We start from the raw sequence: 57,671 nt of genomic DNA, 5'->3' as shown, positions 1-57,671 counted from the left end.
AAAATGCAAACTGATAAAATAAATCGAGTAAAATGTGATTTGATTTATGGCTGTTTTTCTTGGTATAAATGGTACCAATTGTCCAGCCACTCATGGCAAAACACAGGAACATAATCCCGGTTTTATAATTAGGGTCGAGCAAGTCACTAATGCCCTCTCTAAAGATAAAAACTACCCCCAGAAATGCAATAATCACTCCTAAAAAGCCTTTCCAGCTCGGTTTTTGCAAACCAACAGCCACACAGGCCAAAAATACGACCAGGGGATTCAGGGAGTTCAATAAAGAAGTTAAGCCACTGGGAATGGTCTCTTCTGCCACGGTAACCATGCCATTGGCCATCACCACCATCAAAGTGGACAACATGATCTGACGTCTCAGATAGGGCCAGCCCAGCCAGGCCAGTTCTTTTCGATAAATCAGAATCGTCATCAGAATCAAAGAAGCGATGGTTTGTCGCATCGCTGCCACAAACCAGGCTGGTATCGTTTCTACCGCCACGCGAATACTGAGATAGGTAGTCCCCCACACAATGGCGACTACCAATAAAGCTCCAATAAGCTTTAAATCAGTTTTTTGGGTCATATCAATTTAGCCGCCAATAGAATCGCTTCCATTTCCTGCTGTAACTTTAAAGCTTCTTCTCTTGCACGCTCTGCAAAATCCTCTCCTTTACTTGCATAAATGATGCCTCTGGCAGAGTTGACCAGCAAACCACATTCTTTATTTAAGCCATACTGACATACATCCGCCAAACTTCCACCTTGTGCACCAACACCTGGAACCAGTAAAAAGTTATCCGGAGCCAGTCTTCTGATGTTTTCAAATTCAGCACCTCTGGTTGCACCAACTACGTACATCATTTGCTCGCTATCTGCCCATTGAGAAGAAATACGTATCACTTCTTCATATAATTTTCCCTCCGGAGTCTGGTGTAATTGAAAATCACTATGACCAGCATTGGAAGTCAGTGCCAACAAAATCACCCATTTATCTTTGTAATTTAAGAATGGACTCACCGAATCCTTACCCATATACGGGGCAACAGTCACCGAGTCGAAACTCATGTCGGACTTAGCCTCATTAAAAAAAGCATCCGCATACATTGCAGAAGTATTGCCAATATCTCCTCTTTTTGCATCTGCAATACTGAAAATATCTTCAGGCATATACTGCCAGGTTTTGATCAATGTTTCCCAACCTTTCAAGCCCATACATTCATAGAAAGCGGTGTTCGGTTTATAGGCGACACACAGATCTTTAGTGGCATCAATAATTTGTTTATTGAATTCTAAAACCGGATTCTCGTATTTTAGAAGGTGAGTAGGGATATTTTCTAATACTGGATCAAGGCCAACACACAAAAAAGATTTTTTGGTCTGGATCTGCTCAAATAGCTGTTTTTTATTCATCTATGCGTAATTTTGTCTGCAAAGATGCCAATTTTCAAAGTGATTTCAGCCGTGTTTTTAAACTTTTCAATGTAATTTTTATAAACATTTGAAAGTTTTTCTTGGAGATTAATTTACAAATACATACAATTGTGGCATAATTCCCTAAAGTTTATCTGACCATTCCAGAAAATCCCATAAAATTTTGTTCCATACCATCTTTTATAAATGCATTTTTTGCTGTGTTCGATTGGATAAACGATATTTTTTAAAATATTCTCTACACCCATATAATGTTTAACAAAACAGAATTAAATGAAAAGCTCACCGCCGAACTGCGGGAGATAGCTAAATCTCAAGGTATCCTAAATGCCGATGAGTTGCGTAAAGCTGAACTGGTAGAAGTCATCTCTCAAATCGCAGAGGAACAACCCGCTGTGGTTGCACCTGCTGAAACTACCGCAGCTGCAAAAACGCCGAAAGTAAAAACTGTAAAAGAAAACCCTGCCGAAAAATCCACCAGAAAAAGGATCAGAATTACGCCTAAAGAGGAGGAAGAAAGCAAGAGCAATAACTTTAACAGGGCTGCTTTATTTGACAAAGAGTCTTCCCAGGCTCCATCAGCAACGCCAGTAGTAGCAGAAGAGAAAAGTACGAATGCTCCGGTTAACGCTTCGGAAGCAGTAGCAGCAACAGAAACTGTTGCAGAACCTAAAACCGAGACCGTTGCCAATCCTCAACAGGAAATCAAAAAACAACGTCCGCCAAGAGAAGAAAACAGGCCACAAAAAACGCCTAACCACAATAACAATCAGAAACAAAGCGAAAACAGTTATTCTAACCTGGATTTCGACAATACCATCACCAACGAAGGTGTATTAGAGATTATGCCTGATGGTTACGGTTTCTTAAGGTCTGCGGATTACAATTACCTATCCTCTCCAGATGATATTTATGTTTCTCAATCTCAAATTAAATTATTTGGTTTGAAAACAGGTGATACCGTTAAAGGAAGTATCCGCCCTCCAAAAGAAGGAGAAAAATATTTCCCATTGGTAAGGGTAGAAACCATCAACGGACGTTTACCAGCTGATGTAAGGGACCGTGTTCCTTTTGACTACCTGACTCCATTATTCCCTACAGAAAGATTAAACCTGTTTACAGAAAGTAATAACTACTCCACCAGAATCATCGACTTATTTACCCCAATCGGTAAAGGACAACGTGGACTGATCGTGGCACAACCAAAAACCGGTAAAACCAATTTACTGAAAGAAGTTGCAAATGCTATTGCTAAAAATCATCCAGAGGTTTATCTGATCATTTTATTGATCGATGAGCGCCCGGAAGAGGTAACAGATATGGCTAGAAGCGTAAGAGCTGAGGTAATTGCCTCTACTTTTGATGAGCCTGCAGAAAGACATGTTAAAATTGCCAATATCGTTTTAGAAAAAGCAAAACGTCTGGTAGAATGTGGTCATGATGTCGTGATTTTATTAGACTCTATCACCAGATTAGCCAGAGCTTACAATACCACTGCTCCTGCCTCAGGAAAAATCTTATCAGGTGGTGTGGATGCCAATGCATTACACAAACCTAAACGTTTCTTCGGTGCTGCCCGTAACATTGAAAGAGGTGGTTCACTCACCATCCTTGCCACTGCCTTAACTGAAACTGGTTCGAAAATGGACGAAGTGATCTTTGAAGAATTTAAAGGTACTGGTAACATGGAATTACAGTTGGATCGTAAATTATCTAACAAACGTATCTTCCCTGCTATCGACATCACCGCATCAAGTACACGTAGAGATGATTTACTACACGATAGAGACACATTACAACGTGTTTGGATCTTACGTAATCACCTGGCGGATATGAACGCTCAGGAAGCCATGGAGTTTGTACAACAGCAAATCAGAAATACAAAAACCAACGAAGAGTTTTTGATTTCTATGAATAGCTAATTTAGAAATGATCATAAAACAGATACCCAATGCCATTACATCTGCTAACTTGTTTAGTGGATGTATTGGCATTGTTTTCGCATTTAACCAGGATTTAAGAGCCGCTGCACTTTGCATACTCATCTCCTTATTCATCGATTTTTTTGATGGTTTTGCCGCACGCCTCTTAAAAGTGAGCGGGCCTATGGGTAAAGAGCTGGACTCTTTGGCCGATATGGTGAGCTTTGGCGTATTGCCTTCAGTGATCCTGTTCCATATGGCACCAAGATCTTTTTTCGGATATGATGCCTTCCCTATCCTTTCTTACCTGGCATTTTTTATCGCAGTTTTTTCTGCATACCGACTTGCCAAGTTTAATCTGGATACCAGACAAACAGATAAATTTATAGGTGTACCTACTCCGGCCATCTCCGCGGTGATCGCTTCAGTACCCTTTATCTATGAAAGTGATGTGTTTCATTTCGATAATTCAACCACTACTGTATTGCTGTACCTGGCCTTTATTCCACTGGCTTGCTATTTACTGGTGAGTGAAATTACCCTGATTGCACTGAAATTTAAAAGCTTCGGATTCGCTGAAAATACCTTCAGATACATTCTGATCATCGCCTCCGTATTGTTATTACTGATCTTTAAATTCGTGGCGATCCCACTGATTTTAGTATTGTATATCGTTCTATCCATTATTGAGAATAGAACGACAGGAGTTAAAGCCGTTTCTTAAGATCGGCTTTAGCTTCATCCAATTGTTTGTACAAGACTTCTGCAAACTGACAAAGTTCGTCAAATGCCCCTGGCAAACCATCAATATGATTCAATTCACGGGCATTTCTTTCCATCATCTGCATGTGTTCCTTCGCATCTTCACGGCCTACATAAGCAAAAGTAGGTTTAATTTTATGTGCACAGCTTGATGCCCTTGGCCAATCTTCCGCTTTTATCGCCTTCCCCAAATCAGCTACATATGTAGGAGTTTGTGATTTAAAAAGGTCTAACATTTCTATAATAAATTCAGCACTATCCCCAGACATATCCTTTAGATAAGTAAGGTCAAGCGGTTGGTTATTCTTATTTGGATCGATCATTAAACAAATCTAATAAATTAAATTTTTGTTACAGTTAAATTATCCTCTAATATAGCTAATATTTCTGATACACTTTTAGCCAGAACAGGATGAATTAAGTCTCCTGCAATCTCAGCTAAAGGTACCAATACGAATTTTCGATACTGCATCTGAGGATGAGGAACCTGAAGTTCTTCTCCTAAATCCACCACCTCACCGGCATAAAGGATCAGGTCAATATCAATCAGTCGGGCGCCCCACTTTTCTTTCCTTACCCTCCCTAATTCGGCTTCTATAGACAATATGGCCTTTAATACTTCCATAGGACTCAAGCCGGTTTTCAATGCTACAGCCTGATTGATGAAAGCAGGCTGGTCAGTTTTACCCCAGGCAGCGGTCTCATAAAATGAAGATACAGCAAACACCTCACCTACCTGATTTCCAATTTGTAAAACTGCATCTCTCAACAGCTCTTCCCTATCCCCTAAATTACTTCCCAGTAACAAATAAACATTTTTACTATCCAAGTCCATACAAAAGCCTCAGGCATTTTTTCTACCTTTATTTACAAATTAAATATTTAACCAGCAAATGAAAGAATTTTTTAAGTATGTTTTTGCAACTGTTGTAGGAGTTATTATATCAATAGGGGTGTTTTTCATCCTGTTCATCGCTCTTATTGTAGGTATCGTATCTTCTATAGGAGACGATAAAACTGTGGTGGTCGACAATAACTCGGTCCTCTACCTTAACCTGGATCAGGCCATTACTGAACGTACTTATAGCGACCCGCTTTCCGAATTGCCTATCGTAGGTGATGAAGGTAAAAAAAGTATTGGCTTTACAGATGTCATTAAAGCCCTGAAATCTGCCAAATACGATGACAATATCAAATGTGTTTATCTAAGTGTCTCTTCTCCAAATGCAGGCTATGCCAATATGAGAGAAATCAGAGAAGCCCTGATCGATTTCAAAAGCAGCAAAAAGAAAATTATTGCCTATAGTGAAGTCTACACCCAAGGCGCGTATTATCTGGCTTCAGTAGCAGATAAAATATATATCAATCCGGAAGGTGCATTGGAATTTAAAGGACTGAGCTCTCAATCGGCCTTCTTTAAAGGTGCATTAGACAAATTAGGTATTGAAGCACAAATCATTCGTGTAGGAACTTATAAAAGTGCAGTAGAGCCTTTTATTGATACCAAAATGAGCGATAAAAACCGTGAGCAGGTAACGGCTTATGTAAACGGACTATATACCACCTTCCTTAATGACATTTCAAAAAGCAGAAATATCTCTAAAGACAGTCTTTTCCAAATTGCCAATGAGTATAAAATCCAACAACCTAAGGATGCCGAAAAATACAAAATGGTAGATGGATTAAAATATAAAGATGAGATCCTTGATGAATTAAAGTCCATAAGCGGAACTGGTAAAAACAGCACTTTAAATACCATTACGATCAATGACTATGCGAAGAATGTCATTTTTAACAGTAAAGGAAATACCAACAAAACTAAAATTGCTGTCATTTATGCCAATGGTGATATTATGGGTGGAGAAGGTAACAACGACCAGATCGGTTCAGAAAGGATTTCAAGAGCCATCAGAAAAGCCAGACTCGATACCAATATCAAAGCCATTGTATTAAGGGTAAACTCACCAGGTGGTAGTGCCCTTGCTTCAGACGTGATCTGGAGAGAGGTCGTCCTATCTAAAAAAGTAAAACCAGTAATTGCTTCCTTTGGTAACGTAGCCGCATCCGGTGGATATTACATCGCTTGTGCTGCCGACTCCATCATTGTACAACCAAACACCATTACGGGTTCAATCGGGGTATTCGGAATTATTCCTAACTTCCAGAAGCTATTAAACAAAGAACTTGGAATTACTTTTGACGGCGTAAAAACCGGCCAGTATGCCGATATTATGAGTACTGTCCGCCCGATGACTGCCGGAGAAAGACTAATCATTCAGAATGGTGTAAACCATGTATATGATAGCTTCATCACACGCGTGGCCAATGGTCGTAAGAAAAGTAAATCGTATATCGACAGTATTGCTGGTGGACGCGTATGGGTAGGAACTGATGCGGTTAAAATTGGTCTGGCCGACAGAACCGGTAGTTTCGAAGACGCCATTAAAGCTGCTGCAAAAAAAGCCAAAATCAGTGATTATAGAATCGTGGAATACCCGGAAATGATTGACCCAATCAAAGCGTTACTGGAAAACTCTACCGATAAAATAAAAACCTATTATGCCAAACAGGAATTAGGTGCCAATTACCTGATTTATCAGCAGATTAAAACTGCAATTTCAAAATCAGGTATACAAGCCAGAATGCCATTTGAGATTACCGTAAACTAAGTAAAAATACAAGCCGGATCACTGAAAAAATCAGTTCATCCGAAAACTAAAAAGGTCTAAATTTAATTTCTGCAAAGGGATTTGAATTTAGACCTTTTTTTTGCCAGCCCCGCCGGTAGTTCATCTCCAAATCCCCCCCTATTCCTGATCATTTTAAAGCAAGAAAACCGGCTGTTTTCCAGTTTAATCGGAAAAGCGGGGCTTTTTATTTAATTTAGCAATCCCATGGAAAATAAGACCATTGCACGCAATTTGCGACTGCTTTCTCAATTGATGGAGTTACACAATGAGAACCCTTTTAAAATCAAATCAGTAGCGAATGCTGGTTTAAAAGTAGATAAACTTCCTTATGCCATTCAAGGCAAAACCCTGGAAGAGATCGCACAGATTGACGGACTTGGAAAGAGCATTTCTGCGAAAGTCTGGGAACTGCTCGAAACAGGTACGATGGTCGATTTGCAGGATATACTGCAAAAAACACCAGAAGGTATTGTAGAGATGTTGGGCATCAAAGGTATCGGACCAAAAAAAATCCTGGTCATCTGGAAAGACCTTGGCATTGAAAACATCGGGGAACTTTATTATGCCTGTAATGAAAACCGCTTGATCGAAGCCAAAGGCTTCGGATTGAAAACACAGGAAGAGATTAAAAAGATCATTGAGTTCAGGATGGCCGGACTAGGGAAATTCCTGTATGCCCATGCAGAAAGCACCGTAAATAAACTGTATGCAGAGCTAGCCGTTTGGTTAAACCAGATTTCAGGAGATCCGCTACTGGGAATTGCAGGAGCATACAGACGCTGCATGGAGATCATTGAATATGTTCCTTTCCTGATTGGTGCCAGCGTACCAGAAGAAGTTCAGGAGAAAATCAGTTCATTTGAGGGGCTTCCTTTTGAAGCACAGTCAGATGGCACTTACCATGCAACCACAGCTTCGGGATTAAAAATACAATTGCATATCTGTCAGCAGGACAGCTTTTACTTAAACTGGTTTGAACTAACCGGTAATGAACAACATGTCAAAGAAGTACTCGCTTTGGCAGGAAACGGCCCTTTTGAAACAGAAGAAGCCATTTACAAAGCAGCCGGACTTGCTTTCGTAGCCCCCGAAATCAGAGAAGGACTAAATGAAGTCCAGCTGGCAAAGGAGAATAAACTACCGGTACTCATCACTTATGAAGACCTCAAAGGAAGTTTACACAACCACTCTACCTGGAGTGATGGCGTACATACCCTGGAGCAAATGGCTACTTTCTGTAAGGACAACCTGAAAATGGAATACTTCGGAATTTGTGACCACTCGAAATCCGCATTTTATGCCAACGGGCTAAATGAGCAACGCCTATATGCCCAACATCAGGAAATTGATGCCTTAAACGCGAAACTGGCTCCTTTCAAAATTTTCAAAGGAATTGAAAGTGACATTTTAAATGATGGATCATTAGACTATAGTGATGATATTCTAAAGACATTCGACTTTGTGGTGGCCTCTGTGCACAGCAATTTAAGAATGGATGAAGAGAAAGCTACCGCCCGACTAATCAAAGCCATAGAGAACCCTTATACAACGATTTTGGGCCATCCTACCGGCAGATTATTATTGAGCAGAAAAGGATATCCTATTGATTATGCAAAAGTAATTGATGCCTGTGCCGCCAATAAGGTAGTGATCGAGATCAATGCCAACCCATTACGTCTGGATTTAGACTGGCGCTGGCACCGTTATGCATTGGAAAAAGGGGTATTGTTATCCATCAATCCCGATGCACATAGAATGGAAGGATTCTACGATATGCACTATGGTACCTTGATTGGAAGAAAAGGCGGACTCGAAGCAAAACAGTGTTTAAATGCCTTGACGCTTCAAGATATCTCAGAATACTTCCATAATAAAAAATAGTTATCCTTACCTTTGCACCATGATTAGTCAGCTTTGTAATAAAATATTTCAGGACGTGATCAATGATTATCACGTTCACAACAATATAGATCAACCCATAGAAAATCCTTATGCCAGCGGTACACTGGAGCATTTATTATACATGAAATGCTGGATCGATACTGCGCAGTGGCACATGGAAGATGTGATTCGTAATCCGGAAATTGATCCGGTTGTAGCGCTGCAATGGAAACGTCGTATTGATGCTTCCAATCAGGAGCGTACAGATGTAGTAGAATATATCGATAGCTATTTCCTGGAAGAGTATAAGCACATCGTACCATCAGCAAACGCTAAGATCAATTCTGAGAGTCCGGCTTGGGTAATCGACAGGTTATCAATTCTTGCTTTAAAGATTTATCATATGACTGAGGAAACCCTTCGTGAGGACGCTTCTGAAGAACATAAAATGAGTTGTACTACAAAACTTAACATTCTCTTAAACCAAAGAACAGATCTTTCTGGTAGTTTAGATGAATTGATCGCAGATATTGAAAGCGGGGCAAAATACATGAAGGTTTATAAGCAAATGAAAATGTACAATGACCCTAGCATGAACCCTGTACTTTATAACAACAAGTAATTAATGCCAAAAGAAACTACTAACCTATTAGTAATCCGTTTCTCAGCAATGGGGGATGTCGCGATGACTGCCCCCATTCTTAAAGAATTCAAGGCACATTACCCGGAACACCAATTGCTGGTGGTTAGCCGACCTTTTTTCAAACCCTTTTTTAATGAGGTAAAAGACCTCAAGTTCCATGCTTTTGATCCTAAAGGGGCACACAAGGGCTTCTTCGGACTATTAAAACTTTTTCGCGAACTCAGTAAGCAGGACATCACTGCGATTGCAGATTTACACAGCAATCTGAGAAGTAAAATCCTTTGTTTCCTTTTTATGCTAAAAGGAATCAGATCTGTGTCTGTCGACAAAGGCAGAAAAGAAAAATCAGCATTGACACGTAAAACGAATAAAATCCTGGTACCATTGGAATTAACCGTTGCCCGATATGCCAAAGTATTCCAAAAATTAGGTTTCCCTTTTCCGCTTTCCAATACCTTGGATCAACGGAACCCTGCGCCTATTCAGCATGTGTTATTCCCAGAGAAAACACAGAAATGGATTGGAGTAAGCCCATTTGCACAGCATTTACAAAAGGTTTATCCCTTAACTAAAATGGAAAGCGTAGTGCTGGAACTGGCAGCACTTGGACATCATATTTTTATTTTTGGGGGATCTCCGGAAGAAGAGGAAACAGCCAATAACTGGGCCTCAAAACATAAAAACATTACTTCTCTGGTGAGGAAAATCAAACTGGAAGAAGAGTTGGACTTCATCTCCAATCTGGATGTGATGCTCAGTATGGATTCTTCTGGTATGCACCTGGCATCTTTAAAAAATATCCCTGTAGTTTCTGTCTGGGGTGCCACACATCCTTACGCCGGATTCTTAGGCTACGGGCAATCCGAAAATGATGCAGTACAAATCGATTTGTACTGTCGTCCATGCTCTGTTTATGGGAATGTTCCCTGTTACAGAGGTGATTTTGCCTGCATGAACAATTTGACCGAATCAACTGTTATAAATAGTGTTTTAAACAAACTACTTCATGGGCAAGCAACTTCTATTGATACGTCACGGGAAATCTGATTGGGGAAATAGCCATATTTCCGATTTTGATAGGCCATTAAATGCGAGAGGGCTTAGGAATGCGCCGGAAATGGCGACTAGAATTCTAAAAAAAGACCAGGTTCCGCAATTATTAGTGAGTAGCCCAGCTGTTCGTGCCCTCACTACCGCTAGGAACTTTGCCCAGGTATGGAACAAGCCACTGAGTCAGATTCAGGAAGAAACCACTATTTATGAAGCCAATGTACCGGCTCTATTAAAGATAGTCAACCAACTCAACAACAAGCACCATAGTGTGGCCTTGTTTGGTCACAATCCGGGACTTACAGAATTCGCAAATTACCTGAGTAATGCGAACATCTATAATATCCCAACTTGTGGTACAGTGCTTATTGAATTTCCATTTGAAAAATGGGAAGAGATAAGCCACCATACCGGTAATTTATTAGCTTTTGATTATCCTAAAAGCGCTGATGAAGATTAAAAGTGTAAATGCTTCACCGTTAAACCATTATTAATCAACTGTTTTAAGGAATCAATTCCAATTCTCAGGTGTGTATCTACGTAATTACTAGTTACTGAGGTATCACTTTCTGCTGTTTTCACACCTTCAGGAATCATGGGTTGATCTGAAACCAGCAATAATGCACCTGTAGGAATTTTATTCGCAAATCCTGTGGTAAAAATCGTAGCGGTTTCCATATCAACTGCCATCGCACGTAAAGTTTTCAGGTATTTCTTGAACGCTTTATCGTGTTCCCAAACCCTGCGGTTAGTGGTATAGCAAGTTCCCGTCCAATAATCTCTGGAATGATCACGAATAGTAGTAGAGATCGCTTTTTGTAAGGCGAAGGCTGGTAATGCAGGCACTTCGGCAGGCAAATAATCATTTGAGGTTCCTTCTCCTCTGATTGCAGCAATTGGCAGGATCAAATCACCCAATTGGTTTTTCTTTTTCAAACCACCACATTTTCCTAGGAACAACACTGCTTTGGGAGCAATAGCCGTTAATAAATCCATCATTGTGGCCGCCATCGGACTTCCCATTCCAAAGTTGATAATGGTAATTCCATTAGCCGTTACACTTTGCATTGGCTTATCCAGACCTATTATCGGAGCATTGTCGTGCCATTCCGAAAACATCTGCACATATTTACTGAAATTGGTTAGCAGAATATACTGTCCAAAATCCTCTAAGGCCCTACCGGTATATCTTGGAAGCCAGTTTCTAACGATATCTTCTTTAGATTTCAAACCAGATTTTACAGGAGATTCTATTTCTTTCTTCTTCTTTGTTTTCTTTTCCTCTTGTCCGCCTTTGTTTACTTCTAATTCTTCATTCATAAATTCTCCTTTTTCTAGTATAGTTAATAGTATTTTTATTCCTCAAGGAACCTGCCAGGATTTATCTAAGTGATTTAAGGGCCATCAAAGTCCTTATCCTAAAATAACAAGTTAAAAAAAATCCCCGTAAAACGGGGATTAAATTATTTAAGCAGCTTTCAGCTTTTTAAAATCAGCCTTTTCGAATTTCTCCTGCGCGTAGTCGAGCGTAATGCTCAACTCCTTGATACTGGAGTCGGAAGGGATATCAAACATGGCATCCAGCATAATTGCCTCACAGATGGAGCGTAAACCCCTTGCACCTAATTTGTATTCCATTGCTTTATCAACGATGAAATCTAAAACCTCATCATCAAATTTCAATTTCACACCTTCAAATTCAAACAATTTCACGTACTGACGCAACAATGAGTTTTTAGGCTCTGTCAGGATATTACGCAATGCTGCTTTATCCAAAGGATTTAAGTGTGTCAATACCGGTACACGGCCAATCAGCTCAGGAATCAAACCGAAAGATTTTAAATCCTGAGGTGTAATGTATTTATAAAGGTTGTTCAGATCCAATTCTTCATCATCTTTCTTCACTTTATAACCCACCGCCTGTGTACGCAATCTGTTGGCGATTTTACGTTCGATACCATCGAAAGCACCACCACAGATAAACAGAATGTTGTTGGTATTAACAGGAATCATTTTCTGATCAGGGTGTTTACGTCCGCCCTGAGGTGGAACATTCACAATAGTACCCTCTAAGATCTTCAATAAAGCCTGTTGCACGCCTTCTCCCGATACATCTCTGGTGATAGAAGGGTTATCGCTTTTACGCGCAACTTTATCCACCTCATCAATGTAAACGATTCCACGTTCTGCTGAAGCTACATCGTAATCCGCAGCTTGCAATAAACGGGTTAAGATACTTTCCACATCCTCTCCTACGTATCCTGCTTCGGTAAGTACCGTTGCATCACAAATACAAAAAGGAACATGCAAGATCTTCGCAATAGTTTTCGCCAATAAGGTTTTTCCAGTTCCGGTCTCCCCTACCAGCATGATGTTTGATTTCTCAATCTCCACCTCATCTGCCTGATCTACCGATTGGCCCAATCTCTTGTAGTGGTTATACACCGCTACAGAAAGTACTTTCTTGGCATCATCCTGACCAATTACATATTGATCAATATGAGCCTTAATTTCCATTGGTTTCAATAAGGTAATCGAGGTATCCATTGGTTTACCTTTTTTGCTTCCCAGTTCCTGAGCCAGTAACTGATTGGCCTGAGTCACACATTTATCGCAGATGAAGGCATCAAGACCTTCAATAAGCATCAATGTATCCTGCTTGCCTGATCCACAAAAAGAACAACGGGATTCTTTACTTTGTTTAGCCATTTTTTTCTTTGTTATTCGCTCCCAGCACTTCATCAATCATTCCAAAGCCTTTAGCTTCTTCAGCTTTCATCCAGTAATCACGGTCTGAAGCTTTCTCTACCCACTCGTACGATTGTCCGGAATGGTTAGAAATGATATCATATAATTCCTTTTTCAATTTCAACATCTCTCTCAGGTTGATCTCCATATCTGAAGCTACACCTTGAGCACCACCTGATGGCTGGTGGATCATCACACGTGAATGAGGCAATGCCGCACGTTTACCTTTAGCACCTGCTACCAGTAGTACAGCACCCATAGAGGCAGCCATACCCGTACAGATCGTAGCCACATCTGGTGTGATGTATTGCATAGTATCATAGATACCTAATCCTGCATAAACAGAACCACCTGGTGAATTGATATATATCTGAATGTCTCTATTGTTATCGGTCGACTGTAAAAACAGCAGTTGTGCCTGAATAATGTTTGCGTTACCGTCGTAGATGGCATCACCTAAGAAAATGATACGGTCCATCATCAAACGTGAAAACACATCCATTTGTGCCACGTTAAGCTGACGCTCTTCAATAATATAAGGAGTCATACTTTTTGGAGAGTTATTGGTAGCACCAATAAAACGATCCACGTTTAAACCATTAATACGATGGTGTTTAACAGCGTATTTTCTAAATTCGTCTTTGTCTATTTTCATCAGTATGTCTATTTATATATATTTCTACCTTCTAATTTTCACCAAATTAGTGAAACTAAATTGGTGAATTATTGTGGTATTGTAAAATTCTATAATCTCTTTATATAAATAAGGCGGCCTTAATAAAAGCCGCCTTATCCAATATCTATTAAAAGTATCTGGGTTTCCCCTGGATTACTTCATTTCGATAAACTTGTTATAAGCTATTTCTTTGTCTTCAATAGTAGCTACCGATTTGATGTATTCAAAAACTTTAATCGCTTTTACTTCATCAAAAATACGGTTTGCATTGTCTTTCTCTTTCAAGAAAGTTGCAGTGTATTGCGCCAATTGATCTTCAGGCATCGGGCTTGGGCTGTACATTCTGAACTGTGCATCTAAACGTTGTTTAGCAGTCTGGAATACATCCTCATATTTGATTTCGATGCTATTGTCTTTAATTAATTTGTTCTCAATTAAAGTCCATTTTAAGTTTTTAGCGAAATCATCATAACCTTCAGCTAATTCTGCATCAGTTAATTTTTCGTTAGTTGCTTTTAACCACTTACGTAAAAACTCATCTGGCAATTCCATTTTCACGGTTTCAGTCAGCTTGGTATAGATGTCGTTCTGCAATTTGCGATCTGCATCCTGCTTGAACATACCTTCTATTTCTTCTGTGATTTTAGCGGTAAAACCAGCCTCATCAGTTACCACACCTTCACCAAATAATTTATCAAAGAACTCCTGATTTAAATCAGCTTCTTCTAAACGGTTTACATTTTTAACCGTTACCTGGAATTTCGATTTTGCTTCTTTAGCTTCTTCTTCAGGAATGTTTAACAATTTAGCAATAATCACTTCATTGTTGTCAAACGCTTTCTGAACATCCAATTCTACAACATCGTCTTTTTTCAAACCGATTAAGGTTTTCAAAATCTTTTTATCAGCTACCTGATCCAAACGAATAGATCCTGTGCTGGTGATGCCACCTTCAAAAACTGAACCATCAGCAGAAAGTTGTGCTAAATCGGCATAAAGGACGTCATCTTCTGCCGAAACTTCAGGGTTTGTCATTTTGCCATAGCTTCTTCTGATGTTTTTGATACGTGAAGCTAATGTTTCTTCGTCTGCCTTAACGACATACTGAGTAAATTTATCTTTAGCAGTGATTTTTACATCTACAGCTGGTGCCAGACCGATTTCATAGTCGAACTCGAATTCGTCAGTACCATCCCATTTGTATTCTTTAGTATCATCCATTACTGGTAATGGCTGTCCAAGAACTTCTACTTTATTGTCAGCAAGGTGTTTGCTTAAAGTTTCGCTCAATAGGGTATTGATTTCTTCCACTAAAATGTTTCTACCGAACATTTTCTTAATGTGCGCAGCAGGAACCATTCCTTTACGAAAACCAGGAAGGTTTGATTTTTTAGCTTGTTCTTTTATAGATTTATCAACCTTTTCAGTATAATCTTCAGGTGAAATCTTAATTTTCACAACCGCATTTAGGTCGTTAATTTTTTCCTGTGTAATGTTCATCTTTCTGAATCAATAATTATTAATGTCTATATACAAAAAATCCCCCCTGGTGCGGAGGAACTTTTATTGCGGAAGAATTGACTCCAATCCACCGCTCAAATTTCCCTTTCGAGGGCGCAAATATATTCTTTTTTGTTGATTTCAAAGCCTATAATTGAAAATATTACTGATCTGATTGTCTGAATATAAGCAGTTCAAAGCTCAAAAAAAGGGGCTATTAAATGTAAGCTGAACCAATTGGTAATCTGCGATTTTACACTAAAACAAGATACAATTGCGGATGAACAAGGAATGCGAAAGTTGCCAGCCAAACATAAACTGAACTAAAATAAAAAAGGTGATAAGCTTTTCAGTTTATCACCTTTTTTGTGCGGAAGAAGGGACTCGAACCCCCACGCCGTGAAGCGCCAGATCCTAAGTCTGGTGCGGCTACCAATTACGCCACTTCCGCAGTTAGGATTACCCTTTCGGGATTGCAAAGATAGAATAGTTTTTTAAAAACTCATAAAAATTTTAAATAAAAATGAAGAATTTTCAGGCATCAACTGTAAAAAACAACAATAACCACTAAAAATCAATTACTTAAAAAAAATACAGATATCACATCATGGAGGAAGCAAAAGCCCATTAACCCTGAAAATAGGCTGAAGCTTGGATTGGATTTGATACTCAATCGGGTTAAGAGCAGCTTAATTCTAACATTTCTTCTCCCCGAGCCCTTAGTCATTAGGATATGATCTCCTACTGAGGTTATAGTTTTGTGAGTATTACTTGATAGATTATTGGAGGTTGATAGGGCCTAATACAGCTTATAGCCCAATCAGCCTCTTTAATAAACCCATTAGGTGATTGAGTTTTCATTAAAAAAATATAACCTCTTATACTGATCACTATAAAGTTTTTTATTATCTTCATACAGTTCATCTCGAACGATAGTTAACTGAACACTAAACCATTAACGACTCTCATATGGCAATAGCTGTAAACGGCCCACATGGCCACTTCAAAGGAAAAGTAGGCAATCTGGTGTATTATATGCTCAATGGGCAACCAGTAGTCCGCTTAATTGGCCATAAAGGCAAGCCCAGTTTACTTCAACTGGCCAATTACCAAAAAATGTCTGTTACCATGAAATTGCTGAGCAATATGACCGGCTTTATCAAATTGGGATTCGGCTTACAGGCCAAAGGGACAGTGCATAATGCACACAACCTGGCCACCTCTTACCTGAAAAAACACGCTTTAAAGGGTGAATATCCCAATATCAGTGTAGATTATACGAAAGTTAAACTGAGCCAAGGCAGCATGCCTGCAACCCGGGATTTAAAAATCGTTAAAGTAGCAGGCGGATTGGAAATCAGCTGGGATCCGACCCATAGCTATGAATTACAACACAATGATAGTGTGATGGTGATGCTCTGTTTTCCGGAAACCGGAAGAGACCGTGAATACCTGAATATTGCCAGAAGATCGGAAGGAAAGTGTTTTCTCCCATTGTTAGAAGAACAGCTCAGTCAACAGATAGAGCCTTATATAGCTTTCATCTCTGCAGATGGAGAAAGTGTATCTGATAGTGTTTATCTAGGTAATTTAAACGGGGAGGTTAAAACTGAGAAAGAAAAAAGTGACGAAAAAAAATACCAGCAGGTAAAAGAACGTTTTGATCAGGTGGCAACCAGCTATAGGAGTCAGATTAAGGACGAATATGGGATGAAACCACGTACCAAAGCATTTAGAGTGCTGGAAAAAGAATATTTGGCGCTCAAAGAGAAGCTGGAACACCTGCCCGGGAAACCTGGCTAAACAGAATCATCCTGTCAGGGGATCACTATGCGCAAAAAAGGGCAAAAAAAAACAGCTCTTTCGAAGCTGTTTTTTTTACTGTGCGGAAGAAGGGACTCGAACCCCCACGCCGTGAAGCGCCAGATCCTAAGTCTGGTGCGGCTACCAATTACGCCACTTCCGCAGTTAGGATGTTCCCTTTCGGGATTGCAAATATAGATATTGTTTTTATACTTAAAAACTCTTTTTCAATTATTCTAAGACACATTAGCTAACCTATTGATCTTATAGCTTTTAATTTTTAATCTTTTTTTCCGATTCTAAAAAGCATCGTAAAATTCCATACCCAAAGTCCGTTTTTTCATTGAGATTTAGTATAATTCTTTTTGTAACTGAAACAAATATCCAACTGCTTTTACCAACCTGCTCCCATACCAGGAGAACATTTCCCCATCAACCAGCATCACTTTGGCATGAGGCAGGGCCAGACTAATTTCTTTGAGATGTTTTTCTTTAAAGGGATAAGGCTCGGAGGATAAAAAGACGAGATCGGGATTCAAAGAAGCGAGGGTTTCTAAATCCATCTCCGGATAACGACTTTCTTTAACCACATTTCGCAAGCCATTCATTGCCAGCATATGGTCTATAAAGGTGTTTCTTCCGGCAAATAGATATGGCTCCTTCCAGATCAGGTAAGCAACTGATTTATCCAGACCATTTTGTAAGGCCAAAGTTTGTAAATCATTGAAACCTGCAGTAATTAAATGATTCAGGTAGGCAGATTCCGGCTCCCTATCCACCAGTTGCCCAATTTGTGTAATACTGCTCTTTGCCCCTTCCAGATCATGAATATCACTCATCCAAACTGGAAACTCTGTCATCAGTTCTTCGATCTGCTCCCGTTCATTTTCTTCCTTATTGCCAATAATGAGATCCGGTTTCAAACTCCGGATCAATTCCAGGTTCAATTTCTTTGTTCCTCCAATTTTGGTTTTTTCCTTGAATTTGGCTTCCGGATGAATACAGAATTTAGTGATTCCAATCAGCTCTGCATCCAATCCCATCTCAAACAATAGCTCTGTCTGAGATGGAACCAGAGATATGATCCTTTTTGGAGGGAAATTAATGGTTATAATACGATGAATCTGATCTGTAAAACTGCGTTGCATTTTACAAAGATACATGCCATTCTTTAAAATCTATTCGTATTTCAGCGCATCTACGGGATTTGTTTTTGCAGCTTTGAATGCTTGCCAGCTTACCGTAAAAAATGCAACCATTAAAGTTAAAACCGCAGTAATCATAAAAACAGGCCAACTGATCGCAATATGGTAATCAAACTTCGACAACCATTTTTCCATCATCCAATAAGCAATAGGCATGGCGATGATTAAAGCCAGCAATACCATTTTCACAAAGTTCAGGGACAATAACCTCACAATCCCACTTACTGAGGCCCCCAATACTTTACGTACGCCAATTTCTTTTGTGCGTTGCTCTGCGGAAAAAGCCGACAAACCAAATAAACCCAGGCAGGAAATAAATATCGCCAATCCACCGAAAACGTTAGACAATACACCAAGGATCTTTTCATTCTCAAATTTGACCTCAATCAGGCTATCTACAAATTTAATATCTACAGGGAAATCTGGATTTATATCTTTAGTAATCCGGCTAATCAGTGCTAAATTCTCCGCTGTAGGGTTTTCTGCATTCATCCGCATATTAATCACATCGCTGTTCTCCGGATTAAATCCAATTATCATTGGCAAATTTCTTTTGGCTGGATCTCCCCAGGTAACATCCTTAAATACACCTACAATGTGTTTTTCAGTTCCCCATAGTTTAATCCTCTTTCCCAGAGGTTTTTTTAAACCCATGGTTTTCACTGCTGTTTCACTCAACAACATGCCCTGCTGATCAGAAGCTATTCTAGGATCAAAATCCCGCCCTTCTACTAACTTTATTCCATTGGTCCTGATGAAATCATAACTGGTATAAATCTGGTTAAAGGACATTCTTTTACCTTCTTCCATCATCCCTTCCCATTCCATACCAGAGGCATTTGAATTAGGAGTCGAAATACTACCTGAGGACTGACATATACTTGTGATGGCTCCTGAGGCCAGAAGTCGCTCCTTTAACAAATCGAATTTCGGATACAAATTACCTTCATGTGGCATCTCCAGCAAAGCGTTCATTTCATATCCCAAAGGTTTATTTTTAATGTACTGCAGCTGCTGATAAACAATCAGCGTTCCTACAATCAATACAATGGCAAAACTAAACTGCACAATCACTAATACTTGCCTGAAAGACAATGAAAGTAAATTTTTCCCATTTACTGACTTTTTCATGGTCTGAATCGGATTAAAAGAGGAAAGGAAAAATGCAGGGTAGCTTCCGGCCAATAAACCCGTCACTAAAATCAAAGCAATTGCTGCCAGCCAGGCAAAGGGGTTTCCATAGTTCAGGTGCAGCTCAATATTTAGCAAATGGTTGAATTTAGGCAAAGCCAATTCTACCAGAATCACAGCAAGAATTACACTCACAAAACTCAGCAATAAAGATTCTAACAGAAACTGGGCAATTAACGATTGCCTTGATGCTCCAATGGTCTTTTTTATACCTACTTCTTTTGCTCTCTTTTGAGATCTTGCAGTTGCCAGATTCATAAAATTGATACAGGCTATGATTAAAATGCATAAGGCCAGCGCGACAAAGAAACGCAGTTGTTCAATTCTTCCTCCGGAAGGCTGTCCATTCTTAAATTCTCCGTATAAATGACGTTCCAGTAATGGTTGTACAAAAACGCTTGGATCTACATTGTCACTAGGTGAATGTTTAACAATGATATCACTGATTTTTGCATTAAACTGGTCTACATTAACCCCCTGTTTTAAAGTAAGCACAGTATAGAAAGCGAAATTACCCCAATTGGGTTCGCCAGCCCAGCTGTGTAATTTTTCATATAAAGTCCATGAGTTCAGGCAGTCAAACTTATAGGTGGTATTTCCCGGATGGTCTTTGATTACACCCGTTACCTTTACAGCAACCTGGTTTTCATATTTCAATACTTTATTCAGCACATCGCTGGTCCCAAATAGTTTTTTAGCAGCGCTTTCTGTGAGAATGATAGAATTGGGATCAGTAAATGCATGTTCCGGACTACCACTAATAAACTGATAGTCAAATATTTTTAAAATATCTTCGTCTGCATACCGACCTTCAATTTTAAATGAATTTTCTCCATTTGCCACCAGGCGTTCTACCGGCCAGAGGATTCTTGCAATATGTTCAATTTCCGGAATTTCCTGTGTTAAGGTATTCGCAAGCACATTTGGCGCCTGATCTCCAGTAGCTGTCACCTGTTTATTTTGATCAGAGAAATTCACCATCACCTGATAAATGTTATCTTTATTTTTATAGGCGCGATCGTAATTCCATTCGTAAGCGACATACAATAACAACATCAGACAGGCGGCAAGACCAATGGCAAGGCCACTAATGTTAATCAGAGATGCCGTCTTGTTTCTTAGTAAATTCCTTATAGCGATTTTTAAATTCAATTTAAACATATGAAGGGTATTAATTGTGATTGCAGCTAACAGTACAAGCGACAGATCCTGTCCACCATTTCGTTTTTTTTCATTCAGACTGTTTATGGGATACCATCAATAGATAGCTATCTTAAATTAGCCTTAAACACCTTGCTCAATGGCAATATCTTCCTTGATCACACCATCCAGTAAATGAAGAATTCTGCTGCCATATGCTGCGTTTACTTCAGAATGGGTCACCTGAATGATGGTAATCCCCTCTTCTTCATTTAACTTTTTAAATAGTTCCATAATTTGCAAGGCTTGTGCTGACTGCAGGTTTCCGGTTGGTTCATCAGCCAGAATAATTGAGGGTTGTGCCACCAATGCTCTGGCAATTCCCACCAACTGTTGTTGACCTCCGGAAAGTTGATTCGGAAAGAGGTCTTTTTTAGCCACCATATTGAAACGATCCAATACATCCGCCACCCTGCTTTTACGTTCTGCCCCTGCAATTTTCTTATACAATAAAGGGGCTTCAATATTTTCTGCAACAGTCATTTCATCAATCAAATGATAAGCCTGAAATACAAATCCGATATGATGCCTGTAAAGGTCTATTCGTTTACGTTCACTGAGTGCAAGTACATTTTCTCCCATGAATTCATATTCGCCATAGGTGGGCTCTTCCAACATGCCCAGGATATTCAGCAAAGTAGATTTCCCGGCACCTGAAGGTCCCATAATGGAAACAAACTCCCCTGATTTAATTTCGGTACTCACATGACGGAGGATATAACTTTTAACTCCTTTATTGGCGTAATATTTCTCTATATTTTTAAGTGTGATCATGATATTCGGGTTATATTTTATGGTTAGTTAAAATTTGTGTTTTTATTCATATTTAAGCGCATCAATTGGGTTCGTTTTTGCCGCTTTTAAAGAGCGTAAGGTCACCGTAATCAAAGTAATGAGCACAGACAAAACCATCGCCAGTAAAAACGGCCAGACACTCAGACTAGTCCTGTACGCAAAGCCATTCAACCATTTTGAGGTTAGAATGTAAGCCAGTGGCCATGCGATCAAATTAGCAATGAGTACCATATAAAGGAAAGAACGATTCAACATTTTCACCAGCTCCATGGTAGAAGCGCCGAGCACTTTTCTGATGGCTATTTCTCTGGTTTTTTGGGTAGCGATAAAAGAAACCAGTCCAAATAATCCTATAAAGGAAATGAAAATGATAACTCCTGCAAATACTTTAAAAAGCACACCCATTACCTGCTCGGTTCTGTAAAAGCTTTCAATGGTCTGATCCATAAACTCCAGTTCGTAAACATGATCAGGGAAAGTAGCATTCCATAACTGTTCTACCTGACTCATCGTTTTACTAAGCTCTTTTGGATCCAGCTTTATCGCGATAGAATTATACCTATTCCAGCTGCTAAAGATCGCCAATGGAGATATCGCTTCCTTAAGGGAATTGTTATTGAAATCTTTAACCACCCCCACAATAGGCGCTTCAATGCCGGTAACACTCAGGCGTTTTCCGATGGCATCCTGCGGCCGCAGCACATTTAGCTTTTTCAATAAAGTTTCATTGATCACATATTCCTTAACGGTATCACTTTTGGACAATCCCCGTCCGGCCAGAAGGCTCATATTAAAGGTTTTCAGGTAATTTTCATCTGCTGCTTTAATATTCAATTGAAACTGTTCATCTTTTCCGCGATGATCATAAGAAAAGTTCACTTCCAAATTGCTATTCGACAAAGGCGCGCCATTGAAATAAGTGCTCTGCGCAATACCGGGAAACTTCATCAGTCTTTCTCTAAAACCAGCCAGTTTAGTCAGGTTCAGACTGTCGGATGGGACATCAACCACTGCTACCGATTGATGATCAAAACCCAGCGATTTCTCCCTCATAAATTCCATTTGCCGAACAACAACGAGTGTAGCGATAATCAGCACCGCAGTAATGGAAAACTGAACCACTACCAGGGTTTTTCTTAAACCTATACCTCCGGCATTCGCTGCACTGATTTTATTTTTAATCGCCAGCGCCGGACTAAATCCGGAAATTACAAATGCAGGATAAAGTCCAGCCATAAAGCTCACGAATACCACCAATAACAACATGAAGATGAAAATCGCCGGCTCAGCGAAAAGCTGGAAAGACACCTTTTCCCTCATCAGTTGTTCCATTCCTGGAATGGCCAGTTCTGTAATCACACAAGCCAGCAATAAGGCAATAACGGTAATCAGGGTCGTCTCGCTTAAAAACTGCCAGATCAATTGTCCACGTCTACTGCCCATTACTTTACGTACTCCCACTTCTTTTGAACGGCTGATGGCCTGTGCTGTGGCCAGATTGATAAAATTGATACAGGCAGTAATCAATAGAAAAAGACCGATCAATCCTAAACCTGCCAGTTCTTTATAGGATATGGTGCTGTACCTGAAATTCCCGAAGCGTCCATCATGGTGCACCTCCGACAATGGTTGAAAAATATGCTGCTCTTTTCCAGGCCCTTTATCTACATAATATTTGTCAATAAACTTTTTTAATGGCTGATCAAGATCAGCAGTACTTGCCCCCGGTTTTAACAGGACATAACATTCGGATCTGTTGCTGACCTGTCCCCATGCCTTTGAATCTTTTTCAGGAAATGAGGCATAAGAGGCGACCAGATTGAAGGGAAAGTTAGTATTCTGCGGAAAATCTTTATACACAGCAGTGATCTTAAAATCAGTTTTCTGATCAAGATTCACACTTTTACCGATGGCATTCTGCCAGGATCCAAAATATTCAATGGCCGATTTTTCTGATAATGCCATCGTTCCGGGAGCAGATAATGCCTGCTCAGGTTTTCCAGATAGCCATTCTATATGGAAAATTTTGAAGAACTGTGGTTCCACATAAAAAACAGCTTCCTTTCTTTTGACATCCTTATTTTCCGGTCCGCCTTTAACTAAAACTACACCACCACTACTGCGTACGGCCGCGACCTCTTCAAATTGTGAAAAATCAGTTCGCATTGCGGGAGCCAGAGGAATTGGTACACCGCTGGTATAGAAATCGCCATCAGAAAAAGTCCAGGAAGAGACCACACGATAAATACGATCCTTGTTATCATAACTAGTATCAAAGCTCAACTGGAACTTTAAAAACAGAAAGATCAACAGACAACTGGCCAGCCCGACAGACAATCCAATCACATTAATAGCGGTATAACCTTTATACTTCCAAAGATTCCGAATTGCAATTTTAAGGTTCAGTTTAAACATAGCTTGAATATTTATTATTCATATTTTAAAGCATCAACAGGGTTCAGTTTCATCGCATTTCTTGCCTGAAAACTCACGGTTAAAACCGTCAGCAATACACTGAGGAATCCGGCCGCAACAAATGGAAACATAGGCAGTTCAATTCGATAAGCAAAAGTATCCAGCCATCTCTGTGCAGTGATATAGGCAATTGGCCAGCCGATCAGATTCGCCAGGAATACCATTCTAATAAAGAAAGAGTTGAGCAATCTGAGGATATTAAAATCTGTAGCCCCTAATACCTTTCTGATAGAAATTTCTTTTATTCTACTGTTGATGGTAAAGGCAGAAAAGGCAAAAAGACCCATTAAAGCGATGAAAATAGTGAGCATGGCCGCAGCATAAAAAACCGATTGCAACTGTTCCTGTTTATGAAATAAACGACCATATAGTTCGTCCATGAATTCGTATCTAAAATCATCCCCATCCATTTTATTCAGGTTACTCCAGTCTGATTTTAAAGTAGCCAACACACCTGCCATGCGATCAGGGTCAATATTCATCATCAATTTCATTTTACCATTTGCACAGGCACTTTTAACCGCATATACGGTAGGCTCTACTGCAGCTTCAAAGCCCTGCATTTTCGCATCTTTCACCACTCCCACAATATGATAATCCATATCACATCCGCGAATGGTCTTTCCTACCGGGTGTCTGAGGCCATAGGCAGCAGCAGCAGATTCGTTGAGTACAATTCCGTTTTCAGCATCCGCTGGAAAACTTTTGGAGAAGAAACGGCCAGCTTTGAGCTTCATTCCCAGGGTCTCAAAATAATCGAAATCTATATGGACGATGTCCATGCCCAGATTTTCCCCCTCCATTGTATAATCCACCCGGCCCGGACGGGAACCATCCGGAACATCGGATGCCACAGTAAAAGAATTAACTCCCGGAATTTCCAGGATTCTTGATTTCATATTTTCAAAATAACCCCGGTCAAACCAAACCATGTTTTTAATGTAAACCACTTGCCCGGCTTTAAAACCTGTATCTTCTGTCCGCATGTATTTCAGCTGACTACTCACAATCAATAATCCAGCTATGAAAACAATAGCCACAGTAAACTGAGTCACCAATAAAGCGTTCCTCAACCAAAGGGTTTTAAAACTGGTTTGTAAATTTCCTTTTAACACGGATACCGGTTTAAAGCCTGACAAGACTAAGGCCGGGTAAACACCGGAAATTAAAGTAATGATCAGCAAGACCAATGGAAGTTGCCAGATCAATTCATAATTGCCTTTCCACAATGAAAATGACACATTAAAAGAATCATTGAAAAACGGCAGAAAGACCTCTGCAAGTATCACTGCAATTAACAGTGCAACCAGACATTGCATTAAAATCTCTATCAGAAACTGAAAAATCAGACTCCGGCGATAGGCACCCAAAACCTTTTTCACGCCTACTTCTTTTGCTCTCTTATTGGTTTGGGCAATCGTCAGGTTAGTAAAATTAATACAGGCAATAACCATTACCAGAATAGTGAGCACAGACAAAGCCATCACAATTTTATAATTGGTATTATTCCCTGCAATAGGTCGCAAATGCAGATGATCTAAAGGATCTAAAAAGATTTCAGGCGCTGCTTTTTTTAATTCATCATTATCCTTCAGGTTATTGCTGCTCAAACCTTCTTTTTTCAGCTCTTCTCTAAATACTGCATTCACTTTTTGCTGCAAAAGACCGATATCAGTACCTGCTTTAACTTGAACATATGTAAAGTAATTAAAAGCGCTGGGTTCCTGGTTTTTCCCTGCATCTTCTGTAACGATTAAAGCATCGAAAACCAAATTGGAATGTGCTGTATTATGGTTCACAATTCCTGAGATATCGGCATATTGCAAGGCTGTTTTTGGTCCTATAGCTACTTTGACTGGAAATACAGGTGTTTTTTTTGGAAACATAGCCGAGGCAATTTCTTTCGGCATATATAGATTCAAGGCCTCTCCCTGCGGTTTCAGGAGTCCACCTTCGATCTCCATATTGAACATTTTAGCCAGACTGTAATCCACAGTCATTACATCTTTTAGGTACACCCTGGCCTCATTGCTATGAAGGGCAAATTCAAAATCAGTTTTTCTGCTTCTGCCTACACTTTCAATTTCTGGTATTGCGTCTTTCAATGCTTTTGCGAGAGATAAAGAAGTGAAGGTGGTTTTACGATCTTGTAAAACTCTCCCAACCTGATATATCTGTTTATAATTCGGAACATTGTGGTCAAAACTGGTTTCGAAACGCACATAGATCGCCACCAAAATAAAGGCTGCTAAAGCAACGGCTAGTCCGCCAATATTTATAGCTGTATATACCTTATTTCTCCAAAGGTTGCGCAGTGCGATTTTAAGGTTGAGTCTGAACATCGTTTGTAGGTTTAGGTTTATTCGTATTTAAGGGCATCAACAGGGTTTGCTTTTGCCACTTTCATTGACTGTATGCTGACTGTAAATAAGGCAATCAGCAATGACAGGATGATTGCAATCGCAAAAGGGATCAGAGAAATCTCTACGTGGAACTCATATTTGGAAAGCCATTTATTAATCATGATATAAGCCAGCGGAAAAGCGATGAGATTGGCAATAGCCACCAACTTCACAAAATCTTTATTCAGTAAGGTCAGGATATTCAAGCTACTTGCACCTAATACTTTTCGGATACTAATTTCTTTTTTACGTTGTTCAGCCATGTACAAACTCAGTCCTAGTAAGCCCAGGCAAGAAATAAATATGGCAAAGCCTCCAAACCAATTGGCAAGTATGCCCATCAGCTTTTCATTATTGAATTTCGATTCAAAGCGTTCAGACACAAAAGTAACTGCAACCGGATAATCGGGATTAATTTCTTTCAGCATTGCCTGCACTTTTGAGACTGCGGTGCTGAGATTTTGACTCGAATCCAGGCGCATAGCCATCACCCCGTCCGTATCTATTCCTTTCCCTATCACCATCGGCGCAGTACTATGATAAGGGGACTCCATCACAAAATCTTTCATGACACCAATTACGGTAAATTGGTCTTCTCCCCAGGTAATAATTGAGCCTACTGGTTTCTTGAGCCCCATTGTTTTCACTGCAGCTTCATTGATCACCAGACTGGTCGAGTCTACAAAATTGTGGGAGAAATCTCTACCTTCCAGTATGCGTCCTCCAAGGGTCGCTGCAAAATCTTCATAAGCATACCTAAAATTGAACAAGATATTTTCATTCGGATTTTTACCCGACCAGCTTATAGAAGTCGTATTATTTCCACCTAAGGTTAAACTCCGGCTAAAAGTACTCACATGACTTACCAGACCGGTTTTCAACAACCTTTCCCGAAATAATTCTATTTTGGAACGGTCCTTTAGCACACCTTCTATCGGAATTTCTATCAATCCATTTTTATCGTAACCAATTGGTTTATTTTTGATAAAAATCAGTTGCTGGTAAATCACAGCAGTACCTACGATCAAACAGGAGGCAAATACAAATTGAAACACCACCAATACCTTCCTTATCGATAGAGATGTTCCTCCAGCTCTGCTGAAGCCCTTTAACACTTTCACCGGTTCAAAAGATGACAGGTAAAAAGCAGGGTAACTACCCGCAATTAATCCTGTAAAAATGGTCAGACCAAACAATACCAGCCAGAAGTTCCAATCCGTATAATTGATGGTCAGGGTTACATTTAAAAGGTTATTAAAATAAGGAAGACTAAATTCTATAAGTATAAAAGCGACCATCATTCCTAGTAAGGCCAGTAATACCGATTCCAGAATAAACTGGCTAATCAGTGTTTTTCTGGAGGCACCAATTGCCTTTCTCACTCCTACTTCTTTTGCTCTCTTTTCAGACCTTGCAGTAGAAAGATTCATAAAATTGATGCAGGCAATCAGTAAAATACAAAAAGCCAGAATAAAGTAAATTCTAAGCATATCTATCTTACCGCCAACAGATTTACCATTTTCGAACTGATCATATAAATGCCATTTGGCAAAAGGATGAATAATTGCGACATTATCATTGTCTTTCTGATTTCTCCCATAAATGCCATGAATCGCCTTGCTTACCTTATCAAAAGCACTATTGTCTTTTAATTGAACTACGGTTAAACAGAAATTGCTTCCCCATCCGGCATTTTTAGTCCAGGTATTTAATTTCTCATAGAACTCCCAGGACAAAAGGTAATCAAACTGAATACTGCTTGTTTCCGGTACATCTTCAATCACCCCTTCTACTGTCAGGAGATCTTTGCCTGCAAGTTTTACCGTTTTATTTAAAGGCTCTTCGTTTCCGAATAAAATCTTAGCCAGTTTTTCGCTGAGAATGATTCCGTTCGGAGATTTTAAAGCCTGATCTTTATTTCCTTTTATAAATTTATAATCAAAGATTTTCAGAAAAGAAGGATCAGTAAAAATCCCCCTCTTTTTAAAGGATTTATCTTCCTTTGTAATCAGGTATTCAGCAGGATAGGTAGAATGGGAAGCAAAAGCGACACCTGGTATGGTTTCTCTTAGCTCATCTGCCAGGACACCAGGTGTCCAGGCGTAACTTATAATATTATTTGCATTCTTCTGATTACTATATACGACATAGGTACGATCATAACCTGAGCTATGTTTATCGTAACTCCATTCATAGGCTACGTACAATAATAAAAGCATACAGCTAGCCAAACCTATTGCAAGGCCTCCTACATTAATCAGCGTATACCCTTTGTTCTTCCAAAGGTTACGTAAGGCAATTTTTAAATTAAGTCTAAACATTATCTTTTAGGTTGAGGTTTATTCGTATTTAAGTGCGTCAACAGGTTTTGCATTTGCGGTTTTATAAGCTTGAATACTCACGGTCAGAATGGTAACAATTACAGAGATGCACATCGCTGCCAGAAATGGCCAGAGGGTGATCGTACTTCGATAGGCAAAACCTGAGAGCCAGATACTGGCAAGTATATAGGCAATTGGAATGGCAACGGCATTAGCCAAAACCACCAACACTAGAAATGTCTTATTGATCAACTTTAAGATATCTGTCGTTTCTGCACCCAGCACTTTTCTTACCCCAATTTCTTTGCTACGTTCCTGAACGGTAAAGGAAGCAAGTGCCAATAAACCCAACAGAGCAAGAGCAAGCGTCACATAAGTGAATACATTAAAAATCTTATCAAGCCTCACATACTGTACGTACACATTGGCAAAAGTCTGATCCAGCCAGGTATATTGAAATGGAAAAGGTTCCACAGATTGCCAAAGCGCTTTAATTTCGGATATCGTTTGCTGGGTATGCTCGCCATTCAATTTTATAATCACCTGATTCGCAGCATTTGATGTTTTACCTTCTATCCTAAAAGCAATTGGTTCAGCAGCGTGTTCCATCCCCTTTTGAATATGGTCTTTTACTACACCAACAATTAATCTGTCCTCAAACCATTTCTTGCCAATCAGATTTCGAAGACCATACTTTTTAACTGCAGCCTCATTCACGACTAATGATGAACTATCAGTTTTATATTGATTGGAGAAAACCCTTCCAACTACGGGCGGCATCCCCATTACATCGAAATAATCAAAGTCTACCGTAACCACACTCAGATTCACAATAGACTGGCCATTAAAGTCCCTTTCTATCACCTGCATATCTTTTACTCCCGGATAATAATTCACCCTGCTTACCCCCTTAACCCCATCAATTTTTAATAACCGATCTTTTACCTGTTGAAAGTTCGTCCTGGTATCTCCCTTTCTAATTTTAAACACCAGCAAATGGTCATTTTTAAAGCCCAAATCCTGATTTTTTATATAAGTCACCTGTTGTTTAATGACCATCAATGAGATGATAAAAACAATGGCGACTACAAATTGTACAGAAATCAATGCTTTACGCATCCATAAACTACCAGTACCTCTTGAAAAATTACCTTTCAGTACTTTTACAGGCTCATAGCTCGATAAAAAGAAAGCTGCGTACCCTCCAGAAAGAACGATGACCAACACCATCAGCAAACCAATCTGCAAGGTCAACTGACCTGGATTATTGTAAGTAAACAAGGAGATATTGATCTCCATTAAACGGTTCATTAATGGTAAAGACACTTCTGCAAATACTAAGGCTAATAATAAAGCCAACAAACATTGAATTGTCGTTTCCGTTAGAAAGTAGGTAATCAGATTACTTTTTGCTGCACCTAATACCTTTCGGATTCCAGTTTCCTTTGCCCTTTTTACAGACTGAGCGATGGCTAGATTTGTGAAATTAATACAGGCAATAATGAGTAATAAGGAAGCAAATAAAACCAAAATGGTTACCATTGTCGCATTCCCTCTTTTTACCGGATCCTGTAAACTAGTGGCATGGAGATAGACATCTGTTACTGGTAAAGTGATCAACCTGGCCTTTTGCAAGTCGGTATCTTTTTTTACCATCGGTAATTTTTGAAATGCTGCATTTAGTTTTTGACTCAATGTATTCGGATCTGTACCTGGTTTGACTTTCAGATACGCGTAAAAATTACTATTGTTCCAACCGTCACCTTTTGAAGATTTCCTGATAAAACCTTGTTGCTCTATATGCTCCGGTGTGTTTGGCAATTCATAAACACCACTTACCGTATATCTTTTATCGGTATTGATCATTATCGACTGACCCACCGGATTAGCTTTTCCAAAGATCTTCTCACTGATTGGCTGGCTCAACACAATTTGATCATTCGATAAAATTGCTGACTTCGCATCTCCATAAATGAATTTATAAGGAAATAAATTAAACCAATTGCTGTCTACCCCAAGAATGTGGTCAACATACATTTCTTTTGAACCGGAAGTCAATAGTCGTTGATAACTATCCCAAACGTAAAAACGCCCATAGTCCACGATTTCCGGAATAATTTCCTTTAACGCGGGTGCTAATTCGGCTGGACTTGAAGAATATTCATCCTGATCAGCTCCCCATTTAATAGAAAGACGATAAACGTTTTTTGCCTCAGGATTCCAGGTATCATAACTTTTTTCCAGGTTTGCATATAAAAGAATGATGATATAACCAGCAAGTCCGACTGATAATCCAAAAATATTCAATAAAGTATATCCCTTGTTTTTCCAAAGGTTGCGCAAAGCGATTTTTAGGTTGAGTCTAAACATCTGAGGTAGTTGTGTTAAATTAATTCTTCAGTGCGGGCCTTATTTATTTTCTCCGAGATCACATGACCATCTTTTAAATTGATGATGCGATTAGAGAAACTGGCATCATGGGAAGAGTGGGTCACCATGACAATCGTCGTTCCTGTTTCATTCAATTCGCATAGTAATTCCATAACCTCATTACCATGAGAACTATCCAGGTTACCAGTAGGCTCATCGGCAAGTACCAGCTTCGGTTTGGTGACTAAAGCTCGGGCTACTGCCACACGCTGCTGCTGCCCACCGGAAAGTTGCTGAGGAAAGTGTCCGCTCCTGTTTACAATGTTCATCCTTTCAATGATTTCATTCACCAGACGCTTGCGCTCTGCTGCGGCTACTTTATTATAGATCAATGGCAACTCAATATTTTCAAAAACAGTCAGTTCATCAATCAGGTTAAAGTTTTGAAAAACAAAACCCATGTTACGTTTTCTGAAATTAGAACGCTCTTTATCATTCAGTTTCAACAATTCTGTATCGATGAATTTATAGCTTCCACTTTCCGGTTTATCCAATAAGCCCATTACATTTAAGAGAGTGGATTTCCCACATCCGGATGGCCCCATAATGGAAACAAACTCCCCTTCTTTTACATGTAAGTTGATTCCATTTAAAGCGGTGGTTTCAATTTCTTCCGTTTTGTATACTTTTTCCAGGTTTTCAATTTTTATCATGGCTATATTTTTTTCAGGTTATTTACTTACTTCTACAATATCGTACTGATTGAACTGATCGTAAGAAGAGGTAATCACTTCTTCTCCCTTTTGCAATCCTTCCAATACTTCATAATACTTATGGTTTTTACGACCGATTTTCACATTTCTCTTCGTCGCTTTTCCATCTTTCAGGACAAATACCCAGGTACCTCCGGTACTTTGGAAAAACTGCCCTTGTGCAATCAGCAATGACTTACTGTTGTCAGATAGGGTAAGTTTCACTTGCATTGAAAGTCCCCTTCTTAAGTCCTCCGGCGATTTGCCCTCAAATACCATCTCTACCTGAAACTGTCCGGCAGTTACCTCTGGAATTACTTTTCTCACCACCAGTTTATAGGTGTTCCCGTTAAATTCTACACTTGCTGTCTGCCCTTCCTTGACTCTGTTCACATAATATTCGTCTACGCTGGCCTGCAATTTATAGCCCTGTAAAACATCAATTTTACCAAGCATTTCATTCGGACTATAAGACTTACCTATAACCGGATCGTAAGAGGAGAGACGACCGGCTACAGGTGCCTTAATAGTCATATTTTCTATATTTTGTCGGATAGTTTCCAGGCTTTCATTCATTCTGCCAATAGAGACATCAATCTGTTTCAACTGCATCACCCTACCTTCATTCTCTTGTCTGATGGCTTTTCTCAAAATCCCCCTTCTTCCCTGATAATATTCATAATCCTGACTGGAAGTATTGAATTCTTCCCTGGTAATCACACTTTTCTTGAATAATGCGCTATCAATTTTATACTTACGGGTGGCGGTTCTCAGTTTATCTTCAATGTCCATCATATCTTGACCCATGATTCGTTGATTTTGCTCGAGATCCAATCTCAATTTTCTCAATTGATTGATTTGCTCAGTGATGCTGGTCTCGCTGGAGGTATAATTAGATAAAGCATTTGGATTTGCGATCCTCAATAAAGGAGTTCCCTTCACTACAGATGCGCCATTTTCGGTAAAGATCTCTGCCACTGTTCCTCCTTCAGGAGAACTCACAATTACTGAAGTTAAAGGGACTACACTCGCATTCAACAATACCACATCTTCGAAATCACCGAAAGTTACCTGGTTAATGGTCAACTTTTCTGCATCTGCCTTGTAAACTTTGTTTAATGATAAACTATACCCATATGCTACCAGTCCCACTAAAACAACCACTCCTACAATAGTTAATATCGTTTTCTTATTGAATCTTTTTTTCTCTATGATCTTATCCATTTTTGAATTGCGCTTATTGCTGAGCCTTAAGCCAAGGCTGTGCCAATCGGCATAAAAACTTTTATAACCCTAATTATCAACTACTTAAATCTTATCTCAATTAAAAACCGTTCATAATCGGACAGTAGCTGTACAGCATCGGACAGTTTCTTATATTTTTGGGTAATAAAGAGGTAAGGAAGGAATCTATCGATTCCAATGGCGGGTCAGGAAATATAGAAAAGCTTAAATTCATACCATAATGATAGATGCCCATGTTTTAGTAATTGATGATGATGACGACATCTTACTCAGTGCCAGGTTATTCTTAAAACAACATTTCAGTCAGGTGATTACCTGTAAATCACCTAAAGAAATCAATGTACTACTGAGTCATAATGAGGTAGACCTGATTTTACTGGATATGAATTATCAAAAAGGGGCTAGTGATGGGCGCGAAGGTTTATATTGGCTGGAGCACATCCTGTCTATCGATAAGGATTATGTCGTGATCCTGATGACGGCCTATGGAAATGTAGAGCTGGCTGTTCAGGCCATCAAGAAAGGTGCAACAGATTTTATTCTTAAGCCATGGGAAAATGAGAAATTGTTTGCCACACTTTCTGCTGCCTCCCGATTGAGACAGTCCAACAAAAAAGTGAAGAAACTGGAAAAAATCCATTCCTCTTTGCAAAAAGACCAAGCCAGACAATTTGAGCATATCGTTGGAAATTCAGCCCCGATTAAACACTTACAAAATACATTGATCAAGGTGGCTCCCACTGATGCCAATGTCTTGATATTGGGCGAGAATGGGACAGGAAAACAAGTGTTCGCTTACGAACTCCACAAACATTCTTTAAGGAAAAACGCAATCTTCATGCATGTAGACCTGGGTTCACTCCATGAAAATCTATTTGAAAGTGAGCTTTTTGGATATGCGAAAGGTGCTTTTACAGATGCAAAAGAAGATAAACCTGGCAGATTTGAGCTCGCTGAAGGAGGAACCATATTTCTGGATGAGATCGGGAATTTATCACCAGCATTACAGGCAAAACTATTGAGCGTGCTCCAAAATAGAACGGTGACCCGTCTGGGAGAAAGTAAAGAGCGAAAAGTAAATGTGCGATTAATTACCGCAACCAATATGCCTTTAAATGAAATGGTGGCCAAAGGTAGCTTCCGCCAGGATTTACTCTTCCGCATCAATACGGTAGAATTGTTATTACCAGCACTTGCGCAACGTGGCGAAGACATTACCCTTCTGGCCAATCATTTCTTAAATAGCTTCAGTACTAAATACCATAAAAACCTTTATAAATTTGAAGCAAAAGCGGAAAGTATGCTGCTTACTTACCACTGGCCAGGAAATGTCCGGGAACTACAGCACGTCGTTGAACGTGCTGTAATTATGGCCGATGGCATGGAAATCTCGGCCCATGATTTACAGCTGAGTCCACAGAAATTTGGTGGCAGCAACACCATTCAATCAGAAATGGGCTTAGAAGAAATGGAAAAACTAATGGTTCAAAAAGCCATTGATAAACACAAAGGAAATATTTCCAGGGCAGCACTGGAATTAGGACTTACCCGCGCCGCACTTTATCGACGTATTGAAAAGTTTGACCTATGATCTTTTACAACCGATTCACCTTCCGTCTGCTCTGCCGTCTGGTTTTAATTAATATCCTGGGTATCCTGTTGTATCAACTGATCAGGAATACCGAACTCTGGTTTACCATTTCCGGTCTGGTCATTCTTTTGATCGCTGCATTGATGAACCTGTATTTCTACATCAACCAGATCAGAGAAGACATCAAACGCTTTATTCTGGCAGTCAAAACGAAAGATAGTACCCTAAATTTCAGAAATAAAGCCATTAAAGGTAGTTTTCCTGAGCTTTATGAATCCTTCAATGACATTATACAGTCGCAAAAAGATATGCAGCTGGAGAAGGATTCCATGTTTCAGCTGATCAAAACCATACTGGAACAAGTACCTGTAGGGGTAATTGTGATCAAGGACAATGAAGGGGATCCCAAACAAGCAGAAATTGTGTTTTTTAACCAGGCTGCAACCAGTCTATTAGGCATTCCTGCTTATAAATACTGGCACAGACTGGCATTACACAGTCCACAGTTTGCTAAAGAAATTGAGAATATTGGCAAAGGTGGTAAGCGTTTTATGGAGTTAAAAGTCCAGGATAAACTGATCCAGCTATCCACAGAAGTCATACCGCTGAACCTTTACTTAACAGATTATACCATCATTTCCTTCCAGAATATTAAAGATGAGATCGAACAAAAAGAATCTGAAGCCTGGAACCGCCTGATTGGTGTGATCTCTCATGAGATCCTGAATTCTATTACTCCGATCAGCTCTTTATCGGACACTGTAAACAGTATGATTGCAGATAAAGCATCGCTGAATCAGGAGGACCTTGAGGATTTAAAACCAGCCATAAAAACGATCAAAAGACGGTCAGAAGGACTATTGGATTTCGTAAAAGACTACCGTCTGATTGCAGAATTGCCTACTCCTGATCTGGAATACCATACCATCGGAGAAATCCTGCAACACATTAAAGTACTGATGCAACCTTTCGCCAATGGCAAAAACATCATGCTTAAAGTAGAGCAGACTTCCTCAAAGATCACCATCCAAATAGACTTGAAACTGGTAGAACAGGCTTTGATCAATCTGGTCACCAATAGTATTTATGCTTTGGAAGGGGTGGAACACCCGATCATTGAGATTAACTATCGATTGGATCAGAATAAACTGTATCTGGAAGTAAGCGACAATGGAAAGGGAATTGATTCAGAACTGATTGAGAAGATTTTTGTCCCCTTCTTTACCACGCGGAAAAACGGATCTGGAATCGGACTCACCATCACCAGGAACATTATGAAAATGCATCATGGGAACCTGGAGGTCAACTCTATTCCTTTTGAAAAAACCATATTTTCATTGGTCTTCAGGTATCAATAAAATCAGGCATAAAAAAGCAGCTGTAAGAAAATGCAGCTGCTTTTTTTTTACTTTAAAATATGCTTAAATCACGGTACCATCAGGAATTACCGCTCCTTTTTTCACTACGACAATACCATCTTTGACAGTATATAAAGGATGATCACTATCGGGAAGATGAGCACCACCAATAATTTGCACATCATTACCTACCCTGCAATTTTTATCCAGAATGGCATTGGTAATGGTACAGTTGTCGCCAATTCCGATCCAGGCTTTCTTATTAAGCAGATCCCTTTCCAAATCGTCCAGTGTCTGATATTTATCACTGCCCATAATGTAACAACTATCAATCGTGGTGCCCTTACCAATTCTTGCACGAATACCAATCACCGAATGCTTGATACATTTGGCATGTAAAATACAACCTTCTGCAATAATGGTTTTATCCAGCGTGGTGCCTAATATTTTAGATGGCGGCAACATACGCGCACGGGTAAAAATGCTATGCTTACTGTCAAAAAGATTGAATTTTGGCAGATCATCTGTGAGTCCTAAATTGGCTTCAAAGAAAGAAGAAATGTTTCCGATATCTGTCCAGTATCCTTCATATTGATAACTCAATACATGATTTGATTGTAATAATCTCGGAATAATTTCCTTTCCAAAATCTTTCTCCTCTGCATTATCTGCAAAAATTTTGATCAGCAGCTCTCTGTTGAAGATATAAATCCCCATAGAGGCCAGATGTTCTCGTCCTTCCGCACGCATCTCTTCACCGGTATCAGAAGTCCAGTCGTTCAGCAATTCCGCTGCGGGCTTTTCAATAAAAGAGGTAATGATGTTATCAGAATTGGTTTTCAGAATACCAAAATCGGTAGCTTCTTTTGCAGTTACCGGAATAGTAGCCAGGGTAATTTGCACACCACTTGCAATATGGGCATTTACCATTTCATTGAAATCCATTTGATAAAGCTGATCGCCGGATAAGATCAGTACATATTCAAACTCATGGTTCAGTAAATGGTGCATAACTTGTCTGACAGCATCCGCAGTTCCCTGAAACCAGGTTGGATTATCAGGAGTTTGTTCTGCCGCCAGGATATCCACAAAAGCAGCACTAAAATGGCTGAAATGATAGGTATTCTTAATGTGTTTGTTTAGCGATGCAGAGTTGAACTGAGTGAGCACAAACATTCGGTGAATCCCCGAATTCAAGCAGTTAGAAATCGGAATATCCACCAATCTGTATTTTCCTGCGATAGGAACAGCAGGCTTGGAGCGCGTTTGTGTTAGTGGGGAAAGCCTTGATCCCTGGCCACCACCGAGGATGACGCCTAATACTTTATCAGTCATAAATATTCAGTTTATATGTGGTACAAATCAATATATTCTTGTGCCGCTCTGTCCCATGAGTGGTCTAATTGCATCATATACTTACGGATTTCTTTCAGTTGCGATTGATGCTGATACAATTCATATGCCCTGCCAATCGCATGCCCTACATCCCAAACACTGGTCTGATCGTGACAAATTCCAAAACCTCCATCTCCAATATCAACCACTGTATCTTTTAATCCTCCTATCCTACGGACGATCGGAACTGTACCATAACGTAAGGCATACATTTGATTCAGTCCGCATGGCTCCACCCTACTTGGCATCAGTAAGAAGTCTGCCCCAGCATAAATCTGGTGTGAAAGCTGTTCATTGTAACCAATATACACATTATAATTTCCGGGGAAAGCTTCCTTGAGCTGCAATAATCTTCCCTCTACCTGTGGATCACCAGATCCCAATACCAGTACATTAATTGCGCCATTACCTTTTGATAAGGCATTATAAAAGATTTCAGGCAGTAAATCTGCTCCTTTCTCTCCTACCAATCTGCCGATAAATGTAAATAATGGTTTTTCAGGATCCAGGTTAAAGACCCGGCATAAAGCTGCCTTGTTTGCCTTCTTTCCGTTTTCTACCGTACGCAAGGCATATTTTTTTTCTAGCATCGGATCGTTTTGCGGATCCCATACTTCATTGTCAATTCCATTTAAAATGCCCCTGGATTTTGAGCGTTCCTGTGCAAGAAGATCTTCCAGCCCATTCGCCCTGAAGCTAATTTCTTCCAAATAACTCGGGGATACTGTAGTCACCCGCCAGGCACATTTGATCGCCGCAGCAAGTGGATTTATTGCACCTTTCCAATCCAGTTGTCCGGATTTCCATAAATCAAATGCTGGCAGATAGTGAAGTTTATCCCAGCCGAACTGCCCCTGGTATTGCGCATTATGGATGGTCAAAATACTAGGGACATGACTTAACTTTTTGAACTGGTGTCCATAGGCCATCATAAAAGGCACTAATCCGGTATGGTGATCATGACAATGAATCACATCTGGCTTGTGTTCCCATTGCGCTATCCAATCCAATACTGCAATTTGATAAGCTAAGAAACGCTCGGTATCATCATCATATCCGTAAACATTGGGTCTATCCATTAAGCCTGGAATGTGTACCAGATACAAGTCAAAGCCCAGTTTATTCGTCAATTCCCTAAATATTCTAACCGGAAAATCATGAAAGCCCAACTTGCCCCAGCCATCATAAACCACCTCAAACTCATTTTCCAGCATGAATTTGGTCTGATACGCCGGCATTACCACTTTAGCAACATGACCAAGTTTATTCTGGTATTTTGGCAAAGCGCCAACAACGTCGCCTAAACCACCTACTTTAGCAATAGGGTAACATTCTGCACTTAGGTGGATAATCTCCATAATTCTCAAAGGGGTTAAAAAGTATCTCAAATTAGGTAATACAAGGTGAAAAGGCAATTATTCCTGTAAATAATTTTACTTAAAAAATTTTACTGTTCGAGCCTGAAATGTTTTGGGCTGAAGGGTGCAAAATTTTCTAGATTTCTCTGCAGCAAGATTTTTTTAACAATGCAAAATTAACGCAGGAAATATTTGGAGAGGGAAGATCTGAATGCAACTGAGTACTAAATCAACCGCCGTCTTTAGGGGGGGGGTTAATTGGAAAAGAGGTTTAATTTTTAAAAACTGGTCTTAATGCGAAAAAGTAATGAACAAAATACAATTTACGTATAGCCGATTGAAAGACTAGCTCATTCCTTGCAGGATGAATAAAAAAAGAAGCGTTCCAAGAAAAGGTCTAGATAATTTTGCGCCCTTCCGCGCAAAAGATTTCCACGTTTTATCAGTAATGCTTCTTTTTTTAGTTCATAAAATAAAACTAGTCGGCAACAGCTCTAAACATCAACGCTGCAACGGTTAAATTCGTTCTGCTATCGATTAGAATTGCCGCACCATTCGCTTTATTCTCCGTATAAAGATCAAAAGCCAATTCATCAGCGGTTTTAACTAATACCCTACCAATATCATTCAACCTGAACTCAGCCGTATTCTGCTTTTCTAAAGTATTAATATCTACTTTATAAATAATTTCAGTGATTTTCGCTTTGGTGACCTTACTATTGTGCTGCAACAAATAGGTGATCGTTTCGTCAAGAGGACGGCTATCCATCCAGCAAACATCTGCCTCAATCAGCTTTGCATTTTGCGGCAAATGATCGGAGTTTACCAACACATCACCCCTGCTGATATCAATGTTATCTTTCAGGTGTAAAGTAACCGATTGGCCGGCATGCACCTCTTCTGGTTGGAGGTCAAAAATTTCTATTCTATCTATCACCGAGCTACTTCCGGAGGGCAAGACTGTCACCTTATCATTAACTTTAAAAGAACCACTCAATACACGGCCTGCATAGCCCCTGTAATCATGAAGTTCATCAGTTTGAGGACGAACTACCCATTGTACCGGCATTCTGGCAAGATGGTAACTTTGCTGATCTTCTACATCTACTGTTTCCAGGAAGTGCAGTAAACTGCGTCCCTGATACCAAACCATATGCTGAGATTCGTGAACAATATTATCCCCTTTCAAGGCGCTCACAGGAATGAACGTTACCTCTTTCAGTTTCAACTCTTCGGCAAGCGTCTTGTATTTAGCAGTAATCGCCTGGAATACAGTTTCACTATAATCTACCATATCCATTTTGTTGATGGCCACTACCACATGCTCAATACCTAATAAAGAAACCAGATAGGAATGCCTGATGGTCTGCTCTACAACCCCATTTCTGGCATCAATTAAGATAATGGCAAGTTTGGCTGTAGAAGCACCGGTAACCATATTACGGGTATATTGAATATGACCAGGGGTATCGGCAATAATGAATTTTCGTTTATCCGTCTGGAAATATTTATAGGCCACGTCAATGGTAATTCCCTGTTCTCTTTCAGCTCTTAGTCCATCTGTTAAAATTGCCAGATCAATGGTTCCGTCATCGTTCTTACGATTGGATTGCTGTAAGGCTTCCAATTGATCGGCTAAAATAGAATCTGTATCGTAAAGCAGTCTTCCGATAAGTGTACTCTTTCCGTCGTCAACACTTCCTGCTGTAAAAAATTTCAATAAATTCATTAAAAATACCCTCCTTTTTTGCGGTCTTCCATTGCAGCTTCTGATACTTTATCGTCCATGCGGGCACCACGTTCACTAATTTTAGATGCACTGATTTCTCTGATGATGTCTTCTATTTCATCAGCTTCCGATTCTACAGCCGCGGTACAGCTCATGTCACCTACAGTACGGAAACGAACCATCTTATTTTCTACAATATCATCTGAATCCATGTTCAGAAATGGCGAAGCTGCCATTAGCTGACCATTTCTGGTGATCACATCTCTGCGATGGGCAAAATAAATGGAAGGAAGATCAATATTTTCTCTTTTCACATAGTTCCATACATCGAGCTCTGTCCAATTGCTGATCGGGAAAACGCGAACATTTTCTCCTTTATGGATTTTACCATTATAAATATTCCAAAGTTCCGGACGCTGACGCTTAGGATCCCATTGTCCGAATTCGTCTCTTACAGAGAAGATTCTTTCTTTGGCTCTTGCTTTCTCTTCATCACGACGAGCACCACCAATACAAGCATCGAAACCATGTTTGGCGATCGTGTCTAAAAGGGTAACGGTTTGCAAAGCATTTCTACTGGCATTTTTACCAGTTTGTTCTACTACTTTACCCTGATCGATCGATTCCTGCACATGGCCAACAATCAGTTTTTCTCCAAGACGTTTTACCATTTGATCACGATAGGTAATTGTTTCTTCGAAATTATGACCAGTATCAATATGTACCAGAGGGAAAGGAAACTTCCCGGGACGGAATGCTTTTTCAGCAAGACGTACCAACGTAATCGAGTCTTTTCCTCCGGAAAACAGCAATGCTGGCTTTTCAAATTGCCCCGCTACCTCACGTAAAATATGAATGGCTTCAGCTTCCAGTTCGTCTAAATAATCTAAATTATACTTACTCATTTTTTTATCTTTTACTTAGTGGCATGTAAACCACACTCTTTCTTTGATTGATCTTCCCACCACCAGCGTCCGGCTCTGAAATCCTCTCCTTCACGTACCGCTCTGGTACAAGGCGCGCATCCAATGCTCGGAAAACCTTTATCATGCAGGGTATTGTATACAATATTGTGTTCTTTAATATAAGCTTTCACTTCTTCCAGCGACCAGAAAAATATAGGATGAAATTTCAACAGGTTATTCTGCTCGTCCCATTCCAGATTTGTCATATCTGTTCTGTTTAATGATTGCTCCGAGCGAATCCCCGTTACCCAGCAATCCTTACCGGTAATCGCTCTTTTTAGCGGCTCTAACTTACGAATATGGCAACATTCTTTTCTATTTTCTACAGATTCGTAAAAGCTGTTTGGTCCTTTTGCATTTACCATTTCCTGCAATGCTTCTGCTTGTGGATAATAGGCCAGGATAGGTTTTTTATAATTTTCCAGGGTCCTGTTCCATACGTAATAAGTTTCCGGGAAGAGCCTTCCTGTCTCCAGGGTAAATACATCAATAGGAATGTCATTAGAAAAGATCATATGGGTAATGACCTGATCTTCCCAACCGAAACTGGTAGAGAACACAATTTTCCCCGGGTAATTGGCTGCAAAATACTGCAATGCTTCTACCGGGTTTTTATCTTTTATTTCTGCGGCTATTGCTGCTAAATTCTCTTTCATAACTAAAATTCATTAAGGATAAAGTTGATGATGCTACGTAAGCTAACCAATACCACCAACACGCCTACCGACACCATAATCGTTTTTACGGAGATCTTGTTAGAGACCCTTGCGGCAATTGGTGCTGCCAATGCACTTCCAATCACTAAACCTGCAACTGCCTCCCAATGAGCGCCATTTAACATGGTGATAAACGTCAGTGAACTCATCAAAGCGATGAAAAAACGAGTGATCTTTACTGTGCCCAGAGAAAATCTGGCGTTTCTTCCTCCGGCAATCAGGCTGGACAATACGATTGATCCCCAGCCTCCGCCGCCAACAGCATCAATAAAACCACCAAACAAACCTAAGAGACCGATTTTCTTGATTTTACCTTTCGGATCCTTCGTCTTACGATTGATTTTGTAGGCTTTAGAAAGAATCACTCCACCAAGAATCAGCGTATACAGGGAAATGACTGGTTTAGTATAATGATTATAATGCTCCAATGAAGACAAAAGGTATGCACCTACTACGGCACCCAGAATTCCAGGTAACAATAACATGCGGAATAATTTCCAGTTTACATTTCCAAATCGGTAATGCATCCATCCGGCAATGCCATTGCTCAGGATTTCAGACAAATGGACCCCCATACTTGCTGAGGCAGGAGGTACGCCCATCGCCAAAGAGAATGAAGTAGAAGTTACACCATAAGACATTCCAATCGCACCATCAATCATTGCGAAGACGAATCCACCAAGTAAAAACCAGTAAAAAAGCGGATCAAGTTGAGCCAGGTAAGTCTGGAACTCAGGTTCCTTATGCCAGAAGGCAGTAATGACCACCAGAAAAGAAAGCACAATTGATGTCCAGATCAACCATTTGAAGTTCTTTTTCACCTTGTCTTCATTCTTTTCTATAGCTACGTTATTTTCTGTAAGCACATTCAGTGCAGCCGATCCATTGATCCCGACATTTTCATTTGAAACTACACTTTCCGCTTTACTTAGCAAAATTTCGGAGTTTGATTTTCTATTTTCAATCTCTGTCTCCAGCAAAGCGGTCCTGTGATCAGCGACCAGAATTGAAGTTACTTCATTCAGTTTTTTCACTTTTGAGGCAAAATCACCGTTCAGGGTACTTCTTAAAGCCTCCATATTTCCTAAGGTATCATTTAACTCTTCCGGCAGACTATCATTCAACACTTCTTTTAAGCGTTTTGCGATGGTTGGCGACTTTCCATTGGTAGATATGGCAATTTTAAGAGCTCCTTTTTTTACGATGGAGCCCAGATAAAAATCACAGAGTTCTGGTTTATCGGCAAAGTTCACCAGTAAATTCCGCTGATCCGCTTCCAATCTGATTTGCTGGTTCAGCAGCGCATTATTTGTGGCGGCCAGGACCAGTTCAGCATGGTCCAGATCTCCGGTTATAAACGCTCTTTGAAGAATAATTACACCTTCATGAGCAGCTGCCATTTCCCTGAATTCCGGCAATACATCGATTGCAATCACCCTTACACGGGCATCAGGACTATTAGACAGGATCGCTGTTAATTTTTCTAATCCAACAGGGCCTGCACCAATCAGCACTGTCTGAATGGTATCCAATTTGATGAAGACAGGAAATAACGGGTTGCCTTCCATATCAATTATTGTTCTTCTTTAAGTGCATTGAAAAATTCTCTGATGGGCTGAAAAGAAGGATGTAAAGAAACTACCTCACCGAAAATTAATAAGGCTGGTGCTTCAATCCCCTTTTCTTCTACCGTCTCCACAATGGTATCCACAACACCAATTGCCAGTTTTTCATTTGCTGTAGAACCACTTTGAATGGCCGCAACTGGCAATTGTCCTTTTCCTTCATTTTGGAAAAGTTTTACAATCTCTTTGAGTTTGCCCAGTCCCATTAATACCACCACAGTAGCCTTAGACCTTGCTGCTTCATACAAATCATTGGAAATCTTGCCCGAAGCGGTTGTGCCTGTCACCACCCAAAAACTCTCACTTAAGCCTCGGTGTGTAACCGGTATTTGTTGTAATCCTGGTACTGATATGGAGCTGGACAAGCCCGGGATCACGCTGACCGGGATGCTATAGCCCGCAGCAAAATCCAATTCTTCATAACCTCTCCCAAAAACGAATGGATCTCCGCCTTTCAGACGTACCACATGACCATAATTTAGGGCGTAATCAATCATCAGTTTATTAACTGCATCCTGTGAGTAAGAATGTTCGCCAGAGCGTTTACCTACATACACTTTGATGGCTTCAGGATTGGCGTAATCTAATACGCCTTCATTCACTAAAGCATCATACAAAACCACATCTGCAGATTTCAAGGCATTTGCACCTCTCATCGTGATCAATTCAGGATCGCCAGGACCGGCGCCTACCAATGTAATTTTTGGCTCTTTGTTATCTATACTTTTAGTGCTCATTAGATTTTCTCCTCTCTTTTTGCATTAATCTGATTAAAAAAGTCTGTTACATCCGCCAAATAAGCAGCAGCAAATTCTGCTGTAGGCTCGTTTTTGTTGATCTGTAACACCAGTTCATTGAAAGTACTTTTCAGTTTAAACTCTCCGGTTTCCACATAATGGGTATCGAATTCACGAATCACACCGATCTGCGTGCTGCTGCTTACAGCTTTATCCAATAACAGTGCTTTTGCAGCGTTCACAAATACGGCATAAGTATGGTAAATGGCATCAGACCAGGCCGCTGCTTCGAAGGAAGCTTTCGCCCAATCCAGTTTCTCTTCTGCTTCTAAAAGTAAGGTGGCTACCAGATCAATCACCACACCCGCACATTCTCCAACACCAATTGCAGTATTGAAAATCTCTTCATGGCCCCAGTCTACATATTCTTCTTCTATTAGTGTAGTCAGATCGGCCAATGGTTTTAACAACTGATAAAAATAATCCTTCCCTTGTCTGTCGTAATAATGGTGGAAGCTCTCTTCCGTATGACTATTGGTACTGAAATCATTCAATAAGGTTCTTAATACACCCGTGGCACGCTTAGAAGGCGCTTTAATCACCCTTTCTGCTACTCTACCTTCGCCATCGCCAACGGTACCGCCACCTAACATCACCTGTACTGCTGGTACTACTTTTCCATTTGCTTTTACAGAACTTCCATGGAATCCAATATGAGCCAAACCATGCTGACCGCAAGAATTCATACATCCGCTGATTTTGATTTTGATGTCTTTATCGTAAATCAGTTCAGGGAATTCCTCGTAGATGACTTCTTCCAGGGCCACAGAAAGCGACATACTGTTTGAAATCCCGAGATTACAGGTATCTGTACCCGGGCAGGTCGTTACATCAGCAATGCTGTCGAATCCGGGGGTAGCAAAATCTAATGCCTTTAATTCGACATACAATGATGGTAAAGCGCCTTCTCTTACAAATTTCAATAGTAAACCCTGGTTTTGGGTAATGCGAATTTCATCCGCTACATATGGACTGATCCCTGCAACCAGTTTGCGGGCACGATCCGTTTTGATATCACCTACCGGCACCTTAACGTAGACCCCATAAAAACCGGCTTGTTTTTGCGCTACCACATTTGTAGCTCTCCAATGTTGATATTCTAATGTATTAACGACATCCAGTTCCGGATAATTCAGCAAAGCTGGAGGTTCTGGAGATACGACCGCATTTCGATCGATCTGGAAAGATTTTGATTTATTGGCGATTCTTTCTTCATCAATTAATCTCAACAATTCTTCCAGTCCTAATTTTTGCACCAAATATTTAAGACGCGCTTTATTTCTATTCGTACGTTCTCCATAACGATCAAACACCCTTAGCATAGATTCAGCATAAGGAATAATCTGATCTTCCGGTAGAAAATCATGAACCAAACTTGCCAGAAAAGGTTGCGCACCTAATCCACCACCCAACATCACTTTAAAACCACGTTCTCCCTTTTCATTAATTTTAGGAATAAAACCAAGATCATGGATATAGCTATAGGCCGTATCTTTTTCATCCGAAGAGAAAGAAAATTTAATCTTTCTACCCATTTCCTGACAAATTGGATTCCGCAAAAAATAAGTGAAAAATGCATGAGCATATGGAGAAACATCAAACAGTTCGTTTGGATTGATTCCTGAATCCGGAGAAGAAGTTACGTTTCTTACCGTATTTCCACAGGCTTCGCGGATGGTTACATCATCGCGTTCCAGCTCTTCCCACAATTGCGGGGTTCTGTCCAGGCTCACATAATGAATCTGGATGTCCTGTCTGGTCGTTAAGTGAAGATTTCCACTGCCGTACTCATCAGATACATCAGCGATACGCAACAATTGTTTAAAGGTTACTTTTCCAAAAGGCAATTTAATACGCACCATCTGTACGCCAGGCTGTCTTTGTCCGTAAACACCACGGGCAAGGCGCAGGCTCCTAAATTTCTCCTCATGAATTTTTCCTTCTCTGAAGGCGCTGATCTTTTTTTCCAGATCAATAATATCCTTTTCAACAACAGGATTTTCTAACTCTGTTCTAAAACTTTGCATAGTACGTTTGGTCTTATTTGAAAAAAGCTTCTTCTGTCGGGGAGACTGAAGAAGCTTTTAAATATTTTTTCTCTTTACAGCCGAAATCATTAACCGCACATACAGTGGCTTAGCATCAGATTTCCGGTGTAAATTGTTTGGTTCATAAAACAAATATATAAAGTATATAGGTTTAGTAGTATATAAAAAGGGAGACTATTTTATAACTAACTGTTTTTCAGTTCATTAATTTACTACCATTCCTATAGGAATTATTAAATACAACAACAAAAATACTGATTATCAGTAAATTAAAACTAGACACAAACTACCACTTTTTTGATTTACTAGAGCTACTATTCCTTTTCAGACTGTTTTCTTTTGAGCTGACAGCTTCCTTCAATTTTAGTTGCTACTCTTCAGTTCTCCCTGACCAGGGCCGACTTTAATCATCGGAAAAATGTCAAATTGACCCTGATCAAAACAAAATCAGTCCTGAAAACTTACATTTATAATTGTAAGCCTCATATGAAAAGAAAAATCAACCTTTTACCTTTTGCAATCATCACCAGTTTTATCTTCCTGATCAACTGGTATGTACTTTCAGGAATTGAAACTTTAACCAACAGCAGCTGGCTGAGTCCGGCGTTCTGGGGCTTCCTCATTTTTATTCTGGTCTTACTGGCTTATTCCATTCAGCGTATGCAGAAAAAAGGTATGGATATCTTTTTCAAAATTACTACCCATACCTTTTTAGTATTGATCACCAGCGAGCTCGTTTTTATCCTGGTATTGATGATTGGAGATGGTTATCGCTTAATTACCGGTGCTCCAAGAAGTGTTTATTGGGTAGAATTTGGCCTTGCACTATTTACAATCAGTATTCTGATTTTCCTATATGGCATTATTAAAGGTAAATATGCCTATCGCGTCATCAAACACACTTTATTCTTTGATGAACTGCCGGAACAATTTGAAGGCTTCCGCATTACTCAAATTTCCGATGTGCATGCAGGTAGTTTTAAGAATGTGAAAGCTGTCCAGAAAGGAATCGACCTGATCAAGGCTCAAAATTCAGATCTGTTTGTGTTTACTGGTGACCTGGTCAATAATAAGGCTGAAGAAATTGTACCATGGATGGGTCATTTCTCCCAGGTAAAAGCACCATATGGCCAGTTCTCCGTTCTTGGGAATCACGATTATGGGGATTATATCAAATGGGAGAACGAAGCCGCCAAACAAGCCAATCTGCAGACGCTAAAAAAATACCATGCAGACATGGGGTACCGGCTTCTATTGGATGAGCACGTCCGCATTGAGAAAAACGGACAGTACATCATCCTTGCAGGTGTAGAAAACTGGGGGATTGGATTTGGTGAGCGGGGTGACCTTAAAAAAGCATTACAGGATGTAAATCCGGAGGATTTTAAAGTCCTGCTTTCACACGATCCCACACATTGGGAATCACAAGTCAAGAAATGGCCTTCAAAAATACAATTGACCTTATCTGGCCATACCCATGGGATGCAATTTGGCATTGAAGCTTTTGGCATAAAGTGGAGTCCTGTAAAATACCGCTATGCCCATTGGGCTGGAGTGACCAGTGCAAATGGCAGATACCTGAATATTAACAGGGGATTCGGCTTTCTTGGTTTCTCAGGAAGAGTAGGAATCTGGCCTGAAATTACAGTAATTGAATTGAAGCAAACGAGGAGGTAAAGCTCCCCATTTGCTTCAGGACTAAATGCAATTCCAAACCACATCCTAGAAACAATTGCTTTAATAAGCATCCGAATAACTGGATACCCCTGCTTTTACGTAACATTTTGCCAGTTTAGCTACTGCATAATCGATTTCCTCTTCTGTATTGTAACGGCTGAATGAAAATCGGATGGTAGCTCTCCCATATGGTGTCCCCAAAGCACTGAGTACATGAGATCTCCCTGCAGAGCGACTATTACAGGCACTTCCACCTGATACTGAAATCTGATGTTGATCAAGGTAAGACAAGAGATCAATCCCATTCTGAGGATCAGGAACTGAAACACTCAGGACACTGTTTAAGCTACTTTCCGTATCTGCTGAATTCCCATTGAATCCAACATCAACCAGCTGCTCCCTGAGTTTAAAAATCATCCGTTCCTTTAATCGAACCAGGTGTTGCCGACAGACTAGCCGATTTCTATAACTGATCTCCAGTGCCTTTGCCAGGCCCACAATCCCAGTTACATTTTCTGTTCCTGCCCGCTGTTTCTGCTCCTGCGCTCCACCATTAATTATAGGATAAAGGACCTGTTTATGGTTTTTATATAGAAATCCCACCCCTTTTGGTCCATGAAACTTATGCGCAGATCCGACCAGAAAATCTGCATTCAGTTCCTGGGTATTGTAAAGGTATTGCCCTATAGACTGAACGGTATCCGAATGAAAAACAGCCTGGTATTTTTTACAAATAAGACCTATACTTTCCAGGTCATTCAGATTTCCAATCTCATTATTTCCATGCATTAAAGAAACAAACGCCTTTTCATTGCTACGCAATAGCTGTTCCAAATGAGTCAGAGAAAGATTCCCCAGAGCATCATGCTGAAGGTAAAGCAGTCGGATTTCTCCATTCCTCTCCAGGGCCTGCAAGGTATGCAGTACGGCATGGTGTTCAAATGGAGAGGTGATGGCCAGTTTAATTCCATTGCTCCGAATACCAGAAAGGATGGCTGTATTATCGGCCTCCGATCCCCCCGATGTAAACACGATATGATCCGGACTTGTATGGAGCAAATCTGCGACAATTCCCCTGGCCTGGGCAATGGCAACCCTGGCAGCCCGGCCATGATAATGGGAAGAAGATGGATTTCCAAAGTTTTCAAAGAAATATGGCTCCATTGCCAGGAATACTTCTCTGTTTAAAGGTGTTGTTGCAGCGTTGTCTAAATAAATTCTCATGTGAATTGGTTTAATAGATTAAAAAATAATCCACTTAATCAGTTTACGAGAATAAGGCATTGGACGAGTTTAAAGAAAATCAGCAAGTGATTTTCTGAACAACTTATCTCTTCCGCCAATGGCGGACAGGAATTAGCACCTTATTAATTTAACAGGTTGCTAAGACATCACAGGGCCTTTCCCTCAGTCTTTCTGGATAAGTAAATAAATGTATGAACTTTTACTGTGGACAAAGATATAATAAAATCTATTAAACTAGTAGTCTTTATTGAAATATTTATTCAAAATAGATGTTTGGTCATATAATTGCTAATTCTATTGAATAAATAACGGATTTTCCCATCAATTGAGGTTTCAATTCCATATTTTTGCAGCATATTCTAAAGAGTATAATTACACAATCTGAATGGAAGAAAATAAATTGAGAGAAGAGGCGCATCAACTGACTGGCGACAAGAGTACTTTAAAAAGAATATTCCAGGATAGAAAAAGAACCAATATTTTAAGCGGTATAGAGCAAAGCACTATTTCCTGGTTGGTAAAACGCATCCCTAATTTTATCAGCTCAGATATGCTGACATTTATAGGTACTGCTGGTTCAGTAATTGTACTGCTCGGTTTTATTTTAGGTAATTATATGGGTAGAGAATACCTGCTATTAGGTCCCTTGGGTTTAGCCATCAACTGGTTTGGTGACTCTCTGGATGGAAGAATGGCTTACTATAGAAATACACCACGTAAATGGTATGGCTTTTCATTAGACATCATTATGGACTGGGTCAGTACCGTTCTAATTGGATTAGGTTATCTGGTTTATGCCAGAAATGAATATGAACTGATCGCTTTTATATTTGTAGCATTATATGGCTGGGCGATGATTATCTCTCAGTTACGCTATAAAATCACAGACATTTACAGTATAGATGCTGGAATTGTAGGTCCTACTGAAATCCGGATCATTCTTGCATTGATCATTATCTTAGAAGTCGTGTTTGGCAATTTAATTGAATATTTTGCAACCGGAATCTGTGTGGTCCTATTCATCATCAATTTTATCGATACCAGAAAACTATTAAAATTAGGTGACATGAGGGATAATGCTGAACGTGAAGCAAAACTAAAGGCGCGTTAATGAGTTTTAAGAAATCTGTATTTGTTTTTGCGAAAGCCCAGGTTTCTGCATTCTCGGGTGGGATCATTGATTACCTGATCATGATCGCCTGTACAGAGTTCCTACACATTCATTATACCATTTCTATTGCTATTGGTGGCATCATTGGCGCCATTGTCAACTTTTCTATCAACCGTTACTGGACATTCAATGCCAATCAGGCCAATCAGCTTCCTGTAGGGAGTCAGCTGGTCAAATTCGTATGTGTTGTAGCTGGTAGTATATTTCTAAAATCTTCCGGAACCTATCTTTTAACGAATTTGCTTAGCCTGGACTATAAAATAACCCGGATTATGGTAGACATTCTGGTTTCCCTTTGTTTCAACTATACCCTGCAAAAGTACTGGGTCTTTAAAAAATCTGTTTGATTCAAAAACACCACGTCACCTGAGCATAGATAGCCGATTTGAGCAATATCAGCTTAACAAACAATTACTAATCAGTAAAAAGTACCATTTTATAAAGAATTAGTACCGCTTAAAAATCCGGTTTAAGCAGTATCTTTGTATATGAAGAATGACATTCCTGTTTATGACATCAGTACTTTTGAAGAATACAAAAATGCAGGTATCCTTGTCAGCAGATTTGGCCATTATTCAAAGCAATATTTACACTTACATTCTGCACATCGCCACTCCTTTTACCACATGGTATGTTTTACTAAAGGAAGCGGAAATCAAACGATAGATTTCAAGAATTATCCTGTACTGCCGGGAATGATTTATTTCATGACGCCTGGGCAAGTTCATAGCTGGGCTTTTGAATCTGAAGTTGAAGGATATATCATTAATTTTTCTGAAAACTACTTCAAGTCATTTTTATACAATCCCCTATACCTGGAGAACTTCAGTTTCTTTGATGAACATTCCGGTGATGCGGTACTGGTATTACCAGAGCCAACAATGGAAAAAGTTGTTTCTCTTTTTGAGGAGATTCTACATGAGGGAAAAGCGCCAGGGCCATTTGATGCTGATTTAGTGAGATTATTGATGCTAAACATATTTATTCAGGTCTCCAGGGGATTGAGTTTAAAGCAGCAAACTCAAACAAATTCCTACAATCAGACCTTACTTAAAAGCTTTAAAAGATTGATTGAAGCCAATTTCATAGAATTGAGGTTTCCCAAACAATATGCAGAACTATTATACATTACACCAAATCATTTAAATGCATTATGCAATGATCTATTGGGGATTTCTGCTGGGCAGCTCATCCGGGATCGGGTGATTTTAGAGGCCAAGCGTCTGCTGATCAATATGGAGCTTTCCATTGCAGAGATCTCCGGGAAGCTCGCTTTTAGCGATCCCTCCTATTTCATAAAATTCTTTAAAAAACAAGCGGGTTCAACCCCGGATAAATTTAGAAAACAAGACAATTAAAAAAACACAGATATGAGCAGCACGGACCAATTAAATCAGAAACCACATGTTTCCCAATGGTATGGTATTACCCATTCTAAATGCCCAAGATGCCGTACAGGGAATGTTTTTTCAGGCGCTACTTATGGACTTAAAGTACAGAAAATGAATGAATTTTGTCCGCATTGCGGTTTGAAATTTGAACGTGAGCCTGGATATTTCTATGTAGCAATGTTTGTGAGCTATGCAATGAATGTGGCTCAAATGATTGCCATGAGTGTAGCTGCCTATGTTTTAGGTCTTCCTTTAACTTATGAGAATCTATGGTACTATGTAGGTATTCTATTGGTTGGTGTATTTTTATGTTCCCCATTCAACTACAGATATTCCAGAATGATTCTTTTATATTGGTTATCTCCAGGATTACATTACGATCCATCAAAAGTTTAAACAGATGGGAAACACCATTTCTATAAGTAAATAAACCCTCATTATAAAGGCTCACAGTTAATTCTGCTGAGCCTTATTTTTTTAGAAGTTTGATCAGAAAATACCCTGGAAATTAAGGTAATATCATTTCCTGTGGGCGGAGCCCTAAAACCTGTTGAAAGGTATTGCTAAAAGTAGAGACACTATCGTATCCAACTTTCATGGATACACTTTTCACATTTTCTCCTGAACTGGATAGCAGTTCTACAGCCTTAATCATTTTATACAGCTTAACATAGCCTGCAACAGTGATCCCGATATCCTGTTTAAACAATCTCTCCATCGTCCTTGCAGAAAGGTTGAATTTTGCTGCCACCTCGGGAATTTTGAATTTATTTCCAAAAACCCCTCCATTGTCGACACCCTCTGTTAAATAATCCACCATTTTTGCAATCCTTGGATCTCTGGGTACAGGAAGTACCAATGGCAACGCTTCATTGAATGTGAGCGGTAGAATACCAATCAGCACCTTAATAAAATCCTGTTCCAGTGCTTCCTCTTCCTGCAGTCTCGACCATTGTTCCGTAAACAAAATCATTTCCCTCAGCACTTTGGAGGTATGGAAGATATTCAGCGATTTAAAGAAAGGATGATCGGGGGGATTACGCATAAAAATACAACGCAGGTATACCTGATTGATCGGACTTGAAGTTCGATGCTGCAAACTTGGAGGGATCCATGCACAATGCTGACTAGGTAATAAATAGGTTCTTTCCGCAGTATGGAGATATTGCAGTCCCCTTTCTACGAAAATCAACTGTCCCATCTGATGAGCATGCCATTCATCAGAAAACTTCCAATCAGCTTCATGCCAGACATAGGCCTCTTTTTCCACCGAATCAACGGTTAAATGACAAAATCTTGATTTCTCCATTTGTCGTAAAATAACATCTTATTGGCAAATATAAACAATTAAAGACAATGCACTTTAACGACCTTTGTCCTCTTGTTATATCATTAAATCAATTATTCAATGAATTTTATGAATTCAATGCGCGTAAAAACAGTTTTTATCCTATGGCTATGCCTGTTCAGCGGTATAGTCCTAAAAGCCCAGCAAAAGATGAATACCAAAGCTTCTTCTCTAAAAATCCTGGTTCTATTCAATACAGAAAGTGCCGGAACCTATAAAATGGCAAAAGCCATTGCCAATGGCATAGAAAAACTTCCAGGCACAACTGCTATATTAAAGCAGGTACCAAGAATTAAAGCACTTCCAAATGAGGGCAAACAAGAATTTGGCAATATTCCTTATGCCAATATCACAGAATTACCCGATTACGACGGCATCGCTTTTGGATCAGCTGTTCATTTTGGGAACATGTCTGCAGATATGCGGTATTTTCTGGATCAGTCGGTAGGCATCTGGACAGCGCATAAATTAGAAGGAAAGCCTGCAACAGTGTTCATGTCGGCAGGAAGTGGTGCTGGACGTGAAGCCGCCATTTTATCCTTTTGGAGTACATTAGCAGTCCATGGTATGACGATTATACCTACCGGAATCATGGGGACATCAGATATAGATAAAACCATTCCACAAGGAAACACCGTTTTCGGTGCGAGTTCATTGGCAGGAGCCAATACGGTTGCCCGACCTTCTGAAGGAGAATTACATATTGCGACTCTTCAGGGTTATGCTCTTGCAAAAGCAGCCAAAGGTTACCAATCCACAAAGGACATCACAACAACACTTCCTACTACTGCTTTAGAAAACAGCGCAGCACAGATTTCAGGAAGCCCAAACATTCTGAAAACGAGTAAAATTGAAACTCGTCTGAAATCATTAAATATCAGTCTGCCTGATGCGCCTGCACCTGTGGGGAACTACAAACCATTCCGTATTTCAGGCAAACAGGTCTTCATTAACCAGATTGCCTTAAATGCAGGAAAAGTAGATCATCCGGGAATGGTAGGAACTGAAGTTACTGAGGAGCAAGCAAAACTAGCAACCCGACAAACTTTATTAAACGTACTTGCGGTTTTAAAACAGGCTGCAGGAGGAGATCTGGATAAAGTAAAACAAGCGGTACAACTGACTGGTTTTTTCTATACATCGGCGGGTTACACTAAACATGCTGTTTTAATGAATGAGGCTTCTAACCTCCTGGTAGAAATTTTAGGAGAGAATGGGATGCACACCAGAGCAACTGTTGGTGCTTCTTCTCTCCCAATGAATTCATCGGTGGAGATCCAGGCTATTTTTGAACTGGAATAACAGGCTGGGTCAGCAATCTCCTATGGTAATTGATCTGACCTGTATGATAGGCCAAATGCGCCAATAAATGACACAACATGAAATCGTTCGTTTGGCCTTCATACACCTCTTTGACCTGAATAGGATAAGCTGCATCCAAATCTTCAACTTGCTCAATACTGCTCTTTACATCTGCTTTCAAAGCATATAATTCTTCCAGCAATGCTTCGTAGCTGAATCTTTGGGCCGTAAATTCCGCTTCGCGATCACGCTCGTAAGAAAAACCACCCATTGGTGCACAAACAAAGGTTCTTAAATTTCCAATCAGATGTTGGGCCAAATGGCCTGCCGTATTGCTAATCCCAGTGGCATTTAACCAGATATCCTCTGGTTTGGAATAGGATGCGATTTCTGTGATTAATTTTTGAAGATCTCTGTCGTAAAGATAGATATAGTCTTGTTTTTTCATGATGTTCTAGGTTTACCCTCAAAAATCGCTAAAATAGATGAGCTTAGCTCATTTATTTTAAAATGAAGGAAAGATTTAACCTAGTGACAGAATCGCCCATAATGAAGCGCCAGAAATGGCCACCCATAAAATCAGTCCTTGTAAAAAAGGCTTAAAGCCAACTACACGAACCACCTTAAATGACAAGCCAGTACCGATCAGAAATAAGGTAAGCGTCAATCCAGCTTTGGCAATGGAGACAATAAAAGTCGACCATGCATTTACAAAAGGCAGGTAAGTATTGGCCAGCATAGCCAGTACAAACAAGCCGATAAAATAGGGCATTTGCACCTTGGATTTCTCAGTTTTAAATAGAAATGATGCGCCAAATGCCAGTGGAATAATCCATAAAGCACGTGCAAGTTTTACTGTTGTAGCAATCTGTAATGCTTCCTCTCCATATTTGCTGGCTGCACCAACAACTGAACTGGTATCATGAATTGCAATCGCACACCACATTCCAAACTGACTTTGTGTCAAACCCAGGGCATGTCCGAGCATAGGGAATAAAAACAAGGCAATAGCGTTTAGGACAAACACAATCCCCAGTGAAACAGATATTTCCTTTTCTTCAGCCTTCATTACAGGGGATAATGCTGCAATGGCACTACCTCCACAAATGGCTGTTCCTGCAGAAATCAAATAAGAGGTTTTACGCTCAATCTTGAATAGCTTACCCAGCACATAACCCAGGATCAATACTCCTGAGATAGAGGCCACAGTAAATAAGAACCCTTCAGCTCCCGCTTTCATCGCAGCGAATACATTCATTCCAAAGCCCAGACCAACAACAGAAACTTTCAGTAAAAAATTAGTGGCTTTATGATTCATCTCCTGATAAGGATGCTTGATGAACTGCGCCAGTATCAAACCTAATAATAAGGCCAGGGGTGGCGACATAAAAGGTAATAAACATACCAATGCCGCAGTTAAAAAAATGATTTTTCGTATTCGCTCTGTCATCACCATAATTGATCTCCTTTATGGTACAAAATTCAGAAGAATGGTGCTACAGGTCAAATTGAAAAACCTGATCTGATATTACTTTAAGTTATACACAAACTGAACATGACGCATAAAAACCTCTGACAAACCATCCAGTTTACCTTGCAGGTGGATAAAATAGAAGTAACGTTCTATACTCAATCCCGTCACATCAATGACACTCAGACTGCCATTTTGAAGTTCGTTAGTTAAAGCATGAATGGAGATAAAAGCCAGACAATCGGAATTCATCAAATAGGATTTCATACTTTCTGTGCTCCCAAGCTGAATCTCCATTTTTAAATCTGACATTTTTAGTCCTACTGATTTCAGGGCATGGCTAATCACCTCTCTGGTACCTGAACCTTGCTCCCGCAATACAAAAGTATAGGCTTTCAGCGTTTCCGGCTTCAGCTGGTCTTTTTTTGCAAGGAGGTGGTCTTTGCCACAAACCAGCACAATTTCGTCTTTTATAAATTCCGTATAGCTAATTTCCTGATTTTTGGATTTTCCTTCTACAATTCCCAGATCAATTTCTTTATCTATTAATGCCTTTTCAATCTGTTCTGTATTCCCATTGATGAGATTCAGGCGGATATCCGGAAATTTCTTTCTAAAACCGGCAAGTAATGGAGCAGCGATATAATGTGCGATAGTAGTACTTGCACCTAGATTTAACAAGCCTTCCTTTTTATCTACCAGCGCATTCATTTCAAAATCAATGTTCCTGTAAATAGCAAACAAATCTTCTGCATGCCGCAATAGCAATTCACCTGCAGGGGTGAGTTCAATCCGATTCCCTTTCCTGACAAATAACTTATTATTATACTGTTGCTCTAATTCATGGATGTGTTTTGTAACTGCCGGTTGGGTAATAAACAAACTTTCCGCCGCCTTCGTAAAGCTGAGACGCTTAGCTACTGTATAAAATACTTCTAATCGAAAATCTGACATCGGAGTTCGGGTTTTAATGATTGGTAATTTCCAAACTTAAAGAAAGCCATTCAAGAATTCTTAAAACAGAATCATATTGTTACCTCAACTGTTGTAAACAAACGTAAAACACGCTTGTTTACAACAGTAATCTGATCTTTTCAATCACTTCAGTGGAATTTCTACTTTCTTCGCCGCTTGATTTCTAAATATCGTTAGGGGGACTTTTTGTAGCAGTTGAAAATCCGATTGAACCTTTGCCAGATCCATCAGATTTTTAATCGGCTGACCATTACACATCAACAATACGTCATTAGCTTGCAAAATGCCATGCAGAAGACTTTTCTCTGGAACTTCCAACACCAGCACGCCTGTTTCTGTATCCATTCCAGTAGCGGAACGCTCTCCAAGTGTATTTAGATTTTTCAGCTTTGCGCCAAGAAAATCATGATACTGGATGCCTTCAGTCTTTTTTTCTGAAAGGATTAC

The 57,671-nt window shown here is 39.8% G+C and carries 47 protein-coding genes, 2 tRNA genes and 1 riboswitch (2 of these 50 cut by a window edge); of the genes, 16 read left to right on the top strand and 33 right to left on the bottom strand.

All coding sequences use genetic code 11. The features are described 5' to 3' along the window. Both R2Q94_RS09070 and pyrF read right to left on the bottom strand, forming a co-directional pair. A protein-coding gene (locus R2Q94_RS09070; protein ID WP_316821143.1) for a DMT family transporter crosses the window boundary here: on the bottom strand, nt 1-583 show its 5' portion. Its footprint begins 308 nt before the window's first position; the window shows 583 of its 891 coding nt (coding positions 1-583); the start codon lies at nt 581-583; the stop codon falls past the left edge of the window. Continuing rightward, nucleotides 580-1,410 carry an orotidine-5'-phosphate decarboxylase gene (gene pyrF / locus R2Q94_RS09065; RefSeq protein WP_316821142.1) on the bottom strand — a complete coding sequence of 277 codons (831 nt, stop codon included), beginning with the start codon at nt 1,408-1,410 and terminating at the stop codon, nt 580-582. Before pyrF ends, R2Q94_RS09070 begins: the two co-directional genes overlap by 4 nt. A 272-nt stretch (nt 1,411-1,682) precedes the next feature. On the opposite strand from pyrF, the gene rho reads away from it, so the two are divergent. After that, nucleotides 1,683-3,353, top strand: coding sequence for a transcription termination factor Rho (rho, locus tag R2Q94_RS09060; protein WP_316821141.1), 1,671 nt, complete (start codon nt 1,683-1,685; stop codon nt 3,351-3,353). 7 nt (nt 3,354-3,360) lie between these two features. Further along, nucleotides 3,361-4,077: a CDP-diacylglycerol--serine O-phosphatidyltransferase gene (pssA, locus tag R2Q94_RS09055; RefSeq protein WP_316821140.1), complete on the top strand. Its 717-nt coding sequence runs from the start codon at nt 3,361-3,363 to the stop codon at nt 4,075-4,077. Here the strand turns inward: pssA and R2Q94_RS09050 are convergent. Both R2Q94_RS09050 and folK read right to left on the bottom strand, forming a co-directional pair. Next, nucleotides 4,061-4,438 carry an Hpt domain-containing protein gene (locus R2Q94_RS09050; protein WP_316821139.1) on the bottom strand — a complete coding sequence of 126 codons (378 nt, stop codon included), beginning with the start codon at nt 4,436-4,438 and terminating at the stop codon, nt 4,061-4,063. The genes pssA and R2Q94_RS09050 overlap by 17 nt on opposite strands. Nucleotides 4,439-4,455: 17 nt before the next feature. Further along, nucleotides 4,456-4,950, bottom strand: coding sequence for a 2-amino-4-hydroxy-6-hydroxymethyldihydropteridine diphosphokinase (gene folK / locus R2Q94_RS09045; RefSeq protein ID WP_316821138.1), 495 nt, complete (start codon nt 4,948-4,950; stop codon nt 4,456-4,458). Nucleotides 4,951-5,008: 58 nt separating this feature from the next. Here folK and sppA point away from each other — a divergent pair, with 58 nt between their 5' ends. From sppA to R2Q94_RS09020, 5 genes are all read left to right on the top strand, one after another. After that, nucleotides 5,009-6,784 (top strand): signal peptide peptidase SppA, encoded by a 1,776-nt coding sequence (sppA, locus tag R2Q94_RS09040; RefSeq protein ID WP_316821137.1) that lies wholly within the window; start codon nt 5,009-5,011, stop codon nt 6,782-6,784. Between the two features lie 225 nt (nt 6,785-7,009). Continuing rightward, complete coding sequence (locus R2Q94_RS09035) at nt 7,010-8,686, top strand: helix-hairpin-helix domain-containing protein (RefSeq protein ID WP_316821136.1); 1,677 nt, start codon at nt 7,010-7,012, stop codon at nt 8,684-8,686. Nucleotides 8,687-8,705: 19 nt separating this feature from the next. Then, nucleotides 8,706-9,308, top strand: a complete 603-nt coding sequence (locus R2Q94_RS09030) for a DUF4254 domain-containing protein (protein ID WP_316821135.1) — start codon at nt 8,706-8,708, stop codon at nt 9,306-9,308. Nucleotides 9,309-9,311: 3 nt separating this feature from the next. Beyond that, the gene (locus R2Q94_RS09025) at nt 9,312-10,376 is read left to right on the top strand and encodes a glycosyltransferase family 9 protein (RefSeq protein WP_316821134.1); all 1,065 of its coding nucleotides are present in this window, start codon (nt 9,312-9,314) and stop codon (nt 10,374-10,376) included. Then, nucleotides 10,336-10,839, top strand: coding sequence for a SixA phosphatase family protein (locus R2Q94_RS09020; protein ID WP_316821133.1), 504 nt, complete (start codon nt 10,336-10,338; stop codon nt 10,837-10,839). Before R2Q94_RS09025 ends, R2Q94_RS09020 begins: the two co-directional genes overlap by 41 nt. Here R2Q94_RS09020 and R2Q94_RS09015 read toward each other — a convergent pair. The 5 genes from R2Q94_RS09015 to R2Q94_RS08995 form a co-directional block, all read right to left on the bottom strand. Beyond that, entirely contained in the window at nt 10,836-11,699 is an 864-nt protein-coding gene (locus R2Q94_RS09015; protein WP_316821132.1) for an AMP nucleosidase, read from the bottom strand. The two genes, R2Q94_RS09020 and R2Q94_RS09015, sit on opposite strands and share 4 nt — an antisense overlap. A gap of 147 nt (nt 11,700-11,846) precedes the next feature. Further along, nucleotides 11,847-13,088, bottom strand: coding sequence for an ATP-dependent Clp protease ATP-binding subunit ClpX (gene clpX, locus R2Q94_RS09010; RefSeq protein WP_316821131.1), 1,242 nt, complete (start codon nt 13,086-13,088; stop codon nt 11,847-11,849). After that, entirely contained in the window at nt 13,081-13,782 is a 702-nt protein-coding gene (clpP, locus tag R2Q94_RS09005) for an ATP-dependent Clp endopeptidase proteolytic subunit ClpP (RefSeq protein WP_316821130.1), read from the bottom strand. The genes clpX and clpP overlap by 8 nt, the downstream gene beginning before the upstream one ends. 174 nt (nt 13,783-13,956) lie before the next feature. Then, a complete protein-coding gene (gene tig / locus R2Q94_RS09000; RefSeq protein ID WP_316821129.1) occupies nt 13,957-15,303 on the bottom strand; it encodes a trigger factor in 1,347 nt (448 codons plus the stop codon). A gap of 369 nt (nt 15,304-15,672) precedes the next feature. Continuing rightward, nucleotides 15,673-15,754 (bottom strand) — tRNA-Leu (locus R2Q94_RS08995). A 518-nt stretch (nt 15,755-16,272) separates the two neighbouring features. Between R2Q94_RS08995 and R2Q94_RS08990 the strand changes: the two genes are divergently transcribed. Further along, complete coding sequence (locus R2Q94_RS08990; protein ID WP_316821128.1) at nt 16,273-17,106, top strand: DUF6266 family protein; 834 nt, start codon at nt 16,273-16,275, stop codon at nt 17,104-17,106. Nucleotides 17,107-17,187: 81 nt separating this feature from the next. Here the strand turns inward: R2Q94_RS08990 and R2Q94_RS08985 are convergent. From R2Q94_RS08985 to R2Q94_RS08940, 10 genes are all read right to left on the bottom strand, one after another. Next, nucleotides 17,188-17,269: transfer RNA gene (locus tag R2Q94_RS08985), tRNA-Leu, on the bottom strand. A 187-nt stretch (nt 17,270-17,456) separates the two neighbouring features. Further along, complete coding sequence (locus R2Q94_RS08980) at nt 17,457-18,269, bottom strand: helical backbone metal receptor (protein ID WP_316821127.1); 813 nt, start codon at nt 18,267-18,269, stop codon at nt 17,457-17,459. A gap of 15 nt (nt 18,270-18,284) precedes the next feature. Then, on the bottom strand, nt 18,285-20,663 hold the full coding sequence (locus R2Q94_RS08975) for an ABC transporter permease (protein ID WP_316821126.1): 2,379 nt from the start codon (nt 20,661-20,663) through the stop codon (nt 18,285-18,287). 123 nt (nt 20,664-20,786) lie between these two features. Next, entirely contained in the window at nt 20,787-21,476 is a 690-nt protein-coding gene (locus tag R2Q94_RS08970; protein WP_316821125.1) for an ABC transporter ATP-binding protein, read from the bottom strand. Nucleotides 21,477-21,518: 42 nt separating this feature from the next. Then, entirely contained in the window at nt 21,519-23,912 is a 2,394-nt protein-coding gene (locus tag R2Q94_RS08965) for an ABC transporter permease (protein ID WP_316821124.1), read from the bottom strand. A 14-nt stretch (nt 23,913-23,926) separates the two neighbouring features. After that, a complete protein-coding gene (locus tag R2Q94_RS08960) occupies nt 23,927-26,314 on the bottom strand; it encodes an ABC transporter permease (RefSeq protein ID WP_316821123.1) in 2,388 nt (795 codons plus the stop codon). A 17-nt stretch (nt 26,315-26,331) separates the two neighbouring features. Further along, nucleotides 26,332-28,695: an ABC transporter permease gene (locus R2Q94_RS08955; protein WP_316821122.1), complete on the bottom strand. Its 2,364-nt coding sequence runs from the start codon at nt 28,693-28,695 to the stop codon at nt 26,332-26,334. Nucleotides 28,696-28,713: 18 nt separating this feature from the next. Then, nucleotides 28,714-31,065, bottom strand: coding sequence for an ABC transporter permease (locus R2Q94_RS08950; protein WP_316821121.1), 2,352 nt, complete (start codon nt 31,063-31,065; stop codon nt 28,714-28,716). 14 nt (nt 31,066-31,079) lie between these two features. After that, entirely contained in the window at nt 31,080-31,778 is a 699-nt protein-coding gene (locus tag R2Q94_RS08945) for an ABC transporter ATP-binding protein (RefSeq protein ID WP_316821120.1), read from the bottom strand. Between the two features lie 18 nt (nt 31,779-31,796). After that, nucleotides 31,797-33,041 carry an efflux RND transporter periplasmic adaptor subunit gene (locus tag R2Q94_RS08940; protein ID WP_316821119.1) on the bottom strand — a complete coding sequence of 415 codons (1,245 nt, stop codon included), beginning with the start codon at nt 33,039-33,041 and terminating at the stop codon, nt 31,797-31,799. A 241-nt stretch (nt 33,042-33,282) separates the two neighbouring features. Between R2Q94_RS08940 and R2Q94_RS08935 the strand changes: the two genes are divergently transcribed. Both R2Q94_RS08935 and R2Q94_RS08930 read left to right on the top strand, forming a co-directional pair. Further along, nucleotides 33,283-34,653 (top strand): sigma-54 dependent transcriptional regulator, encoded by a 1,371-nt coding sequence (locus R2Q94_RS08935; RefSeq protein ID WP_316821118.1) that lies wholly within the window; start codon nt 33,283-33,285, stop codon nt 34,651-34,653. Next, nucleotides 34,650-36,011, top strand: coding sequence for a sensor histidine kinase (locus R2Q94_RS08930; protein ID WP_316821117.1), 1,362 nt, complete (start codon nt 34,650-34,652; stop codon nt 36,009-36,011). Before R2Q94_RS08935 ends, R2Q94_RS08930 begins: the two co-directional genes overlap by 4 nt. A gap of 63 nt (nt 36,012-36,074) precedes the next feature. Here the strand turns inward: R2Q94_RS08930 and R2Q94_RS08925 are convergent, their stop codons facing one another. The 8 genes from R2Q94_RS08925 to R2Q94_RS08890 form a co-directional block, all read right to left on the bottom strand. Further along, complete coding sequence (locus R2Q94_RS08925; RefSeq protein WP_316821116.1) at nt 36,075-37,346, bottom strand: glucose-1-phosphate adenylyltransferase; 1,272 nt, start codon at nt 37,344-37,346, stop codon at nt 36,075-36,077. A gap of 11 nt (nt 37,347-37,357) precedes the next feature. After that, complete coding sequence (locus R2Q94_RS08920) at nt 37,358-38,764, bottom strand: glycogen synthase (RefSeq protein WP_316821115.1); 1,407 nt, start codon at nt 38,762-38,764, stop codon at nt 37,358-37,360. Nucleotides 38,765-39,242: 478 nt separating this feature from the next. Next, nucleotides 39,243-40,493: a sulfate adenylyltransferase subunit 1 gene (locus R2Q94_RS08915; RefSeq protein ID WP_316821114.1), complete on the bottom strand. Its 1,251-nt coding sequence runs from the start codon at nt 40,491-40,493 to the stop codon at nt 39,243-39,245. Next, entirely contained in the window at nt 40,493-41,398 is a 906-nt protein-coding gene (gene cysD / locus R2Q94_RS08910; protein ID WP_316821113.1) for a sulfate adenylyltransferase subunit CysD, read from the bottom strand. The genes R2Q94_RS08915 and cysD overlap by 1 nt, the downstream gene beginning before the upstream one ends. Before the next feature lie 11 nt (nt 41,399-41,409). Then, the gene (locus R2Q94_RS08905; RefSeq protein ID WP_316821112.1) at nt 41,410-42,114 is read right to left on the bottom strand and encodes a phosphoadenylyl-sulfate reductase; all 705 of its coding nucleotides are present in this window, start codon (nt 42,112-42,114) and stop codon (nt 41,410-41,412) included. A 2-nt stretch (nt 42,115-42,116) separates the two neighbouring features. After that, nucleotides 42,117-43,742, bottom strand: coding sequence for a TSUP family transporter (locus R2Q94_RS08900; protein ID WP_316821111.1), 1,626 nt, complete (start codon nt 43,740-43,742; stop codon nt 42,117-42,119). Between the two features lie 5 nt (nt 43,743-43,747). After that, on the bottom strand, nt 43,748-44,536 hold the full coding sequence (gene cobA, locus R2Q94_RS08895) for a uroporphyrinogen-III C-methyltransferase (protein ID WP_316821110.1): 789 nt from the start codon (nt 44,534-44,536) through the stop codon (nt 43,748-43,750). Next, nucleotides 44,536-46,623, bottom strand: a complete 2,088-nt coding sequence (locus R2Q94_RS08890; RefSeq protein WP_316821109.1) for a nitrite reductase — start codon at nt 46,621-46,623, stop codon at nt 44,536-44,538. Before R2Q94_RS08890 ends, cobA begins: the two co-directional genes overlap by 1 nt. A gap of 507 nt (nt 46,624-47,130) precedes the next feature. On the opposite strand from R2Q94_RS08890, the gene R2Q94_RS08885 reads away from it, so the two are divergent. Further along, entirely contained in the window at nt 47,131-48,321 is a 1,191-nt protein-coding gene (locus tag R2Q94_RS08885) for a metallophosphoesterase (protein ID WP_316821108.1), read from the top strand. Between the two features lie 60 nt (nt 48,322-48,381). Here the strand turns inward: R2Q94_RS08885 and R2Q94_RS08880 are convergent, their stop codons facing one another. Next, complete coding sequence (locus R2Q94_RS08880) at nt 48,382-49,545, bottom strand: cysteine desulfurase family protein (protein ID WP_316821107.1); 1,164 nt, start codon at nt 49,543-49,545, stop codon at nt 48,382-48,384. A gap of 100 nt (nt 49,546-49,645) precedes the next feature. After that, nucleotides 49,646-49,748, bottom strand: a riboswitch (SAM riboswitch). Nucleotides 49,749-49,951: 203 nt separating this feature from the next. On the opposite strand from R2Q94_RS08880, the gene R2Q94_RS08875 reads away from it, so the two are divergent. From R2Q94_RS08875 to R2Q94_RS08860, 4 genes are all read left to right on the top strand, one after another. Further along, entirely contained in the window at nt 49,952-50,677 is a 726-nt protein-coding gene (locus R2Q94_RS08875) for a CDP-alcohol phosphatidyltransferase (RefSeq protein ID WP_316821106.1), read from the top strand. Continuing rightward, on the top strand, nt 50,677-51,084 hold the full coding sequence (locus tag R2Q94_RS08870; protein ID WP_316821105.1) for a GtrA family protein: 408 nt from the start codon (nt 50,677-50,679) through the stop codon (nt 51,082-51,084). The genes R2Q94_RS08875 and R2Q94_RS08870 overlap by 1 nt, the downstream gene beginning before the upstream one ends. Before the next feature lie 141 nt (nt 51,085-51,225). Then, nucleotides 51,226-52,095, top strand: a complete 870-nt coding sequence (locus R2Q94_RS08865) for a helix-turn-helix transcriptional regulator (protein WP_316821104.1) — start codon at nt 51,226-51,228, stop codon at nt 52,093-52,095. A gap of 12 nt (nt 52,096-52,107) precedes the next feature. Next, the gene (locus R2Q94_RS08860) at nt 52,108-52,524 is read left to right on the top strand and encodes a DUF983 domain-containing protein (RefSeq protein WP_316821103.1); all 417 of its coding nucleotides are present in this window, start codon (nt 52,108-52,110) and stop codon (nt 52,522-52,524) included. A 112-nt stretch (nt 52,525-52,636) separates the two neighbouring features. Here the strand turns inward: R2Q94_RS08860 and R2Q94_RS08855 are convergent, their stop codons facing one another. Then, the gene (locus R2Q94_RS08855) at nt 52,637-53,437 is read right to left on the bottom strand and encodes an AraC family transcriptional regulator (RefSeq protein ID WP_316821102.1); all 801 of its coding nucleotides are present in this window, start codon (nt 53,435-53,437) and stop codon (nt 52,637-52,639) included. A gap of 99 nt (nt 53,438-53,536) precedes the next feature. Here R2Q94_RS08855 and wrbA point away from each other — a divergent pair, with 99 nt between their 5' ends. Continuing rightward, entirely contained in the window at nt 53,537-54,778 is a 1,242-nt protein-coding gene (gene wrbA / locus R2Q94_RS08850; RefSeq protein WP_316821101.1) for an NAD(P)H:quinone oxidoreductase, read from the top strand. Here the strand turns inward: wrbA and R2Q94_RS08845 are convergent. From R2Q94_RS08845 to R2Q94_RS08830, 4 genes are all read right to left on the bottom strand, one after another. Next, on the bottom strand, nt 54,759-55,226 hold the full coding sequence (locus R2Q94_RS08845; protein WP_316821100.1) for a DinB family protein: 468 nt from the start codon (nt 55,224-55,226) through the stop codon (nt 54,759-54,761). The genes wrbA and R2Q94_RS08845 overlap by 20 nt on opposite strands. A 75-nt stretch (nt 55,227-55,301) precedes the next feature. Next, nucleotides 55,302-56,228, bottom strand: a complete 927-nt coding sequence (locus R2Q94_RS08840) for a YeiH family protein (protein WP_316821099.1) — start codon at nt 56,226-56,228, stop codon at nt 55,302-55,304. Nucleotides 56,229-56,306: 78 nt separating this feature from the next. Next, nucleotides 56,307-57,203 carry a LysR family transcriptional regulator gene (locus R2Q94_RS08835; RefSeq protein WP_316821098.1) on the bottom strand — a complete coding sequence of 299 codons (897 nt, stop codon included), beginning with the start codon at nt 57,201-57,203 and terminating at the stop codon, nt 56,307-56,309. Between the two features lie 144 nt (nt 57,204-57,347). Further along, nucleotides 57,348-57,671 carry the 3' end of a PDZ domain-containing protein gene (locus R2Q94_RS08830; RefSeq protein ID WP_316821097.1) on the bottom strand. The gene runs 2,043 nt beyond the window's last position, so 324 of the gene's 2,367 nt are visible here — the last part of the coding sequence; its start codon lies off the right edge, out of view — the gene reads right to left on this strand; the stop codon is at nt 57,348-57,350.

It is taken from the genome of Pedobacter gandavensis, from assembly GCF_032678465.1.
Classification (GTDB): Bacteria; Bacteroidota; Bacteroidia; order Sphingobacteriales; family Sphingobacteriaceae; genus Pedobacter; species Pedobacter gandavensis_B.
This window is presented reverse-complemented; position numbering and strand designations above follow the sequence as displayed.

What these genes read in the sequence shown, in the direction of transcription:
- pyrF (WP_316821142.1), bottom strand. Translation starts at nt 1,410, where the DNA reads ATGAATAAAAAACAGCTATTTGAGCAGATCCAGACCAAAAAATCTTTT.
- rho (WP_316821141.1), top strand. Translation starts at nt 1,683, where the DNA reads ATGTTTAACAAAACAGAATTAAATGAAAAGCTCACCGCCGAACTGCGG.
- pssA (WP_316821140.1), top strand. Translation starts at nt 3,361, where the DNA reads ATGATCATAAAACAGATACCCAATGCCATTACATCTGCTAACTTGTTT.
- R2Q94_RS09050 (WP_316821139.1), bottom strand. Translation starts at nt 4,438, where the DNA reads ATGATCGATCCAAATAAGAATAACCAACCGCTTGACCTTACTTATCTA.
- folK (WP_316821138.1), bottom strand. Translation starts at nt 4,950, where the DNA reads ATGGACTTGGATAGTAAAAATGTTTATTTGTTACTGGGAAGTAATTTA.
- sppA (WP_316821137.1), top strand. Translation starts at nt 5,009, where the DNA reads ATGAAAGAATTTTTTAAGTATGTTTTTGCAACTGTTGTAGGAGTTATT.
- R2Q94_RS09035 (WP_316821136.1), top strand. Translation starts at nt 7,010, where the DNA reads ATGGAAAATAAGACCATTGCACGCAATTTGCGACTGCTTTCTCAATTG.
- R2Q94_RS09030 (WP_316821135.1), top strand. Translation starts at nt 8,706, where the DNA reads ATGATTAGTCAGCTTTGTAATAAAATATTTCAGGACGTGATCAATGAT.
- R2Q94_RS09025 (WP_316821134.1), top strand. Translation starts at nt 9,312, where the DNA reads ATGCCAAAAGAAACTACTAACCTATTAGTAATCCGTTTCTCAGCAATG.
- R2Q94_RS09020 (WP_316821133.1), top strand. Translation starts at nt 10,336, where the DNA reads ATGGGCAAGCAACTTCTATTGATACGTCACGGGAAATCTGATTGGGGA.
- R2Q94_RS09015 (WP_316821132.1), bottom strand. Translation starts at nt 11,699, where the DNA reads ATGAATGAAGAATTAGAAGTAAACAAAGGCGGACAAGAGGAAAAGAAA.
- clpX (WP_316821131.1), bottom strand. Translation starts at nt 13,088, where the DNA reads ATGGCTAAACAAAGTAAAGAATCCCGTTGTTCTTTTTGTGGATCAGGC.
- clpP (WP_316821130.1), bottom strand. Translation starts at nt 13,782, where the DNA reads ATGAAAATAGACAAAGACGAATTTAGAAAATACGCTGTTAAACACCAT.
- tig (WP_316821129.1), bottom strand. Translation starts at nt 15,303, where the DNA reads ATGAACATTACACAGGAAAAAATTAACGACCTAAATGCGGTTGTGAAA.
- R2Q94_RS08990 (WP_316821128.1), top strand. Translation starts at nt 16,273, where the DNA reads ATGGCAATAGCTGTAAACGGCCCACATGGCCACTTCAAAGGAAAAGTA.
- R2Q94_RS08980 (WP_316821127.1), bottom strand. Translation starts at nt 18,269, where the DNA reads ATGTATCTTTGTAAAATGCAACGCAGTTTTACAGATCAGATTCATCGT.
- R2Q94_RS08975 (WP_316821126.1), bottom strand. Translation starts at nt 20,663, where the DNA reads ATGTTTAAATTGAATTTAAAAATCGCTATAAGGAATTTACTAAGAAAC.
- R2Q94_RS08970 (WP_316821125.1), bottom strand. Translation starts at nt 21,476, where the DNA reads ATGATCACACTTAAAAATATAGAGAAATATTACGCCAATAAAGGAGTT.
- R2Q94_RS08965 (WP_316821124.1), bottom strand. Translation starts at nt 23,912, where the DNA reads ATGTTTAAACTGAACCTTAAAATTGCAATTCGGAATCTTTGGAAGTAT.
- R2Q94_RS08960 (WP_316821123.1), bottom strand. Translation starts at nt 26,314, where the DNA reads ATGTTCAGACTCAACCTTAAAATCGCACTGCGCAACCTTTGGAGAAAT.
- R2Q94_RS08955 (WP_316821122.1), bottom strand. Translation starts at nt 28,695, where the DNA reads ATGTTTAGACTTAATTTAAAAATTGCCTTACGTAACCTTTGGAAGAAC.
- R2Q94_RS08950 (WP_316821121.1), bottom strand. Translation starts at nt 31,065, where the DNA reads ATGTTTAGACTCAACCTAAAAATCGCTTTGCGCAACCTTTGGAAAAAC.
- R2Q94_RS08945 (WP_316821120.1), bottom strand. Translation starts at nt 31,778, where the DNA reads ATGATAAAAATTGAAAACCTGGAAAAAGTATACAAAACGGAAGAAATT.
- R2Q94_RS08940 (WP_316821119.1), bottom strand. Translation starts at nt 33,041, where the DNA reads ATGGATAAGATCATAGAGAAAAAAAGATTCAATAAGAAAACGATATTA.
- R2Q94_RS08935 (WP_316821118.1), top strand. Translation starts at nt 33,283, where the DNA reads ATGATAGATGCCCATGTTTTAGTAATTGATGATGATGACGACATCTTA.
- R2Q94_RS08930 (WP_316821117.1), top strand. Translation starts at nt 34,650, where the DNA reads ATGATCTTTTACAACCGATTCACCTTCCGTCTGCTCTGCCGTCTGGTT.
- R2Q94_RS08925 (WP_316821116.1), bottom strand. Translation starts at nt 37,346, where the DNA reads ATGACTGATAAAGTATTAGGCGTCATCCTCGGTGGTGGCCAGGGATCA.
- R2Q94_RS08920 (WP_316821115.1), bottom strand. Translation starts at nt 38,764, where the DNA reads ATGGAGATTATCCACCTAAGTGCAGAATGTTACCCTATTGCTAAAGTA.
- R2Q94_RS08915 (WP_316821114.1), bottom strand. Translation starts at nt 40,493, where the DNA reads ATGAATTTATTGAAATTTTTTACAGCAGGAAGTGTTGACGACGGAAAG.
- cysD (WP_316821113.1), bottom strand. Translation starts at nt 41,398, where the DNA reads ATGAGTAAGTATAATTTAGATTATTTAGACGAACTGGAAGCTGAAGCC.
- R2Q94_RS08905 (WP_316821112.1), bottom strand. Translation starts at nt 42,114, where the DNA reads ATGAAAGAGAATTTAGCAGCAATAGCCGCAGAAATAAAAGATAAAAAC.
- R2Q94_RS08900 (WP_316821111.1), bottom strand. Translation starts at nt 43,742, where the DNA reads ATGGAAGGCAACCCGTTATTTCCTGTCTTCATCAAATTGGATACCATT.
- cobA (WP_316821110.1), bottom strand. Translation starts at nt 44,536, where the DNA reads ATGAGCACTAAAAGTATAGATAACAAAGAGCCAAAAATTACATTGGTA.
- R2Q94_RS08890 (WP_316821109.1), bottom strand. Translation starts at nt 46,623, where the DNA reads ATGCAAAGTTTTAGAACAGAGTTAGAAAATCCTGTTGTTGAAAAGGAT.
- R2Q94_RS08885 (WP_316821108.1), top strand. Translation starts at nt 47,131, where the DNA reads ATGAAAAGAAAAATCAACCTTTTACCTTTTGCAATCATCACCAGTTTT.
- R2Q94_RS08880 (WP_316821107.1), bottom strand. Translation starts at nt 49,545, where the DNA reads ATGAGAATTTATTTAGACAACGCTGCAACAACACCTTTAAACAGAGAA.
- R2Q94_RS08875 (WP_316821106.1), top strand. Translation starts at nt 49,952, where the DNA reads ATGGAAGAAAATAAATTGAGAGAAGAGGCGCATCAACTGACTGGCGAC.
- R2Q94_RS08870 (WP_316821105.1), top strand. Translation starts at nt 50,677, where the DNA reads ATGAGTTTTAAGAAATCTGTATTTGTTTTTGCGAAAGCCCAGGTTTCT.
- R2Q94_RS08865 (WP_316821104.1), top strand. Translation starts at nt 51,226, where the DNA reads ATGAAGAATGACATTCCTGTTTATGACATCAGTACTTTTGAAGAATAC.
- R2Q94_RS08860 (WP_316821103.1), top strand. Translation starts at nt 52,108, where the DNA reads ATGAGCAGCACGGACCAATTAAATCAGAAACCACATGTTTCCCAATGG.
- R2Q94_RS08855 (WP_316821102.1), bottom strand. Translation starts at nt 53,437, where the DNA reads ATGGAGAAATCAAGATTTTGTCATTTAACCGTTGATTCGGTGGAAAAA.
- wrbA (WP_316821101.1), top strand. Translation starts at nt 53,537, where the DNA reads ATGAATTTTATGAATTCAATGCGCGTAAAAACAGTTTTTATCCTATGG.
- R2Q94_RS08845 (WP_316821100.1), bottom strand. Translation starts at nt 55,226, where the DNA reads ATGAAAAAACAAGACTATATCTATCTTTACGACAGAGATCTTCAAAAA.
- R2Q94_RS08840 (WP_316821099.1), bottom strand. Translation starts at nt 56,228, where the DNA reads ATGACAGAGCGAATACGAAAAATCATTTTTTTAACTGCGGCATTGGTA.
- R2Q94_RS08835 (WP_316821098.1), bottom strand. Translation starts at nt 57,203, where the DNA reads ATGTCAGATTTTCGATTAGAAGTATTTTATACAGTAGCTAAGCGTCTC.